This window comes from Providencia sp. wls1943, from assembly GCF_009706275.1.
Classification (GTDB): Bacteria; Pseudomonadota; Gammaproteobacteria; order Enterobacterales; family Enterobacteriaceae; genus Providencia; species Providencia zhijiangensis.
On record NZ_WLTU01000023.1, the window covers coordinates 173,015 to 230,685 of the forward strand.

At 42.9% G+C, this 57,671-nt stretch carries 50 protein-coding genes (2 of these 50 running past the window's edge); 23 read left to right on the forward strand and 27 right to left on the reverse strand.

Annotation, left to right across the window (positions count from 1 at the left end):
- From ppiD to bolA, 7 genes are all read right to left on the reverse strand, one after another.
- Window positions 1-1,128, reverse strand: the 5' portion of a protein-coding gene (gene ppiD, locus GKR48_RS12330) for a peptidylprolyl isomerase (protein ID WP_154628293.1). Its footprint begins 741 nt before the window's first position; only the first 1,128 of its 1,869 coding nucleotides appear in the window; the start codon lies at window positions 1,126-1,128; the stop codon falls past the left edge of the window.
- Between the two features lie 173 nt (window positions 1,129-1,301).
- Window positions 1,302-1,577: a nucleoid-associated protein HU-beta gene (hupB, locus tag GKR48_RS12335; RefSeq protein ID WP_181478026.1), complete on the reverse strand. Its 276-nt coding sequence runs from the start codon at window positions 1,575-1,577 to the stop codon at window positions 1,302-1,304.
- 238 nt (window positions 1,578-1,815) lie between these two features.
- Complete coding sequence (gene lon / locus GKR48_RS12340) at window positions 1,816-4,245, reverse strand: endopeptidase La (protein WP_154602730.1); 2,430 nt, start codon at window positions 4,243-4,245, stop codon at window positions 1,816-1,818.
- A gap of 233 nt (window positions 4,246-4,478) precedes the next feature.
- Window positions 4,479-5,756, reverse strand: coding sequence for an ATP-dependent protease ATP-binding subunit ClpX (gene clpX / locus GKR48_RS12345; RefSeq protein ID WP_006657220.1), 1,278 nt, complete (start codon window positions 5,754-5,756; stop codon window positions 4,479-4,481).
- A gap of 117 nt (window positions 5,757-5,873) precedes the next feature.
- Window positions 5,874-6,494 carry an ATP-dependent Clp endopeptidase proteolytic subunit ClpP gene (gene clpP / locus GKR48_RS12350; protein ID WP_006657219.1) on the reverse strand — a complete coding sequence of 207 codons (621 nt, stop codon included), beginning with the start codon at window positions 6,492-6,494 and terminating at the stop codon, window positions 5,874-5,876.
- A 517-nt stretch (window positions 6,495-7,011) separates the two neighbouring features.
- Window positions 7,012-8,316: a trigger factor gene (gene tig / locus GKR48_RS12355; RefSeq protein ID WP_154628294.1), complete on the reverse strand. Its 1,305-nt coding sequence runs from the start codon at window positions 8,314-8,316 to the stop codon at window positions 7,012-7,014.
- 339 nt (window positions 8,317-8,655) lie between these two features.
- Complete coding sequence (gene bolA / locus GKR48_RS12360) at window positions 8,656-8,994, reverse strand: transcriptional regulator BolA (RefSeq protein ID WP_154628295.1); 339 nt, start codon at window positions 8,992-8,994, stop codon at window positions 8,656-8,658.
- A gap of 263 nt (window positions 8,995-9,257) precedes the next feature.
- Here bolA and GKR48_RS12365 point away from each other — a divergent pair, with 263 nt between their 5' ends.
- The 9 genes from GKR48_RS12365 to GKR48_RS12405 all read left to right on the forward strand — a co-directional run bounded on the left by GKR48_RS12365 (window position 9,258) and on the right by GKR48_RS12405 (window position 19,554).
- Window positions 9,258-9,839 carry a YajG family lipoprotein gene (locus GKR48_RS12365; protein WP_154628296.1) on the forward strand — a complete coding sequence of 194 codons (582 nt, stop codon included), beginning with the start codon at window positions 9,258-9,260 and terminating at the stop codon, window positions 9,837-9,839.
- 183 nt (window positions 9,840-10,022) lie between these two features.
- A complete protein-coding gene (gene ampG, locus GKR48_RS12370; protein WP_154628297.1) occupies window positions 10,023-11,534 on the forward strand; it encodes a muropeptide MFS transporter AmpG in 1,512 nt (503 codons plus the stop codon).
- A gap of 276 nt (window positions 11,535-11,810) precedes the next feature.
- Complete coding sequence (locus tag GKR48_RS12375) at window positions 11,811-12,584, forward strand: nucleoside-specific channel-forming Tsx family protein (protein ID WP_154628298.1); 774 nt, start codon at window positions 11,811-11,813, stop codon at window positions 12,582-12,584.
- Window positions 12,585-13,010: 426 nt separating this feature from the next.
- Entirely contained in the window at window positions 13,011-14,003 is a 993-nt protein-coding gene (gene cyoA / locus GKR48_RS12380; protein ID WP_154628299.1) for a cytochrome o ubiquinol oxidase subunit II, read from the forward strand.
- A 4-nt stretch (window positions 14,004-14,007) separates the two neighbouring features.
- Window positions 14,008-15,999 carry a cytochrome o ubiquinol oxidase subunit I gene (gene cyoB, locus GKR48_RS12385; protein WP_154628300.1) on the forward strand — a complete coding sequence of 664 codons (1,992 nt, stop codon included), beginning with the start codon at window positions 14,008-14,010 and terminating at the stop codon, window positions 15,997-15,999.
- On the forward strand, window positions 15,989-16,603 hold the full coding sequence (locus GKR48_RS12390) for a cytochrome o ubiquinol oxidase subunit III (protein ID WP_036953890.1): 615 nt from the start codon (window positions 15,989-15,991) through the stop codon (window positions 16,601-16,603). Before cyoB ends, GKR48_RS12390 begins: the two co-directional genes overlap by 11 nt.
- A complete protein-coding gene (locus tag GKR48_RS12395; RefSeq protein WP_006657209.1) occupies window positions 16,604-16,936 on the forward strand; it encodes a cytochrome o ubiquinol oxidase subunit IV in 333 nt (110 codons plus the stop codon).
- A gap of 12 nt (window positions 16,937-16,948) precedes the next feature.
- A complete protein-coding gene (gene cyoE / locus GKR48_RS12400; RefSeq protein WP_036953887.1) occupies window positions 16,949-17,836 on the forward strand; it encodes a heme o synthase in 888 nt (295 codons plus the stop codon).
- 356 nt (window positions 17,837-18,192) lie between these two features.
- On the forward strand, window positions 18,193-19,554 hold the full coding sequence (locus tag GKR48_RS12405; RefSeq protein WP_154628301.1) for an MFS transporter: 1,362 nt from the start codon (window positions 18,193-18,195) through the stop codon (window positions 19,552-19,554).
- 76 nt (window positions 19,555-19,630) lie between these two features.
- On the opposite strand, the gene GKR48_RS12410 is transcribed toward GKR48_RS12405, so the two are convergent.
- A complete protein-coding gene (locus GKR48_RS12410; protein WP_036953882.1) occupies window positions 19,631-20,122 on the reverse strand; it encodes a YajQ family cyclic di-GMP-binding protein in 492 nt (163 codons plus the stop codon).
- Between the two features lie 174 nt (window positions 20,123-20,296).
- Between GKR48_RS12410 and panE the strand changes: the two genes are divergently transcribed.
- Window positions 20,297-21,208 (forward strand): 2-dehydropantoate 2-reductase, encoded by a 912-nt coding sequence (gene panE / locus GKR48_RS12415; protein WP_154628302.1) that lies wholly within the window; start codon window positions 20,297-20,299, stop codon window positions 21,206-21,208.
- Window positions 21,171-21,782: a protein deglycase YajL gene (gene yajL / locus GKR48_RS12420; RefSeq protein ID WP_154628303.1), complete on the forward strand. Its 612-nt coding sequence runs from the start codon at window positions 21,171-21,173 to the stop codon at window positions 21,780-21,782. Before panE ends, yajL begins: the two co-directional genes overlap by 38 nt.
- Before the next feature lie 54 nt (window positions 21,783-21,836).
- On the opposite strand, the gene thiI is transcribed toward yajL, so the two are convergent.
- Window positions 21,837-23,288 carry a tRNA uracil 4-sulfurtransferase ThiI gene (thiI, locus tag GKR48_RS12425; protein ID WP_154628304.1) on the reverse strand — a complete coding sequence of 484 codons (1,452 nt, stop codon included), beginning with the start codon at window positions 23,286-23,288 and terminating at the stop codon, window positions 21,837-21,839.
- A gap of 222 nt (window positions 23,289-23,510) precedes the next feature.
- On the opposite strand from thiI, the gene xseB reads away from it, so the two are divergent.
- The 3 genes from xseB (at window position 23,511) to dxs (ending at window position 26,723) form a co-directional block, all read left to right on the forward strand.
- Window positions 23,511-23,762, forward strand: coding sequence for an exodeoxyribonuclease VII small subunit (xseB, locus tag GKR48_RS12430; protein ID WP_036953869.1), 252 nt, complete (start codon window positions 23,511-23,513; stop codon window positions 23,760-23,762).
- Between the two features lie 3 nt (window positions 23,763-23,765).
- Window positions 23,766-24,683, forward strand: coding sequence for a (2E,6E)-farnesyl diphosphate synthase (gene ispA / locus GKR48_RS12435; RefSeq protein WP_154628305.1), 918 nt, complete (start codon window positions 23,766-23,768; stop codon window positions 24,681-24,683).
- 174 nt (window positions 24,684-24,857) lie between these two features.
- Entirely contained in the window at window positions 24,858-26,723 is a 1,866-nt protein-coding gene (gene dxs, locus GKR48_RS12440) for a 1-deoxy-D-xylulose-5-phosphate synthase (protein ID WP_154628306.1), read from the forward strand.
- A gap of 66 nt (window positions 26,724-26,789) precedes the next feature.
- On the opposite strand, the gene pgpA is transcribed toward dxs, so the two are convergent.
- The 11 genes from pgpA to queA form a co-directional block, all read right to left on the reverse strand.
- A complete protein-coding gene (gene pgpA, locus GKR48_RS12445; RefSeq protein WP_154628307.1) occupies window positions 26,790-27,299 on the reverse strand; it encodes a phosphatidylglycerophosphatase A in 510 nt (169 codons plus the stop codon).
- A gap of 10 nt (window positions 27,300-27,309) precedes the next feature.
- Entirely contained in the window at window positions 27,310-28,281 is a 972-nt protein-coding gene (gene thiL, locus GKR48_RS12450; RefSeq protein WP_154628308.1) for a thiamine-phosphate kinase, read from the reverse strand.
- A 128-nt stretch (window positions 28,282-28,409) separates the two neighbouring features.
- On the reverse strand, window positions 28,410-28,826 hold the full coding sequence (gene nusB, locus GKR48_RS12455) for a transcription antitermination factor NusB (RefSeq protein WP_336431158.1): 417 nt from the start codon (window positions 28,824-28,826) through the stop codon (window positions 28,410-28,412).
- Between the two features lie 69 nt (window positions 28,827-28,895).
- Window positions 28,896-29,369 carry a 6,7-dimethyl-8-ribityllumazine synthase gene (gene ribH, locus GKR48_RS12460; protein WP_036953837.1) on the reverse strand — a complete coding sequence of 158 codons (474 nt, stop codon included), beginning with the start codon at window positions 29,367-29,369 and terminating at the stop codon, window positions 28,896-28,898.
- Between the two features lie 102 nt (window positions 29,370-29,471).
- The gene (gene ribD, locus GKR48_RS12465) at window positions 29,472-30,587 is read right to left on the reverse strand and encodes a bifunctional diaminohydroxyphosphoribosylaminopyrimidine deaminase/5-amino-6-(5-phosphoribosylamino)uracil reductase RibD (protein ID WP_154628309.1); all 1,116 of its coding nucleotides are present in this window, start codon (window positions 30,585-30,587) and stop codon (window positions 29,472-29,474) included.
- A gap of 5 nt (window positions 30,588-30,592) precedes the next feature.
- Window positions 30,593-31,042 (reverse strand): transcriptional regulator NrdR, encoded by a 450-nt coding sequence (gene nrdR, locus GKR48_RS12470; protein WP_006662792.1) that lies wholly within the window; start codon window positions 31,040-31,042, stop codon window positions 30,593-30,595.
- Window positions 31,043-31,157: 115 nt separating this feature from the next.
- Window positions 31,158-32,126 (reverse strand): protein translocase subunit SecF, encoded by a 969-nt coding sequence (secF, locus tag GKR48_RS12475; RefSeq protein ID WP_336431159.1) that lies wholly within the window; start codon window positions 32,124-32,126, stop codon window positions 31,158-31,160.
- A 10-nt stretch (window positions 32,127-32,136) separates the two neighbouring features.
- On the reverse strand, window positions 32,137-33,984 hold the full coding sequence (gene secD, locus GKR48_RS12480; RefSeq protein WP_071992161.1) for a protein translocase subunit SecD: 1,848 nt from the start codon (window positions 33,982-33,984) through the stop codon (window positions 32,137-32,139).
- Between the two features lie 27 nt (window positions 33,985-34,011).
- Window positions 34,012-34,344: a preprotein translocase subunit YajC gene (gene yajC / locus GKR48_RS12485; protein ID WP_006657183.1), complete on the reverse strand. Its 333-nt coding sequence runs from the start codon at window positions 34,342-34,344 to the stop codon at window positions 34,012-34,014.
- Window positions 34,345-34,560: 216 nt separating this feature from the next.
- Window positions 34,561-35,688, reverse strand: coding sequence for a tRNA guanosine(34) transglycosylase Tgt (gene tgt / locus GKR48_RS12490; RefSeq protein ID WP_132496177.1), 1,128 nt, complete (start codon window positions 35,686-35,688; stop codon window positions 34,561-34,563).
- Window positions 35,689-35,763: 75 nt separating this feature from the next.
- Window positions 35,764-36,846, reverse strand: a complete 1,083-nt coding sequence (gene queA / locus GKR48_RS12495) for a tRNA preQ1(34) S-adenosylmethionine ribosyltransferase-isomerase QueA (RefSeq protein ID WP_154602750.1) — start codon at window positions 36,844-36,846, stop codon at window positions 35,764-35,766.
- 193 nt (window positions 36,847-37,039) lie between these two features.
- On the opposite strand from queA, the gene GKR48_RS12500 reads away from it, so the two are divergent.
- The 3 genes from GKR48_RS12500 to ggt all read left to right on the forward strand — a co-directional run bounded on the left by GKR48_RS12500 (window position 37,040) and on the right by ggt (window position 40,440).
- Window positions 37,040-37,651, forward strand: coding sequence for an acyl carrier protein phosphodiesterase (locus GKR48_RS12500; protein ID WP_154628310.1), 612 nt, complete (start codon window positions 37,040-37,042; stop codon window positions 37,649-37,651).
- Between the two features lie 206 nt (window positions 37,652-37,857).
- Window positions 37,858-38,460, forward strand: a complete 603-nt coding sequence (locus GKR48_RS12505; protein WP_154628311.1) for a peroxiredoxin C — start codon at window positions 37,858-37,860, stop codon at window positions 38,458-38,460.
- A gap of 213 nt (window positions 38,461-38,673) precedes the next feature.
- Window positions 38,674-40,440 carry a gamma-glutamyltransferase gene (gene ggt / locus GKR48_RS12510; RefSeq protein WP_154628312.1) on the forward strand — a complete coding sequence of 589 codons (1,767 nt, stop codon included), beginning with the start codon at window positions 38,674-38,676 and terminating at the stop codon, window positions 40,438-40,440.
- 74 nt (window positions 40,441-40,514) lie between these two features.
- On the opposite strand, the gene brnQ is transcribed toward ggt, so the two are convergent.
- The 3 genes from brnQ to phoB form a co-directional block, all read right to left on the reverse strand.
- Window positions 40,515-41,843, reverse strand: coding sequence for a branched-chain amino acid transport system II carrier protein (brnQ, locus tag GKR48_RS12515; RefSeq protein ID WP_154628313.1), 1,329 nt, complete (start codon window positions 41,841-41,843; stop codon window positions 40,515-40,517).
- A 494-nt stretch (window positions 41,844-42,337) separates the two neighbouring features.
- Window positions 42,338-43,657 carry a phosphate regulon sensor histidine kinase PhoR gene (gene phoR, locus GKR48_RS12520; RefSeq protein ID WP_336431160.1) on the reverse strand — a complete coding sequence of 440 codons (1,320 nt, stop codon included), beginning with the start codon at window positions 43,655-43,657 and terminating at the stop codon, window positions 42,338-42,340.
- 23 nt (window positions 43,658-43,680) lie between these two features.
- A complete protein-coding gene (phoB, locus tag GKR48_RS12525; protein ID WP_036953802.1) occupies window positions 43,681-44,370 on the reverse strand; it encodes a phosphate regulon transcriptional regulator PhoB in 690 nt (229 codons plus the stop codon).
- Between the two features lie 333 nt (window positions 44,371-44,703).
- Between phoB and sbcD the strand changes: the two genes are divergently transcribed.
- From sbcD to GKR48_RS12545, 4 genes are all read left to right on the forward strand, one after another.
- Entirely contained in the window at window positions 44,704-45,918 is a 1,215-nt protein-coding gene (sbcD, locus tag GKR48_RS12530; protein WP_154628314.1) for an exonuclease subunit SbcD, read from the forward strand.
- A gap of 2 nt (window positions 45,919-45,920) precedes the next feature.
- Window positions 45,921-49,604: an SbcC/MukB-like Walker B domain-containing protein gene (locus GKR48_RS12535; protein ID WP_336431161.1), complete on the forward strand. Its 3,684-nt coding sequence runs from the start codon at window positions 45,921-45,923 to the stop codon at window positions 49,602-49,604.
- 216 nt (window positions 49,605-49,820) lie between these two features.
- Window positions 49,821-50,420 carry a nitroreductase family protein gene (locus GKR48_RS12540; protein WP_036953792.1) on the forward strand — a complete coding sequence of 200 codons (600 nt, stop codon included), beginning with the start codon at window positions 49,821-49,823 and terminating at the stop codon, window positions 50,418-50,420.
- A gap of 453 nt (window positions 50,421-50,873) precedes the next feature.
- A complete protein-coding gene (locus GKR48_RS12545) occupies window positions 50,874-51,173 on the forward strand; it encodes a hypothetical protein (protein ID WP_154628315.1) in 300 nt (99 codons plus the stop codon).
- A gap of 262 nt (window positions 51,174-51,435) precedes the next feature.
- On the opposite strand, the gene GKR48_RS12550 is transcribed toward GKR48_RS12545, so the two are convergent.
- Together GKR48_RS12550 and mak are read right to left on the reverse strand one after the other, a co-directional pair.
- A complete protein-coding gene (locus GKR48_RS12550) occupies window positions 51,436-53,385 on the reverse strand; it encodes a bifunctional 2',3'-cyclic-nucleotide 2'-phosphodiesterase/3'-nucleotidase (RefSeq protein ID WP_336431162.1) in 1,950 nt (649 codons plus the stop codon).
- 500 nt (window positions 53,386-53,885) lie between these two features.
- The gene (mak, locus tag GKR48_RS12555) at window positions 53,886-54,791 is read right to left on the reverse strand and encodes a fructokinase (protein ID WP_154628316.1); all 906 of its coding nucleotides are present in this window, start codon (window positions 54,789-54,791) and stop codon (window positions 53,886-53,888) included.
- Window positions 54,792-54,966: 175 nt separating this feature from the next.
- Between mak and rdgC the strand changes: the two genes are divergently transcribed.
- Both rdgC and GKR48_RS12565 read left to right on the forward strand, forming a co-directional pair.
- Window positions 54,967-55,872 carry a recombination-associated protein RdgC gene (rdgC, locus tag GKR48_RS12560; protein WP_132496167.1) on the forward strand — a complete coding sequence of 302 codons (906 nt, stop codon included), beginning with the start codon at window positions 54,967-54,969 and terminating at the stop codon, window positions 55,870-55,872.
- A gap of 236 nt (window positions 55,873-56,108) precedes the next feature.
- Window positions 56,109-56,618 carry a GNAT family N-acetyltransferase gene (locus tag GKR48_RS12565; RefSeq protein ID WP_154628317.1) on the forward strand — a complete coding sequence of 170 codons (510 nt, stop codon included), beginning with the start codon at window positions 56,109-56,111 and terminating at the stop codon, window positions 56,616-56,618.
- A gap of 204 nt (window positions 56,619-56,822) precedes the next feature.
- On the opposite strand, the gene yedF is transcribed toward GKR48_RS12565, so the two are convergent.
- Window positions 56,823-57,062, reverse strand: coding sequence for a sulfurtransferase-like selenium metabolism protein YedF (yedF, locus tag GKR48_RS12570; RefSeq protein WP_006657165.1), 240 nt, complete (start codon window positions 57,060-57,062; stop codon window positions 56,823-56,825).
- A protein-coding gene (yedE, locus tag GKR48_RS12575; RefSeq protein WP_154628318.1) for a selenium metabolism membrane protein YedE/FdhT crosses the window boundary here: on the reverse strand, window positions 57,059-57,671 show its 3' portion. The gene runs 602 nt beyond the window's last position; 613 of the gene's 1,215 nt are visible here — the last part of the coding sequence; its start codon lies beyond the right edge, outside the window; its stop codon occupies window positions 57,059-57,061. Before yedE ends, yedF begins: the two co-directional genes overlap by 4 nt.

Below are 57,671 nucleotides of genomic sequence, written 5' to 3' on the forward strand. Positions count from 1 at the left end.
TAAGCTAGTTTCAATACTTGATTTAACGTCATCAAAAGGCTTAATCGCTTCTGGCTTAACATCATCCAAACGGAATAAGACATAATTATCTTGGACTTTGATCGGTGCAGAAATTTGACCTTTCTCGGTTAAATTCGCACTGATGATTTCGCTTGGTGTCGACGTTGCTTCCATCCAGCCAATCACGCCTTTGTTGCCTGCACTGAATTTATCTGTGGATTTTTCAGTAGCTAACGTTGCGAAATCAGCGCCGCCTTTCAGCTCGGCTTCTAAAGCTTGCGCATCTTTTTCTGATGCCACTTGAATCATGCTATATAGCTTTTGTTCCGCTTTAGTGAAATTCTTCAGATTTTCATCATAGTAAGCTTTCACTTCTTCAGCCGTCACAGATGCTTTTGGCATAGATGCCGCATCCATTTCTACATAGCTTACTTGAACTTGTTCAGGAGAAATGAAACTGTTTTGATTTGCTGCGTAATACGCTTTTAATTCATCTTCAGAAACAGTTTGTTTAGCTTCTAGCGCAGCTAACGACAAGCTTGCTGTACGAACTTCACGCTCTTGCATAAACAATTCTGCATACGCTTTTACTTCTGAAGGCAGAGCAAATTCTGTTCCGGTGAACGATTTACCTAATTGCGCGCGAACTAAATCTTGGCGAATTTGTGCCGCAAAATCATCTGCATTAATATTGTAACGTTTTAAAATTTCGCGGTATTTCTCACTATCAAAATTCCCATTCGTTTGGAAAACTTGCATAGCAAAAATAGCTTGCTCAATTTGTTGGTCGCTAGCAGAGAGTTGTAATTCATTAGCATATTGGTTAATCAATTGATTATTGATTAAGTTATTCAAAGCTTGGGTACGCAGCTCTTTCATGTAGTTGTCATTACTTGCAACTTCAGAGAATTTATCTCCTAAGTATTCTTGTAATGACTGGCGCTCTTGCTGGAAAGCTTGCTGTAATTGTTCCTTGCTTATTGGCTGTCCATTGACTTCAGCAGCATTATTACTTGAGCCACCAATCACATAGCCAGCAACACCTGTCAGCACGAATGACAAGATAATAATAGCTAACAACACTTTAATAAAAGGACTGTTCGCCTTCGTGCGTAGATCTTCCATCATAAAAAGGCTTAACTCCGCTTTGCTTTGTTGAATTTCTTAATATTACGCTAATTTTAACTCAGATAGAAAAAAAAGCGCACCATTTCCATGGCGCGCTTATATATTAGCTGATTAAAGACATTACGTCAGTTTGAGTTTTCGCAAAAATGCGTGAAAGACGAAACTAAACTCAATTAACCGTTAACAGCGTCTTTAAGACCTTTGCCTGCACGGAATGCAGGAACTTTTGCCGCAGCGATTTTAATTTCTTTACCTGTCTGCGGGTTACGACCTGTACGTGCTGCGCGTTGACGTACATTAAAAGTACCAAAACCAACTAAAGTAACATCATCACCTTTGCTCAGAGACTTCGTTACAGAAGCAACGAAAGCGTCGACTACGCGACCTGCTGCGGCTTTAGAAATATTCGCTTCTGCAGCGATTTTTTCAATCAGTTGAGACTTATTCACTATTATCATCCCCATATTAGTTTTGACTTTATCGGTTAATTAACCAACTACAGTATAGTTAACATTACTAAGTATAGTTAATTAATGATGCAGCCGTTATATCAATCCTGAATATTAATGGCAAGAAAACAGATAGCACGCTAACCATTATCAGAATCTTCGCTAAAGTAACGACGAAAAAAAAGGCTGACAAGCCCTAAATTAGCTGTCAGCCTTAATTTTATACAAACTTCTTGATTCAGCTCACTCTTTTAGCTTTCTTTTGGACCACTTCAGCCCCAAAAGGAGGATTGACTAATGCTAGTGAGAGGACTTCTTCAATTGTCTTAACAGGATGGATTTGCAAATCGGCAATCACATTCTGAGGGATTTCTTCTAAATCACGTTTGTTATCATCAGGGATAAGAACCGTTTTAATACCACCACGATGAGCTGCCAGTAATTTTTCTTTCAGCCCGCCAATTGGTAATACTAAGCCGCGTAACGTAATTTCACCAGTCATCGCCACATCCGCTTTTACAGGGTTACCTGTTAAGCAAGAAACCAGTGCCGTTGACATTGCGATACCCGCACTTGGACCATCTTTCGGTGTTGCGCCTTCTGGTACGTGAACATGAATATCACGTTTTTCATAGAAATCGCCGTTGATACCCAGTTTTTCTGCACGAGCGCGTACCACAGTCAATGCTGTTTGAATTGACTCTTGCATCACTTCACCCAGAGAACCGGTGTAAGTTAACTTACCTTTACCCGGTACACAGGCAGTTTCGATGGTCAGTAAATCACCGCCCACTTCTGTCCATGCTAAGCCAGTCACTTGCCCTACACGGTTTTCGGTATCAGCATGACCGTAGTCAAAGCGACGAACACCCAAGTAATCTTTCAGATTATCCGCAGTGATCTCAATATGCTTCAGTTTTTTATCCATCAGCAGCGCTTTCACCGCTTTACGGCACAGTTTAGAAATTTCACGTTCTAATCCACGCACGCCAGCTTCACGAGTGTAGTAACGAATGATGCTCATAATTGCGCCATCATCGATAGATAATTCACCTTTTTTCAAGGCATTACGCTCGATTTGCTTAGATAATAAATGTCTCTTAGCAATATTCAGTTTTTCGTCTTCGGTATAACCAGACAGACGGATCACTTCCATACGGTCTAATAATGGTGCCGGGATATTCATCGAGTTCGATGTTGCCACAAACATCACGTCAGACAAGTCATAATCAACTTCCAAATAATGGTCGTTGAATGCAACGTTTTGCTCTGGATCTAACACTTCTAACAGTGCTGATGCAGGATCCCCACGCATGTCTGAAGACATTTTGTCGATTTCATCCAGTAAAAACAGTGGGTTTTTAACCCCAACTTTCGCCATTTTCTGGATAAGTTTACCCGGCATTGAACCAATATAAGTGCGGCGGTGACCACGGATTTCTGCTTCGTCACGAACCCCACCTAGAGCCATACGGGTATATTCACGCCCTGTCGCTTTCGCGATAGATTGTCCCAGAGACGTTTTACCAACCCCTGGAGGCCCGACTAAGCATAAGATTGGCCCTTTGATTTTACTAACACGGCTTTGAACTGCGAGGTATTCAAGGATACGGTCTTTAACACGCTCTAAGCCATAGTGGTCTGTGTCGAGCACTTCTTGCGCTTTCACTAAATCTTTTTTGACTTTGCTGCGCTTATGCCACGGAACCTGAACCATCCAGTCAATGTAGCTACGAACCACAGTCGCTTCAGCTGACATTGGAGACATCATTTTCAGCTTCTGCAATTCAGCTTCGGCTTTTTCTTGTGCCTCTTTTGGCATTTTCGCTTCTTCGATTTTACGTTTCAGCGATTCGTTTTCATCTGGAGCATCATCCATTTCGCCAAGTTCTTTTTGAATCGCTTTCATTTGCTCATTCAAATAGTACTCGCGCTGGCTTTTTTCCATCTGTTTTTTCACGCGGTTACGAATGCGTTTTTCAACTTGCAGTAACTCAGTTTCTGATTCCATCATTGCCATCAGGAACTCAACACGCTCAGCAATGTTTGCCATTTCTAAAACGCGCTGTTTGTCTGCCAGTTTTAACGGCATATGTGAAGCAATCGTATCAGCCAGTTTATCTAGCTGGTCTTGCTCAATTGCATGCAGTGAAGTCAGAACTTCAGGTGGAATTTTTTTGTTCAGTTTGATGTAGCTTTCGAACTGGCTAACAATCGTGCGATATAATACTTCTTGCTCTTTTTCGTCAACCAATTCCGCAGTACTAGGCACTTTTGATGCGTCATCGTAGATAGCCGCTTTCGCACCATCATTCGCTAGGTATTCAGCTTGTGCTAAGAAATACTCGCCGTTATCAGTCAGGCTAGTAATACGAGCACGACGTAATCCTTCAACTAGCACTTTAACGGTACCGTCAGGTAGTTTCAGCATCTGGATCACAGATGCAATTGTCCCAACAGTAAATAGATCATTCACCCCAGGTTCATCGGTTGAGGCTTCTTTTTGCGCAACCAGCATCACTTGCTTATCATGATCCATTGCTGCTTCCAGACTGTGAATGGATTTTTCACGTCCAACAAACAGTGGGATCACCATATGTGGGTACACCACTACATCACGCAGAGGCAATACTGGTATTTCAATGCGTTCGGAACGCTCTGGATTCATAAAGCTCTCTCTTCGTTTAGCACACGCCAGTTAAGGGTTTCTGCTTATAACAGAAAAAATTCTTGTAAAACACTGCGATATAAACAGCGTTCTTTCAAAATAAGGAAACCACAACTAAGAATATAAACTATATGGGGACAAGATTTTAGCATTCAATGGTTAGTTAAGCATAAAAAACAAAATGAGGGTTACCCCTCATTTTATTTGATTACTTCTTGAACACAGACAAGAAATTAATTATCGCCAGAGGCTTGAGCATCTGGTTTGCTGTAGATTAACAGCGGTTCTGACTGTTCATTAATCACATTTTCATCTACAACCACTTTTTCAACATCACTCATTGAAGGTAGATCGTACATGGTATTAAGTAGAGCAGCTTCGACGATCGAACGTAAGCCACGAGCACCGGTTTTACGCGCCATCGCTTTTTTCGCTATCGCCGTTAATGCTTCTTCACGAAACTCTAATTCAGTGCCTTCAAGGTTAAACAGCGCTTGATACTGTTTAGTCAATGCGTTTTTCGGCTCTTTTAAGATCTGAATCAGTGCTTCTTCACTCAGTTCAGTCAATGTGGCAACAACTGGCAGACGACCGATAAATTCAGGGATCAAACCAAATTTAATGAGATCTTCAGGCTCCGCTTGAGTGAGTAACTCACCTTCTGTTGCCTTCTCAGATTCACCTTTAACTTGCGCCGCAAAGCCAATACCTGAACGAGTATTTAGACGCTGGCCAATAACTTTATCCAACCCTGCAAATGCACCACCACAGATAAACAGAATTTTCGAGGTATCAACCTGTAAAAATTCTTGTTGTGGATGCTTACGACCGCCTTGTGGCGGAACCGCAGCTACGGTGCCTTCAATCAGTTTCAGTAATGCTTGCTGCACCCCTTCACCTGATACGTCACGCGTGATGGATGGGTTATCGGATTTACGAGAAATTTTATCAATTTCATCGATATAGACGATACCACGTTGAGCTTTCTCAACATCATAGTCGCATTTTTGTAGCAGCTTCTGGATGATATTTTCAACATCTTCACCCACGTAACCGGCTTCAGTTAATGTAGTCGCATCCGCCATAGTGAATGGCACATCTAAATAGCGAGCTAACGTTTCTGCTAGTAACGTTTTACCACTACCCGTCGGGCCAATGAGCAGAATGTTACTTTTACCTAATTCAACACCATCGCTGGTTTTATCGCCATTACGTAGACGTTTGTAGTGGTTATAAACAGCAACCGCTAACACTTTTTTCGCTTTTTCTTGACCAATAACGTAGTCGTCAAGATGCTGTCTGATTTCGTGGGGAGTTGGCAATTCACTACGCTCGCGATGCGGAGCCAGTTCTTTGATCTCTTCACGGATGATGTCGAGGCATAAATCCACGCATTCATCACAAATATAGACTGACGGACCGGCAATCAGCTTACGCACTTCATGCTGACTTTTTCCGCAGAAAGAACAGTACAGTAATTTACCTGCTCCCTCTTTGCGTTTATCTGTCATCAGTAGACCTCACTTATATTTATAATGCCTTGTTTTATCTAACTTTCGTAGTAAAACAAGGCAACAAATTTTCAAAAACCTTAGGATATAAACTAATTATATCAAAATATTCGCAAATTAACGGCTGGTATAAATATGATCAACCAGACCATATTCTTTAGCTTCATTTGCTGATAAGAAACGGTCACGCTCTGTGTCGCGACTAATTTCTTCGATGGATTTCCCAGTATGTTGGGCCATCAATTCATTCATGCGCGATTTCACTTTCAAGATTTCTTGAGCGTGAATTTCAATGTCTGTCGCTTGTCCTTGATAGCCACCTAATGGTTGGTGGATCATGACGCGAGAGTTTGGTAAGCAGAAACGTTTACCTTTTGTACCTGCGGTTAATAAAAACGCACCCATTGAGCACGCTTGTCCCATACAGATAGTGCTCACATCAGGTTTAATAAACTGCATAGTGTCGTAGATTGACATCCCTGCAGTGATCACGCCGCCCGGTGAGTTGATATAAAGTTGGATATCTTTTTCTGGGTTTTCTGCTTCAAGAAATAGCATTTGAGCGACAATTAAGTTCGCCATATGATCTTCTACCTGACCGGTTAAGAATATAATACGTTCTTTTAAGAGACGTGAATAAATATCATATGAGCGCTCACCTCGAGAGGTTTGCTCGATAACCATTGGCACAAGTGCCATTTGGGATGCTAACTGCTCCTGACCGCCAAAATGTGACATCGAAATCTCCTATTAAAAACTTTCTGGTGCTTGCGCCTAATTTGCTGTCTGTCCGCCATTTTGGGCAGGGCTCGTGCTACAAACAATATTTCTAAAAAACAATATTTCTAAAAAAACACTCTTTCGAAGTTAGTTGTGTCTGCCTGCTTACGCTCTTCGCTTACTTCATTATTTTAGTTACTTTTTTAAATCTTGGTTAAAAAGTAGCTAAAGAATTAAGCCAGAATACAGTTGAAAACACTGCGGTAGGCAAGACGCTCTGTTAAAGAGTTTAACACAAGTCTATCTAGTTACACGGTTTTATACTGTCGAAAAATGTGTTCCACACTAAAATCCCAACATCATCTAGCGAACGATATCTTGATGACTCTTATTATAATTAGGATTTAAATGTAATTTTCAAGATGATTTGCACAAAGTCTAAATATTACGACGCTAATTGACAAAAAACCCGCAGTGAAACACCACGGGTTTTGCTTTGTACTTCTAAAAAGAAGAGTATTGCTAAAAAGAAAAATTAACCAGCTTGAACTTGGTTCATCAGCTCAGTGAAATTAGTTTCTTTTTCAGTTACTTTAGCCGCTGCCAGAATAGTTTCTACCGCTTGCTCTTCTAACGCTAAGTTACGAACACTGTTCATCAGCTCTTCATTTTTGCTGTAGTATTCGATAACTTCTGATGGATCTTCGTAAGCAGAAGCCATGTCTTCGATCAGTGCTTTAACACGATCTTCGTCAGCTTTCAGCTCGTTAGTGCGGATAACTTCGCCTAACAGCAGGCCAACAATTACGCGACGTTTAGCTTGTTCTTCGAACAGTTCACGTGGTAATTCCATCGCTTGTTTTTCGTTGCCACCAAAACGCTGTGCAGCTTGACGACGCAGAACATCGATTTCACCATCAACAACTGCTGCTGGGACTTCGATTTCGTTAGCGTTAACCAGACCTTCCAGAACTTGCGCTTTAACACGGTTACGAACTGCATTTTTCAGCTCACGTTCCATGTTTTTACGAACTTCTGCACGCAGACCGTCTACTGAACCGTCAGCGATACCGAAACGCTTAACGAATTCTTCAGTAAATTCTGGCAGTTCACGTTGTTCAACTTTCTTCAGAACGATAGCAAACTTAGCCGCTTTACCTTTCAGGTTTTCTGCATGGTAATCTTCTGGGAAGTTAACTTCGATATCGAATTCTTCACCCGCTTTATGACCAACAACGCCTTCTTCGAAGCCTGGGATCATACGACCTTCGCCCATAACCAGTGCGAAGTCTTCAGCTTTACCACCTTCAAACTCTTCACCGTCGATAGAACCTGTGAAGTTAATAGTGATACGTGAATCAGCAGCCGCTGCATCTTCAACTTCTTTCCACTGTGCTTGTTGCTTGCGCAGAGTTTCCAGCATGTCGTTGAGGTCTTCGTCTTTCACGGTTACTACTGGTTTTTCAACTTCGATAGTTTCAAAACCTTTTAATTCGATTTCTGGGTACACTTCGAACTCAACCGCGTAAACGAAGTCTTTACCGTCTTCGAACATTTCTGGCTTGTAGCTTGGCGCACCAGCTGGGTTGATTTTTTGTTCAATGATTGCATTGATAAAGTTACGTTGCATAACATCGCCCAGAACGTCTTGCATTACAGACGCACCGTAACGTTGTTTAACGATATGCATTGGTACTTTCCCTTTACGGAAGCCATCAACACGGACTTTTTTAGCAACGTTAACCAGCTCGCTATTCAGCGCTTTTTCAATATCAGTGGCAGGAACGGTGATTGTTACACGACGCCCAAGGCCTTGAGTCGTTTCAACAGAAACTTGCATCTTCTTACCTCAAAATAAATCTTAGTGATCGGTCTACTCCAGAGTTATGCCATTAAATCATAATGGCAATCTCCCTTCCAGAACCGGGGGCGTTACTTTCATAACGGTCATCCCTGATATCAGAAGCGTCCCGAAACCTTACTGAAAATTAGACGCAGCATTATACCGATGCATGCGCCCTGAGTCGAGAAAAGCCGATAAAAGAAGCGATCATTCCTCTTTATTTGTGACTTTTCTGACTAAAAATTCATTTTTCTCTCTCGAATTGAGGAAAAAACACTCACTTACAGCCACTCAATAAACACACTATTGGTATTCATGTGCCATCAAGACGTTTGATTAGCGATTCACACCACCAACACCACGACAAGCGGGTGATTTTAGCGCTGTACTCGCTAATTCATCCCACTCTTTCGGAGTATAAGTGTGTAAGGCTAAAGCATGGATCCCACCTGCAAGCTCGTCAGCCAAAATAGCATAAATTTCACGGTGACGACCAATCATACGTTTGTTTTCAAATTTATCACTGACTAAAACCACTTTAAAATGGCTCTCTGAACCAGGTAACACATTATGTTGGTGACTTTCATTAATCACCTCCATGTGTTCAGGTTCAAAGGCAGACTGTAGCTTTTCACTCACGCGAGACTGCATAGTTTGTGGCATATTGGCGTCCATCGAGACTCCTAAATTAATTAAAGAATGCTAAAGCTCATTTGAAAAAAAATCACCCAATCACGCTGCTGGCAACTATCTTCTTATTATAGAAATAGCGGATAATAGCATCTACATTGTTGAAACTATGGTCTGGGAATACAAAATGTTTATCGACTGCACATTTATGCGAATTTTTTCTCAAACTGTTGTCTAATAGTGTGAGTTGTTGCACCCCGAACCATAACGGAACATTTTCAATTAGGAAAGATGAACTGGGAAGAATTATGTTAAGAAAACTGTGTTTTCCACTTTTTGCGTTATTTCTATTAGCGGGCTGTACTGCACCGTCTAATACGCTATCCCTCGAACCTAAGATTGCATTACCAGCCAAGAACCCGACACTCAATGCGACTTCAATTAGCGTGAGTAGCGTTGATAACCGTACAAATCGCTCATTGGCTGAAATTAATCGAAACGGTACTTTAGAGGTGCTTAATCCCTCTCGCGATCCGCGTTACCTAATGCAAGAAGCCGTAGAAAAGCAGATGGCTGCTCGTGGTTTCATGGTGACTTCTCCTGCCAATATCAACTTAGTGGTTCAATTAAACAAATTGAGCACACAAGTGAGCGAAGGAAGTTTACGCCATAATATTACGGTTAATTCCAGCGTTGTCGTTAATGCTACCGCGCCAAACGGCTCAACAAAAAGCCGGACTTATAGCCGTAATTACAATACCCAAGGAGCATTAGGCGCAACCAATGAAAAAATTGCTGCAGCGATTAACCTTGCTTTAAGTGATTTAATTTCAGATATGGCGAAAGACCAAGAACTAGCCGATTTTATCAGACAAAATTCACGATATTAATCGCGCATTAAGAATGATTTCATACTAGTATCATTCTGGTTCATCGGAGGTTAGCAAAAAACGGTCTGCTTTCTCCTACTAACCCAAGTTATTTTTTAATACTAATAGCTTGGGTTGTTCTATCTTTCTACTGCGCCATTCTTCGCGCAACGTAATACATCAGCATCAGGCGATGAGGGAATAATGCCACGTTTTACACTGCCCAATAATGTTACCTTAATTTTACTGGGATTCGTCTCAGGGTTGCCCTTGGCATTAACCGCTGGAACATTACAAGCTTGGTTAACCGTTGAAAAAATTGACATTAAAACCATCGGTTTCTTTTCTCTCGTCGGTCAGGCCTACGTTTTAAAGTTTCTATGGTCCCCCATGATGGATCGCTATACGCCTCCATTTTTAGGGCGTCGCAGAGGGTGGTTGTTAACAACGCAAATTTTGCTTGTTATTAGCATTGCAGGCATGAGTTTTATGAACCCGTCGGAACATCTTTGGTGGTTAGCAGCGCTAGCAGTCACTGTAGCCTTCTGTTCCGCATCCCAAGATATTGTCTTTGATGCCTATAAAACAGATTTATTAAGCGCAGAAGAGCGAGGTATTGGTGCAGCAACATCTGTCATGGGCTATCGCATCAGTATGCTGGTTTCTGGGGGATTAGCTCTTTGGCTTGCTGATAAATTCTTAACGTGGCAACAGCTTTACTTAGTCATGGCTGCTCTGATGTTTATTGGGATATTCGCAACACTTTTCGCGAAAGAGCCTCAAGAAAATACCGCCCCACCAACTTCGTTAAAAGATGCTATTTATGAGCCACTTGCCGAGTTTTTTAGCCGAAATAACGCATGGCTGATTTTGTTGCTTCTCATCTTTTATAAGATGGGTGATGCTTTCGTTATGGCGCTAAATACTAACTTTTTACTCAATGCTCTTGGCTTTAGTTTAAGCGAGGTGGGTACAGTAAATAAAACCGTTGGTATGGCGGCGACAATCATCGGAGCCCTATTTGGGGGGTATCTGATGAAAAATATGAGCCTATTTAAAGCATTATTCGTCTTCGGTGTTCTCCAAGGTGGTTCAAATATTGGCTACTGGTTCCTTGCAGTAACACCGCCAAATATTATCAGCATGGGATCCATTATATTCCTCGAAAATATCTTTTCAGGAATGGGAACTGCGGCATTTGTCGCCTTGTTAATGACCTTATGTAATAAGTCTTTATCGGCCACCCAATTTGCCTTGCTTTCAGCATTATCCGCTGTAGGCCGTGTCTATATCGGTCCCGTCGCAAGTATTTTTGTCAGTACCTATGGCTGGCCAATGTTCTACTTAATTTCCATCGGTGTTGCAGTACCGGGAGTTTTATTACTACTCGCTTGCCGAACGTCGTTGTTATACACCCAAGATACAGGAGAGTTTCAGCGCAGAGAATTTTTTCCTCGAGAATATAAAATCGCGGTTTATGCGCTAATGGCAGCAGCATCTATCCTGGCAGTTTGGTTGATTAGTTTACTAATCACATCATTTGCAGGAGTGAAAGTTTACTTGTTTACTTCCCATATATCCCTGTGGTTAGCGCTGCCGACTTATCAGAATCTCATATTTAACATAGGTATAGCCATTGGCGCTATCAGCCTTATTGTAGGTGGAACCCTTGACTTCCTCGCTGTCCGCAAAGCCATAGAACATAAACTATCATAATGTTTTTGAAGAACTTTCATTCTATCTAATTCAAGATTCCCCAATTTGAACTAATTAATTTGGGGAATCTCTCCTTTTTTCGCAAATTAGATCTATCTTGCAAATATCGCTTAAAGATTGATGTAAATGTGATATTGATCACTCATTCTATGAAATGGATTTTTTAATTACAAACTGAAAGCATAATATCTCACATGTTTGAGGATGGTTAGTTGACAAGCTAAAAATTTGCGCAACAACTAATTTTTATTAATACATAAACGAAAATAATGTCTTATGAAAAAAACACTACTCTGTGCTGCTGCTCTAGCATCATTGGCAGGAACCGCGAATGCTGAAAATTTTCTTGGGTATCAGAATGGTTTCGCAGATATCAACGTGAACTATCTCGACTGGTCCCGTCATACAGAAAATAAATCTAAAAATACAACCCATAAGGAAGATTTCGCTTACTTCGAATTAGAAGGCGGCGCTAATTTCAATTGGGGTGAATTATATGGCTTCTTTGATGTTGAAAATCCATTAAATAAACAGCATGAAGATCCAGGCAAAAACCAGCGTTATACGCTGAAAACAACAGCTCGAGTCTATATCGCAGATACTGGATTCAACTTATACGGCCACGTTTATGGCACTTGGTCTTTACCGGGTGACAAACACGGCGGCAACTTCCACGAAGTCAACACACTGTATGGTATTGGTTATAACACCTCGATTGGTGATCTGTGGTTCAAACCTTTCGTGGCTTTGCACTATGTTGACCAAACCTATTATTCCGGTAATAACGGCTATGTAGTTGGTTGGGTTGCTGGTTATAACTTCAAAATGTTCCAAGAAGATTTCATGATCACTAACTGGCATGAAATGGAATTTGCACGTCATGAGCGTTATGGCAACGGTGGGCGTGATGGCGTGAACGGCGCATTAGCTTTCTGGTGGAACGCCACGCCGAATTTAGCTGCGGGTGTTCAATATCGTTATGCTGACAATAAGTTAGGTGATGATTTCTACCAAGATGCAATCATTTATACATTAAAGTATAACTTCTAGTGATTAAGGAAATATTGTTTATTTTTTTAACATATTTCCTTTAGTTTCAAAAATGTAACAATTTTTCTTTATTATTTTGCCGGTAAAGTAGCCAATTTCACTTTATCGGCAATATAATCAGTAATTTCCCTCACTCAAACTCTTAACAATCCAAGCAGTTTCCACATTTTTTTGTCAATTTTGTATATATTTTTCTTTGAAAAATTACCAAGATAATTTAGTATTCATACTGTTTTATCAAAACATACCTATAATTAGCAGCAATTTTAACTTTTTAGAAGCAAAAGCTTTACATGTGATCATATTAACATAAAGAGCTAACATTTCCGTTTCTTTACCTTACAATCATTTACACTCGCACAACCTTACCGTAAAATGCCCGCACTGATGAAACGACAATTAGATTCTTGTCATTTGGGGTCGTGGATGAGACTTATGAACTACAAAAAAAGCATTGGAGCAATCTCACTTGTTGCAGCAGCCTTATTATTAGGCGGTTGTGATATGGTGTTGATGGATCCGAAAGGCGCCGTTGGCGTAAAACAAAAAGAACTGATTCTTATTGCAATTGGTTTGATGCTTCTTGTTGTGATTCCTGTTATTTTCATGGCGATTATCTTCGCTGTAAAATATCGTGAGTCCAATAAGTCAGCTACCTACCGTCCTAACTGGGCTCACTCTAACAAAATTGAGTTAGTCTGCTGGACAGTTCCTATCATTATTATCATTATTCTAGGTGCTATCACTTGGAAAACGACTCATGAGCTGGACCCGTATCAGCCATTAGTTAGTGATCAGGAACCTGTCACCATTCAAGTTATTTCAGCTGACTGGAAATGGATTTTTATCTATCCAGATCAAGGTATTGCTACAGTCAATGAAATCGCATTCCCTACTGGTGTTCCTGTAAACTTCAAAATCACGTCTGATTCTGTGATGAACTCATTCTTCATCCCATCTTTAGGTGGACAGATCTACGCGATGGCGGGTATGCAGACAAAACTTCACTTAATCGCTAACGAACCAGGTACCTATAAAGGCTTCTCAGCAAGCTATAGCGGTCACGGATTCTCAGATATGAAGTTTAATGCTATTGCAACAGCAGATCGCCAAGGCTTCGATGAGTGGGTACAGAAAGTAAAAGCATCACCAAAAACTATGGATACGATGCAGGCATTCGACGAAGTTGCTAAACCTAGCATGAACGTTCCTGTTACCTACTTCTCTAGCGTGAAACCTAAACTTTATGAAGACATCATTATGAAGTTTGGTCATGAGCACCATAAAGGTCACGCTCCTGTAGATACTAATAATGAAGCAAATCATTCTATGCACATGGGCAACACAGCTCAAGCGCAAGAATCTACAGGTCATTCAATGCATATGAGCCATAACGCTCATGCAGGCGCTGAGGAATAAGGGCATGTTTGGAAAATTAACACTGGACGCAGTTCCACTTCATGAACCGATTATCGTTGTTACACTGATTGCCATTGTCCTCGGTGGACTTGGCTTAGTCGGTGCGATCACCTATTTCGGAAAGTGGAAATGGCTGTGGAAAGAGTGGTTAACCTCTGTTGACCACAAAAAAATTGGTATTATGTACATCATCGTTGCGATGGTGATGTTATTCCGTGGATTCGCGGATGCTATCATGATGCGTGGTCAGCAAGTGCTGGCTTCAGCGGGTCAAGAAGGTTTCTTAAATCCTCACCACTATGATCAAATCTTTACAGCGCACGGCGTTATCATGATTTTCTTCATGGCAACTCCATTTGTTGTTGGTTTGATGAACTTAGTTGTTCCTCTGCAAATTGGTGCCCGTGACGTTGCATTCCCATTCCTTAACTCCCTGAGCTTCTGGTTCTTCGTAGTGGGTGTTGTGTTAATCAACATCTCATTAGGGGTAGGTGAATTCGCACAAACTGGTTGGTTAGCATACCCTCCTCTGTCCGGCTTGGAGTACAACCCGGGGGTCGGGGTCGATTATTGGATATGGAGTCTCCAGATATCCGGTATCGGTACGCTATTAACAGGTGTTAACTTCTTCGCGACCATTATCCGTATGCGTGCACCGGGTATGTCGATGATGAAAATGCCAGTATTTAGCTGGGCAGCATTCTGTACCAACATCCTGATTATTGCAGCATTCCCAATTCTGACAGTGACCATCACGTTACTGACATTAGACCGTTATCTGGGCACCCATTTCTTCACTAACGATATGGGCGGCAACATGATGATGTACATCAACCTGATTTGGGCATGGGGTCACCCTGAGGTGTATATCCTTGTTCTGCCAGTGTTCGGTGTGTTCTCAGAAATTGCAGCAACCTTCTCGAAAAAGCGTCTGTTTGGTTATACCTCACTAGTGTGGGCAACCATCGTTATCACCGTTATGTCCTTCATCGTTTGGTTACACCACTTCTTTACGATGGGTTCAGGTGCGAACGTTAACGCCTTCTTTGGTATCGCTACGATGATTATCGCAATCCCTACAGGGGTTAAGATTTTCAACTGGCTGTTCACCATGTACCAAGGTCGTATCGAGTTCAAATCACCAATGTTATGGACTATCGGTTTTATCATCACCTTCTCTGTGGGTGGTATGACTGGTGTTCTGTTAGCGGTTCCAGGCGCAAACTTCGTTCTGCACAACAGCCTATTCCTGATTGCTCACTTCCATAACGTTATTATCGGTGGTGTGGTATTCGGATGCTTCGCTGGTATGACTTACTGGTTCCCGAAAGCTTACGGCTTCACGCTGAATGAGAAATGGGGTGTTCGTGCCTTCTGGTTCTGGATCACTGGTTTCTTCTTAGCATTCATGCCGTTATATATCCTTGGCTTTATGGGTATGACCCGTCGTCTGAGCCAAAATATTGATCCAACCTATCACGGTATGCTGGTTGCAGCTGCGTGTGGTGCTGGTCTGATTGCTCTGGGTATTGCTTGCCAAGTTATCCAAATTATCGTGAGTATCCGTGACCGCCATGAAAACCGTGATTTAACCGGTGACCCATGGGGTGGACGTACTCTGGAGTGGGCAACTTCTTCTCCGGCACCATTCTACAACTTCGCTGTTGAACCACAGATTCAAACTCGCGATGCTTGGTGGGATATGAAAGAGAAAGGTATCGCTCATAAGAAACCTACTTCATATGAAGAAATTCATATGCCGAAAAATACAGGCGCTGGCGTAATCATCGCTGCATTTAGCTTGATTTTTGGTTTCGCAATGATCTGGCACATCTGGTGGCTGGCAATCGTTGGTTTCGGTGGCATGATTGTTACTTGGATTGCAAAAAGCTTCGACGAAGATGTTGATTACTACGTACCTGTGGCTGAAATCGAACAAATCGAGAATAAGCACTTTGAAGAATTACGTAAGGCAGGTGTGAACGATGTCAACTAATACAATGACTAATCATAATGTAGCCCATGCAGAGCATGGGCACCACGATGCGGGTGCAACCAAAGTATTCGGATTCTGGATCTACTTAATGAGTGACCTGATCCTGTTTGCTAGCTTGTTTGCAACTTACGTGGTTTTATCTGATGGCACTGCTGGCGGTCCTGCTGGTAAAGACATCTTTAGTTTGCAGTTCGTATTAGGTGAAACATTCTTACTGTTATTCAGTAGTATCACCTACGGTTTTGCAATGATTGCAATGCACAAAGAGAAAGTCGCTGCCGTTAACTTATGGCTGTTCATTACTTTCTTATTTGGTCTTGGCTTCGTTGTTATGGAAGTTTATGAGTTCCACGAGCTGATCGCTGAAGGCTACGGCCCAGATCGCAGTGGTTTCTTATCTGCTTTCTTCGCATTAGTTGCGACTCACGGTATCCACGTAACTTGTGGTCTGGTTTGGATCATTCTGATGATTATCCAAAACTGTCGTCGTGGTCTGACCGCGGTTAACAAAACCCGTCTGAACTGCCTGAGCCTGTTCTGGCACTTCTTAGATGTTGTTTGGATCTGTGTATTTACCGTTGTTTATCTTCTGGGGGCTATTTAAATGAGTCATGCAAAAGATGCTCATACTGGAGCAAGCCACGGTAGCGTTAAGACATACCTGATTGGCTTTATTCTGTCAGTTATCCTGACTGTAATTCCTTTCTGGATGGTGATGAATGGAACAGCTTCACAAGGCGTTATTCTAGCAACTGTTGTTGGAATGGCTGTTGTGCAAATCCTTGTACACCTTGTTTGTTTCTTACACATGAATACATCATCAGATGAGCGCTGGAACCTGATTGCATTCCTGTTCACTATGCTAATCATCGGTATCGTTGTTATTGGCTCTCTGTGGATTATGTACAACCTGAACATCAATATGATGCTCGACTAAAGAGTTGCCGATATGTTTAAGCAATACCTGCAAGTGACCAAACCAGGAATTATATTCGGAAATCTGATTTCTGTGATCGGCGGTTTTCTGCTGGCCTCTAAAGGGTCAATTGACTACCCGCTGTTTATTGCGACTTTGCTGGGTGTATCATTGGTCGTGGCTTCTGGTTGTGTATTTAACAACTACATCGACCGTGATATTGACCGTATCATGGAAAGAACTAAGAATCGCCCTTTAGTTAAAGGGCTGATTGACCCGAAAGTTAGCCTGATTTACGCTGCTGCATTAGGTATTGCTGGCATGGTGCTGCTACTCGTAGCAGCCAATGCTCTGGCAATGCTCCTTGCACTCATTGGTTTCATTGTGTACGTGGGCGTGTATAGCCTGTACATGAAGCGTAAGTCTGTTTATGGCACGTTGATTGGCAGCCTATCTGGCGCAGCACCACCGGTTATCGGTTACTGCGCTGTCACAAATGAATTTGACGCTGGAGCCTTAATCCTGCTGTTAATCTTCAGCTTGTGGCAGATGCCGCACTCATATGCCATCGCAATTTTCCGCTTTAAGGATTACAAAGCCGCAAACATTCCCGTGTTACCGGTGATCAAGGGTATATCTGTCGCTAAGACTCATATCTTCTTGTATATCCTTGCGTTTATGGTCGCAACATTAATGTTAGCGATTAGCGGATACGCAGGCTATAAATATCTGGTTGTCGGCGCTGCGGTTAGCTTATGGTGGCTTGGTATGGCAATTTCTGGTTTCAAAACCGAAAATGACGACCGAGTTTGGGCGCGTAAGCTGTTCATCTTCTCTATCGTAGCGATTACCTCGTTAAGTGTGATGATGTCAGTTGACCCAACCGTTACAAGCGATACTGTTATAGCGTTAGTCCGATAATTTATTGCATCATTGACAATAAATGTGTTCAAACGGCGGGAAGTGCAAACTTCCCGCCGTTTTTCTTTGTCTGCGAATATTTTTGTGATGATTTTTATGGTTAAATAGCCGCCTGCTATTAATAAACCAATATTGTCATATAGCAAACTAACTTAACTTATTGATTTAAAATTAAATTAAATTAACACCAGCACCGCTACAGCCCGAAATAAAAAGAATAGAAATTGAATACTCAAAATAGTTCGTGTTGTAGCAAGGCGGCAAGTGAAACTAATCTCAGGGAGCATACACCAGTATGTGACCTGAGTTAGTGAGCGCTGCCAACACAGCTACAACCCGAAATATGACGAGTATTTATGAACGATAATAAAATGACAGCTTTAGAACTCCGAGCCACTTGGGGACTAGGATCCGTATTCTCCCTTCGCATGCTCGGCATGTTTATGGTGCTCCCGATCCTCACCAGTTATGGGATGCACTTACAGGGTGCTAACGAGTTTTTGATTGGGTTGGCGATTGGTATTTATGGGCTTAGCCAAGCTATTTTTCAAATTCCTTTTGGTTTGATGTCTGACCGTATTGGTCGTAAACCTCTCATTGTTTTTGGTCTACTCATTTTTATTGCAGGTAGTGTTATTGCCGCACTAAGCGATTCTATTTGGGGCATTATTATTGGTCGAGCTTTACAGGGCGCAGGTGCTATCTCTGCTGCCGTTATGGCTTTGTTATCGGATTTGACCCGCGAACAAAATCGTACAAAAGCAATGGCATTTTTAGGTATTAGCTTTGGTGTAACGTTTGCTATCGCCTTAGTTTTAGGGCCTATTGTGACCCATGCTATTGGTCTAAGCGGCTTATTTTGGGGGATCACCTTATTAGCCGTTGGCGCTATTTTCATCACTCTCTTTGTGGTACCTAATAATACTCACCATGTTGTAAACCGTGAATCTGCTTTTGTTAAAAGCAATTTAACAGCGGTTTTACTTAATCCCCAACTTCTCAAGCTGAATGTCGGAATTTTAAGTCTGCATACTCTGCTAATGTCCAGCTTTGTCGCCCTACCCTTGATCATGACCAATGCCGGTTACTTGGCACAAGATCACTGGAAAGCGTATTTAGTCACCATGTTAGTCGCCTTTGTTTGCGTACTTCCTTTTATTATTTACGCGGAAAAACAGCGCAAAATGAAGCAGGTTTTCCTGTTCTGCATTTTGCTCTTAGCGGCTGCGGAAATTGTTTTATGGCAATCAGGTCACCAGCTTTGGATTATCTTCTTAGGGATCCAACTGTTCTTTATTGCATTTAACGTGATGGAAGCCATTTTGCCGTCCCTGATCAGTAAAGAAGCTCCAGCCGGATACAAAGGAACGGCCATGGGTGTCTACTCCACCAGCCAATTTCTAGGGGTAGCCTTAGGCGGAATTCTGGGAGGCTGGTTGTATAAATTTGAAGGAGCCAGTACCGTATTTATTGGCGGACTACTGCTTTGTATTATCTGGTTTGCTATCAGCTTAACCATGAAACAACCGCCTTACGTCAGCAGTATTCGCATGGTTCTTCCACATCGTTTTAAAAATATCAACAAACTTCAGGAACAGTTAAAAGCCATGAACGGTGTGCTTGATGTGGTTGTGATTGCTGAGGAGATGAGTATTTATATCAAGATTGATAAGAAAGTGGTTAACCGAGCAGAGCTTGAAGCCATTATTCACGCTTAATCATATGTAATCTTATCATTAACAAATAGCCCTCAATATTGCGGGCTATTTTCAATAACTAAAACACGCTTATCAATTAGTCGCGGAAGTTATTAAACTGGAATGGTTGACCTAAGTTACCGCCACGGACTAACGCCATAACAGCTTGTAAATCATCTCGTGCTTTACCTGTTACACGAACTTGTTCACCTTGAATTTGCGCCTGCACTTTCAACTTGCTGTCTTTAATCAGCTTAACAACTTTCTTCGCCATACTCGCTTCAATGCCTTGTTTTAAAGTCACTTCCACGCTGTAAGTTTTACCACTATGTACAATATCTTCAGGGACATTCAGCACTGCGCCATCAATTCCCCGTTTTGCCATTTTCTCTCTTAAAATATCAAGCAGTTGTAAAACTTGGAAATCAGATTCACTGGTCACTTTGATAGACTCATTCTTATCGTTCAGTTCAAAGCTTGCAGTGATGTTTTTAAAATCCCAGCGGCTAGTAAGTTCTCGCTGAGCATTTTCTACCGCATTGCGGACTTCACTCATTTCAACTTCAGATACAATATCAAATGATGGCATTTTAACGCTCTCCTATAATCAATTGGCTTATAATAGCTTATTTGCCCATGACACTCCATGTTGTCAGATTGGCTCACTTGCATAACATAACTAATTATTTGGATATCATATTAAAATCGCTATGATGGCGGTTATTAATCCAAATCAACCGCTCTCAGATAGTAGGGAAAATCGATGAAAATAACCCTGATTGGCTGTGGTGCTATTGGTAAACTTTGGTTAGCTGCCCTCACCTCACAAGGACACGATGTTCAAGGATGGCTACGCGTTGCTCAATCCGATTTATTTGTTGATGTTAACGGACCTGACGATAAAATTTTCCGCGAATTAATTCCTTGCAATAATCATCAGCACCTACACACAAGCGAATTAGTAATTGTCTGTTTGAAAGCATGGCAAGTTTCAGATGCCTTATTGCCCCTGCTGCCCATCATTCCTGAAACTAGTCCTATTCTCTTGCTGCATAACGGATTAGGCACCTTGGAAGAATTAGGCACATTGCGCCATCCATTTTTGAGCGGAGTTACAACTCATGCGGCGTGGCAAGATAACAACCAAGTTTTTCATACTGCTAGCGGCATCACTCACATCGGTGCCGTCAACTCTCAAGCAGAAGCTTATTACCCTATCGCCAACATCCTGCATGAAGCTCTACCGGATGTGGCATGGCATAATCAGGTCCTCAATACCATTTGGCGAAAACTGGTCGTTAATTGCGTGATAAATCCGCTTTCCACGGAACACAATTGTACCAATGGGCAAATCATTCACTATCCTGAACAAATTTCACGGGTCATAGATGAATGCTGCCAAGTAATGGTTGCCGAGGGGTTGCATACTGATAAAGAAGAGATGACCGAACGCGTCTATGACATTATTCATCAAACATCGGAAAATCATTCATCCATGCTGCAAGATGTTCGCCATCATCGCAGAACTGAAATTGATTACATCACTGGCTTCTTAATCAAAAAAGCTCGAGCTCATGGCTTAGCCACCCCTGAGAATGACCGTTTGTACCACTTAATTAAAAATAGAGAACAAAGTTATGACAACCTCCGTGCTGATATGCATCGCCAATGGTAGTGAAGAAATTGAAACCGTCACGACCGCTGATTTACTGGTTCGCGCCGGAATACAGGTGACATTAGCCAGTGTGGCGGAAGACGGAGCGTTAGAGATAACCGCATCTCGAGGTATTAAACTCGTTGCCGACCTTCCCATCATCCGCGTTGCAGACGAACCTTTTGACGCAATCGTGTTACCCGGCGGTCTGGCAGGTGCCGAAGCTTTCCGTGATAGCCCACTGGTGGTTGAGAAAGTCAGGCGTATGCATTTAGATGGAAAAATTGTGGCAGCCATTTGTGCCGCTCCGGCACTTGTTTTGGAATACCACCAGCTATTTCCTCTCGGAAACATGACTGGCTTTCCCGATATTCAGAACAAAACAAGCATGCAAGATAAAATCCCAGCTCATAAATGGGTCGATAAGCGCGTCTATTTTGATGAGCGCGTGAATTTACTGACTAGCCAAGGCCCTGCGACAGCCTTTGACTTTGCACTGAAATTGATTGAATTATTGCAAGGACGAAAAACCGCTGCCAATGTCGCCTCACAGCTCGTTTTACCACCGGGTATTAATGATTATCTGGAAGACTAGAAACAAAAAAGCGAGCTAATCAGCTCGCTTTTTCATTCAACATCACCTGACAACTTACGGGCGATAAACCTTAATATTCTCAAAGCCTTGCTCTTTCAAGTACAACGCTTGCAGACGGCTCATTACGCCACGGTCGCAATACAGCAGGTACGTTTTCTCTTTTGGTAAATCACCAAATTGCGTGCTCAGTTTGTAGAATGGAATATGTTTAATTTCAATTCCTTCAACCTTCAATGGCTTGTCTTCAAACTCATCAATTGAGCGAATATCTAAGATAACTTCATTATCTGCCGAGAGTTGGCTAACCATCTCAACTTCAGGTACTTTCTCAAGACTTTCTTGTGCAATCTGGCGAATATCAATATTTTGCGCCTGCTCAACAACAGACTCTAAAATACCAAAATCGAAATTCTCTTCTTCCGCTTCAATACGAGCTTTCACCGCTTTCACAGTTGGGCTTTTCGAAATCACACCGCAATATTCCGGCATGGTCTTCGCGAAATCTTCCGTACCAATTTGACGAGCTAACTTGATAATGTGCTCTTTATCATGAGAGATCAGCGGACGTAAAACTAACGTGTCGGAAGCATTGTCGATTAAACGCAAGTTCGTCAATGTTTGGCTAGAAACCTGACCGAGCGCTTCACCGGTGACGATAGCTTGGACACCATAACGCTCTGCCACTTTAGAAGCCGCACGTACCATCATACGTTTTAATACGACGCCCATTTGACCGTCATCGACTTTCTCTAGAATCTCAGCCACAACAGGTTCGAAGTTAACCGCAATAAAACGCACTTTATGGGAGCTGCCAAAACGGTTCCATAAATAGTGAGCAATTTGCTTCACACCAATTTCATGGGCAGCACCGCCGAGATTAAAGAAGCAGTAATGCACTCGGCAACCACGGCGCATTAACATATAGCTGGAAACCCCAGAGTCAAAACCACCCGAAATGAGTGACAGTACGTCTTCTTGTGTACCAATTGGGAAGCCGCCAATCCCTTCGATACGCGCTTTCACGAGGATCAAATTGTCATCTTCAATTTCCAGATGTACGGTGGTATCTGGGTCTTTCAGTTTCACTTTCGCGGAGGCGATATGCTGATTCAAGCCGCCGCCGATATAACGCTCTGCATCAATGGATGAAAACTCGTGTTTACCACGGCGCTTCACACGCACACAGAACGTTTTGTTCTCCACAGATGCCCCGTAGGCTTCCAGTGTCATTTCAAAAATATGGTGTAAACTGGTGAAAGGCTTCTCTTCCACTTCTAAGATGTGGTGGATGCCGGGAATACGGCTCAGCATGTCACAAATTTCGTCGTGCTTTGATTCCCCTTTAACACGCACTTCAATGTTATCCCAATTACGGACAACCGAGATCTCTTCGCCAAGACTCTTCAATACATTGCGGATATTACTGGTTAGAATTTTAATAAAACGGAGTCTAACAGTTTGGCTTTTGATAGTGATTTCTGGGAATAACTTAATAATAAACTTCATAGTCGTGGCATGTTCTTGGTTAGTGGGGCAAACGGACGTTGCGAAAAAGTGACTGTTGTACACTTTACCAGTTGTCAATAAAGAGGCGTATTATAGCACTATCTTGCGTACTGAATCTAAAAACACCAATAATAAATTGTAACCATTGCGAGACTAAGTTAGTCTGCACAATAATTAAAGTTCCCCCACTTTTAAGTGATTTAACATTAGTGATTAACGATTATGGCTAAAGAAAAATCTCAGCAAGTTCCTACCGTTAGTTTTGAAAACTCCCTTCAAGAGCTGGAGCAAATTGTCGCTCGCCTAGAATCCGGAGAGCTACCTTTGGAAGACGCGTTAAACGAATTTGAGCGTGGCGTCCAAATTGCCAAGCAAGGTCAAAAAGTCCTCCAGCAAGCAGAACAGCGTGTGCAAATTTTGCTGAGCGATGACGAAAATAAAGCCCTCGACGATTTTTCACCTGATACAGAATAAATTATGTCCGAACAACACCCAGACACCTTTGCGCGTCAACAACGCCAAGCTCATGATCGCGTTAATCAGTATCTATTAACCTCATTAGATTCACTGCCTTTTGCTGATCTCCCCTTAGCACAAGCCATGAAATACGGCACGTTATTAGGGGGTAAGCGCTTACGCCCTTTCTTAACGTATGCCGTTGGCGAAATGCTGGGCGTGAGTCTTGATAATTTAGACGCACCCGCAGCCGCCGTTGAGTGCATCCACGCTTACTCGCTGATCCATGATGATTTACCGGCTATGGATGATGACGACTTGCGTCGTGGGCAACCCACTTGCCACATCAAATTTGGTGAAGGTAATGCGGTACTTGCTGGCGATGCCTTACAGACATTTGCCTTCCAGTTACTGTCTAGCGCATCAATGCCCGATGTCTCCGATAAAGACCGTATTGCGATGATTGCAGAACTGGCGTATGCCAGTGGCTTAGCGGGTATGTGTGGCGGACAAGCATTAGATCTTGATGCAGAAGGTAAACGCGTTGATCTTGTTTCTCTTGAGCGTATCCACCAGCACAAAACGGGGGCTTTAATCCGTGCCGCTATTCGTCTTGGCGCCTACGCCGCGGGGCATAAAGGATATCAAGCCTTAGCTAACTTAGATAAGTACGCGGAATCCATCGGATTAGCCTTCCAAGTTCAAGACGATATCTTAGACGTCATCGGTGATAGTGCAGTAACGGGCAAACGCCAAGGTGCTGATGAACAACATGAAAAAAGTACTTATCCATCACTGTTAGGTCTTGAAGCGGCTCAAGAAAAAGCCAAAGAGCTCTATCAAGATGCGATCACCGCTTTAGAATCATTGCAATCCCAAGGCTACAATACGGATTTGTTAAGAGCTTTAGCCAATTTTGTCATTGAGCGCAAAAGCTGACAATATGCTTTGCCTTTTGGTATAGATAAGACCGATAATTATAATATTGATTACCTGAGTAACTTAGAGCCGTTGTGACGACTTATAAAATACGTTTAACGAAGAAAAATCACTGTCACCAGCCGCTCAATGTTAACAGGCATCGCCCTAATTAATTTAAGTAGTGAGCACCTAATGAGTATAGATACCGCTAAATACCCAACGCTGGCACTGGCAGAGACGCCTGATGAACTGCGCCTTTTGCCAAAAGAGAGCTTGCCAAAGCTTTGTGATGAACTGAGACAATTTTTACTAAATAGTGTAAGTCGCTCGAGCGGTCACTTTGCATCAGGACTGGGGGCTATTGAACTCACCGTTGCTCTGCATTACGTCTATAAAACTCCATTTGACAATCTTGTTTGGGATGTTGGTCACCAAGCATATCCGCACAAAATTTTGACTGGGCGCCGTGACAGAATCGACACCATTCGTCAAAAAAATGGGTTACATCCATTCCCATGGCGTGCCGAAAGCGAGTACGACATTCTTAGTGTTGGTCATTCCTCAACCTCCATTAGTGCCGGTTTAGGTATGGCTATCGCCGCAGAAAAAGAAGATAAAAATCGTAAAACCGTTTGTGTCATCGGTGATGGTGCGATTACCGCAGGAATGGCATTCGAAGCCATGAACCATGCCGGTGATGCCGCGCCCGATATGCTGGTGATCCTCAATGATAATGAAATGTCCATCTCTGAAAACGTTGGCGCGCTGAATAACCATTTAGCCCATTTACTTTCCGGCAAGCTGTATACCACACTGCGTGAAGGTGGAAAGAAAGTTTTCTCGAATATCCCGCCAATCAAAGAGTTACTCAAGAAAACCGAAGAACATATCAAAGGCATGGTTGTGCCTGGTACCATGTTTGAAGAGCTAGGCTTTAACTACATTGGCCCTGTTGACGGACACGATGTGATTGCGCTGATCCAAACGTTAAAAAATATGCGCGAGTTAAAAGGCCCTCAATTCCTGCACATTATGACCAAAAAAGGTCGTGGCTATGAGCCAGCAGAGAAAGATCCAATTAGCTGGCACGCCGTACCTAAGTTCGACCCAGCCACTTTTACGTTACCAAAAAGCAAAGACACCAGACCGACATTCTCAAAAATTTTTGGGGATTGGCTGTGTGAAGAAGCTAAAGGCGACGATAAACTGATGGCCGTCACCCCAGCGATGCGTGAAGGCTCTGGTATGGTACGTTTCTCTAAAGAGTACCCAGACCAATATTTTGATGTGGCGATTGCCGAACAGCATGCAGTGACTTTCGCAGCAGGTCTTGCTATTGGGGGTTACAACCCAATCGTGGCGATTTACTCGACCTTCTTACAACGTGGTTACGACCAAGTCATTCACGATGTGGCTATCCAAAAACTCCCAGTGATGTTTGCCATTGACCGTGCGGGTATCGTCGGTGCTGATGGTCAAACTCACCAAGGATCATTCGATATTTCATTCTTACGCTGCATCCCAACAATGGTCATCATGACACCAAGCGATGAAAACGAATGTCGCCAAATGCTACATACTGGGTATCATTATCAAGAAGGTCCAACCGCGGTACGCTATCCGCGAGGTGCTGGTACAGGTGCAGAATTAATGCCATTGGCACCACTCGAAATTGGGAAAGGAATTGTCCGCCGCCAAGGTGAAAAAGTCGCTATTCTCAGCTTTGGTACACTGCTCAGCAATGCACTCGAAGCCGCAGAACAAATCAACGCAACCGTGGTTGATATGCGTTTTGTGAAACCATTAGATGAAGCCTTAATCCTTGAAATGGCGAAGAGCCATGACATGCTTGTGACGCTGGAAGAAAATGCGATTATGGGCGGCGCAGGAAGCGGTGTGAATGAATTCTTAATGAAAGAGAAAAACGTTCTCCCTGTACTGAATTTAGGTTTACCGGATTTCTTTATTCCTCAAGGGACACAAGATGAGTTATTGGCTGATCTGGGCTTAGATGCCACAGGGATCGTTAACGCTATCAATGCTTACCTGAATAAGTAACTTATAAAAAATTAAGGCGTTACCTAAAAAGTAACGCCTTAATATCGTAACAGGCTAATTGAAAAATTAGAAAGGCATAACTTGATAATGGACCAATAACCAAATTGTCACATAGGCAAATATCGCAGCAATGATGTCATCAATCATAATGCCAAACCCACCACTGACTTTGCGATCAAAAATACGAATTGGCCAAGGTTTCCACATGTCATAGACACGGAAGATCAAAAAGCCAGTGAGAACCCACTGGATACTCACCACAGGGATGGCCATTAATGTAATCCACATGCCAATAAACTCATCCCAAACAATACTGCCATGGTCATGGATCCTCATATCATCGGACGTTCGTTGGCATATCCAACACCCAAACCAGAATCCAACGACAATAATAACCCAGAGGATCCAAACAGGGAGTTTATCCATTAGCAACCAAAATGGAATGGCGGCTAATGAACCCATTGTACCGGGAACAATTGGCGATAAACCACTACCGAAACCCGTCGCGAGAAGGTGCCACGGATTACGCATATTCAATCGTTTTTTTGCTGCTGCTTTTTCTTGAGCGGTCGCCATGGACATCTTCCTAAACAAAATGATCGAAGCCCTTGAGGTCAACCTCAACAGCTTGGTTATCACAAAAATAACGGATCCCTTCGGATTGGGGCTTAATTTGGCCAATACAGGTAAAACCTGCCCCCGTATGAGCAAGCGCAACTTCTAAAGCTCCCCGATTCATTTCAGGCACAGTAAAGCATAGCTCATAATCTTCACCACCACTTAGCGACCAAACCCTCGCTTGCTCAATAGAACAATTCTGCTTCAACGCATCAGACTGTGGTAAGGCATCGAGATTGATCCGCGCTCCGCAACCGCTCGCTTTTAATATATGATTGAGATCGGAAACTAACCCATCTGAGATATCAATCGCAGATGAAGCTAAATTGCGTAAAGCCTGCCCCTGTAAAATGCGTGGTTGTGGGCGTAAATGGCGCTCAATCAGCCACTGTTTATGCTCAGGGTTTTCAGCATGTAATCTATCTTGCAGTATCGCAAGCCCTGCCGCGCTATCTCCCAATGAGCCTGTCACGTAAATCCAATCTCCATTACGTGCACCAGAGCGAGATAATGCTTTGCCTGTCGGTACAAGACCATGAACGGTATAGGTTAAACTCATTGGTCCACGTGTCGTGTCTCCCCCAATCAGCTGCATTCCGTAGTAATTCAGTTGTTCAAACAACATATCACTAAAAGATTGCAGCCATTCACTATTTACACTTGGCAAAGTAATGGCGAGAGAAACCCAAGCGGGATCAGCGCCCATCGCAGCAAGATCACTTAAATTTGAAGCTAGGGATTTATAGGCAAGGTCAGCGGGAGAGATATCGGGTAGAAAATGAATACCGGAAACTAGGGTGTCGGTACTCACAGCAAGTTGCTGTTTTTCAGGGATAGTCATTAGCGCACAATCATCGCCAATACCGATATTAACATCACGTCGGTTTACAAGTTGGCGATTAAAAAAACGTGCGATGAGGTCAAATTCGCCATATGACATGGTAGATTTTCCATTTTCGCTATGTCTCACTTGTCATAAACTGAAAAGCCAGACATAAGTACTAGGGTAGACTGGAACCCAGCCTACCCATTATGACTTACGTATTACAGGAGGGAACCTGATTATGTTTATTTCTTACGACGTACCGCAGGTGCTGCTTTATCTAACACACCGTTGACAAACTTATGGCTATCTTCAGCACCAAAAACTTTCGCTAATTCAATACCTTCATTGATAGCAACTTTGAAAGGCACATCTTCTCTATAGCTTAGTTCATACATTGCTACACGTAAAATTGCTTTCTCAACTTGACCTAACTCTTCTAACTGACGAGATAAGTAAGGCGCCATTAATTGATCCAGCTTCGTAGCATTGTTTGCAATACCAGAAATCAGCTCACGGAAATAGGTTACGTCAACGTCAGACATGTCCTGTTCAGCAATAAACTCATATTCTACGTCGGCAATAGGATTACCGGATAATTGCCATGAATAAATGGCCTGTACAGCACACTCACGAGCGCGACGACGAGCAGCAGGTTTCACAAGATTCCCCTTAAATAAAAAAAACTACACAGCATATCTCGAACTCATAGAACCGAGATATGACGCGCATTATTTGCCTTTTACAGCTTTAATCACATTAATCATTTCGAGAGCGGTCAGTGCAGCTTCTGCACCTTTGTTACCTGCTTTAGTACCAGCTCGCTCAATGGCTTGCTCGATATTTTCAGTAGTTAATACACCGAAAGTCACAGGAACTTCGCTATTTAATGCAACATGAGACAGACCTGAGCTGCACTCACCTGCAACAAATTCAAAGTGGGCAGTACCGCCACGAATAACAGTACCTAATGCGATAACTGCATCATATTTTTTGGTTTCAACCAGTGCTTTCACTGTCAGTGGTAATTCATAAGCACCTGGTACCCAAACAACGGTGATGTTATCTTGAGCAACTTGGCCAATACGCTCTAACGCGTCAACAGCACCGTCCAGCAGGCTATCATTAATAAAATTGTTAAAACGAGCGATAGCGATAGCAACACGCGCTTTTGGCGCAGCAACAACACCTTTGATTACGTTCATAATCTTCCTCAAATATTAATTACAACCCGCGGGGCGCGGATTTTATCACATTCTTTAGTTAACCGTACGAGTGAATTTCAGCAAACCGCTAAAAAAACACATTTACCATACAGGGCGTAACCTGACGCGAAGGTCATTTCCGACTTTTTCAACATCAGTAAATTCAAATTGAGGCGCATCTGATAATGCGCTTAATTCAGGGAGACTCACTAACCCACGTGCAGTATCCCCAAGTAATTTAGGTGCGATATAGACGATCAGTTCGTCGACTAAACCGAGTTTTAATAATGAGCCTGCAAGCTTAGCGCCCGCCTCTACCCAAATACTATTCACATTACGTTTCGCTAATTGCATCATCAAAATCACTAAATCGATGCCATTATCATCTGCAGGGATAGCAAGTTGTTCGACATTGCCCTGCCATGTTTCTGTGGTATCCGGCGTTGGGCGGATTAGCCAGCATTCACCATCTAACTGTGTCACTTTATGTTCGGGCTTCACGCGATTGTGTCTATCTAACACAATACGAATAGGTTGGCGCAGCTTTTCTTCTGGGTATTGTGCTTGAACATCCGCAGGTAATTCGTTCCAACGCACCGTCAAAGCAGGATCATCAGCAAGCACGGTATTACTGGTACTCAAAATAGCACTGGCTTGAGCGCGCAGCGCTTGAACATCTTTACGCGCTGCTGGGCTCGTGATCCACTTACTTTCCCCATTCGCTAATGCGGTTTTACCATCTAATGATGCGGCGAGTTTTAATTGAATGTAAGGAAATGCGGTACGCATACGTTTTAAAAAGCCACGGTTTAGTGCCTCGGCTTCTTCCAACAGAATATTGCTGGCAGTTTCTATTCCCGCTTGAGATAACATAAATAAACCGCGGCCAGCCACTTGAGGGTTAGGGTCTTGCATTGCCGCGACGACGCGGGTGATCCCCGCATTAATTAACGCTTCTGCACAAGGTGGGGTACGACCGTGATGGCTACAAGGCTCAAGGGTCACATAAGCTGTGGCGCCTTTCGCTTTATCACCCGCCATTCGAAGTGCATGGACTTCTGCGTGTGGCTCACCCGCTTTTTGATGGTAGCCTTCGCCGACAATTTCACCGTCGCGCACAATCACGCAACCCACATTTGGGTTCGGTGATGTCGTAAAACGTCCTTTTTTTGCCAACTCAAAGGCTCGGGCCATGTAGATAAGGTCTTGTTCAAGCATCGGTATTAGTCCTGTAACTTGGCAATTTCTTCGCCAAACTCACGTACATCTTCAAAACTACGATAGACAGAGGCAAAGCGAATATAAGCCACTTTATCGAGTTTTTTGAGTTCATCCATCACCAGATTACCAATCAACTTAGAGGGAACTTCACGCTCGCCAGTCGCTCGTAGGTGGGATTTAATAGAAATTATGGCTTGATCGATAGCATCGGAACTGACAGGACGTTTTTCTAAGGCTTTCAACATGCCTCGGTTGAGCTTTTCTTCATCGAAAGGTTCGCGAATGTCGTCACTTTTAATTACCCGAGGCATAACAAGTTCCGCCACTTCAAATGTGGTGAAGCGTTCATGGCAAACCAAACACTGGCGGCGCCTGCGCACTTGTGAGCCTTCACCAACCAGACGCGAGTCAATCACTTTCGTATCTACAGCTGAGCAAAATGGGCAATGCATAGGAATTCCTGATTCTATTTTATAGGGTAGATAGTGTAACTCAGACCTGAAATGAAAAACACCCTGAGGATTATTTATCCTCAGGGTGTTTATGAGACACGAATGCCTGTATTCGTTATGGTAATAAAGACTCTTGGTCTGCGCCTTCTTTCTCGACTTTCGCCTGAATTAAGTGCTCACGCTTCATACCCATCTTCAGTGCTAATGCAGAAGCCACGTAGATAGATGAAATCGTACCAATTGTCACACCGATTAACATAACCAGTGAGAAGCCTTCTAACATCGCGCCACCAAACAGGTACAGCATCAGAACCACTAATAATGTTGTTGCTGATGTCATGATGGTACGGCTCAATGTTTGGGTCAAAGAGACGTTCATGATTTGGTACGGTGTACCGCGACGGATCTTACGGAAGTTTTCACGGATACGGTCAGATACCACGATACTATCGTTAAGAGAGTAACCGATAACCGACATCAATGACGCCACGATGGTCATATCAATCTCAATATGAAATAGAGATAGAATACCTAAAGTGATCACCACGTCATGAGCCAATGCCAATACGGCACCCGCCGCCAAACGCCATTCAAAACGGAAACCAACGTAGATCAGGATACAGATAAGCGCTGTTAATAACGCTAATGCCCCTGTTTGTGCTAACTCAGCACCTACGCTTGGTCCTACGAACTCAATACGCTTAACCGTCGCTTGCTCATCAACGTTTTTATTGATGATAGTAATGATCTCTTTACCGACTTCTTGACCCGCTACGCCTTCAACTGGCGGTAAACGGATCATGATGTCTCGGCTGCTACCAAAGTTTTGGATTAATGGATCTTTATGATTCGAGTTAGACAGGCTATCACGAATTTTATCCAAATCAGCAGGCTGGCTAAGGTTGATTTCAATGACGGTACCGCCCGTAAAATCAAGTCCCCAGTTAAAGCCTTTAACACCGATAATCACACAAGAAGCGATCAGTAAAATGATAGAAATGCTAAAGGCAACGTTGTCCCAGCGCATGAAGTCATAGACTTTACGGCCATAGTTCAATTGTTCAACAGTATAATCCTGTGCCACAACGTGCTCCTTAAATTGACAGCTTGTTAATACGTTTACCGCCGTATAGCAGGTTCACGATTGCACGTGTACCAACAATAGCTGTAAACATAGAGGTTGCGACACCAATCGCTGTCGTGATCGCAAAGCCTTTAATCGAACCAGTACCCACTGCATACAGAATAATTGCGGTGATTAAGGTCGTTAAGTTTGCGTCGGTAATACTTGAGAAGGCGCCTTTATACCCTTCGTGGATCGCTTGTTGCACTGAGCGTCCATTGCGAAGTTCTTCTTTGATACGTTCGTTTATTAGAACGTTGGCATCGACGGCAACCGCAAGGGTTAGGACGATACCAGCAATACCTGGCATGGTCAGCGTCGCCCCTGGTAACAGAGACATCACACCCACGATTAAGACCAAGTTAGCCATCAGAGCACTACTCGCAATCAGACCAAATTTACGATAGTAAATAATCATAAACAGGATAGAAGCTAACAGACCCGCGATACACGCTTTCAGACCTTGCTCGATGTTTTGCATACCCAATGTTGGACCGATAGTACGCTCTTCAACAATTTGGATTGGCGCAATCAATGCCCCCGCACGCAGCAGTAAAGATAATTGACGCGCTTCGTTCGCGTTATCAATTCCCGTAATACGGAATTTGCTGCCGAAACGAGCTTGGATACGCGCGGCGTTAATGACTTTTTCATCTTTAACTAAAATCGCTCGACCTGCAGCATCTTTTTTACCACTGTCTTTGTATTCAACAAACAGGGTTGCCATCAGCTTGTCTTGGTTGTCACGAGTAAAGTCAGACATGATTGAGCCACCGGCACTATCAAGGCTAATACTCACTTGCGGATAACCATTTTCATCGGTTTCAGATGTAGAATCGGTGATGTGGTCGCCCGTTAAAACAACGCGCTTATACAGCACATAAGGCACGCCATTACGATCAGATTTAAGCTCTGAGTCACCAGGGATACGTCCACTTTCTGCCGCTGCGCTATCTACGCCAGTATTCACTAAGCGGAATTCTAAGGTTGCAGTTGCACCTAAGATTTCTTTTGCGCGCGCAGTATCTTGGATACCCGGTAATTCAACAACAATGCGATCCGCACCTTGACGTTGAACCAGTGGTTCAGCAACACCTAATTGGTTAACACGATTACGAATAATCGTGATGTTTTGAGAGACGGCATAGTTACGCGCTTCACGTAAGCGCTCATCAGTCATAACAGCAATCATGGTGTTATCGCTGCCGTCAGAAAACACTAAGTCTGGGTATTTACGCGCCAGTGTTTTCTCAGCAAGACTGCGATCATCAGCGTTACGGAAGCGAACTTCGACGCTGTAATCACTGCCTTTACGAATAGAAGAGTACGCAATACCTGCTTGGCGCAAGTCATTACGCAAACCATCCATGTTTTGTTCCTGCAATTTACCTAATGCAGTGTCCATATCGACTTCCATCAGGAAGTGAACCCCACCACGTAAGTCCAGACCCAGCTTCATCGGTTCACCACCGAGAGCTTCAAGCCATTTTGGTGTAGCAGGTGCAAGGTTTAATGCAACAACATACTGGTCACCCAGTGCATTCATGATGACTTCACGAGCACGTAACTGAACGTCAGAGTTGTTGAAACGGGCTAAAATTGCCCCATTTTCAAGAGCAACAGATTTGCTCTGAATTTTGTCTGTTTCTAAAGCTTTTTGGACTTGGATCAGCGTTTGTTCATTGGCGGCGGTTCCCCGCACGCCAGTGATCTGAACAGCCGGATCCTCACCATATAGGTTTGGAAGTGCATACAGCAAACCGATGAGGATCGCAGTGATCAACATCAGATACTTCCATAAAGGATAACGGTTTAGCACGGCAGTTCCCTTCGGGAAAATTCAGAATTAGATTGCTTTCATTGTGCCTTTAGGTAGAACAGCAGCAACGAAATCACGTTTGATAGTTACTTCAGTGTTCTCACTCAGTTCAAGAACAACATAACCTGTTTCAGACACTTTAGTTACACGACCGATTAAACCACCCGTTGTTAAAACTTCATCGCCTTTAGCGATTGATTCCATCAGTTTACGGTGATCTTTAGCACGTTTTTGCTGTGGACGCAGGATCATGAAATAGAAAATCAGCGCGAAAACAACCAGCATAATAATCAGAGAGTACGGGCTACCTTGAGCGGGTGCGCCTGCTGATGCAGCTGCTTCAGAAATAAAAAAACTCATTCAACTTTCCTCATTGTTATTGAAAGCAATTTCAAACTTACACTTTAACTAATTCAAGTTACATAAAATACATCAAACCATTATGTAACTAGAACTAAAAACTATAATTTGCACTAAATAATTCTTTTGGCTGATGCCAATAACCACAATCAGCTGCAAGAACGAAGGGTACAGCCCGATATGCTACACAGTTCGGGCTAACTTCGCACTTTAAATTCACTCTCTATTTAATGAAGGCTGGGCTTTGCCAATCTTCTGATAGAAATCCGCAGCAAACTGCTCAAAATTACCCGCTTCAATTGCTTGGCGAATACCCGCCATTAAGCGTTGATAGTAACGTAAATTATGGATGGTATTGAGTCGCGCCCCCAAAATTTCATTACAACGGTCAAGATGATGCAAATACGCACGGCTGTAATGACGACAAGTATAGCAGTCACACTCTGCATCAAGAGGTGATGTGTCTGACTTATACTTCGCATTACGAATTTTTACCACGCCGTTAGTGACAAACAAATGCCCATTACGTGCATTTCGAGTTGGCATCACACAGTCAAACATATCGATACCACGACGTACGCCTTCCACTAAATCTTCCGGCTTACCAACGCCCATCAGGTAACGTGGTTTTTCTGCTGGAATTTGCGGACATACGTGCTCTAAAATACGGTGCATATCTTCTTTTGGTTCACCGACTGCTAAGCCGCCTACAGCGTACCCATCAAAGCCAATTTCCACCAGCCCTTTCACGGAGATATCGCGTAAATCTTCGTAAACACTGCCTTGGATAATCCCGAACAGCGCATTTTTATTGTTCAATTCATCAAAGCGCTGGCGGCTACGTGCAGCCCAACGTAATGACATTTCCATTGATGTTTTTGCGTAATCCCAATCAGCTGGATACGGCGTACATTCGTCGAAAATCATCACGATATCAGAACCGAGGTCGTACTGAATTTCCATCGATTTTTCGGGGCTTAAGAAGACTTTTTCACCATTAATTGGATTACGGAAATGAACACCTTCTTCTTTAATTTTACGCATTGCACCAAGACTAAAGACTTGGAAGCCGCCTGAATCCGTTAAGATCGGGCCTTGCCATTGCATAAAGTCGTGCAGGTCACCATGTAATTTCATGATTTCTTGACCCGGACGTAGCCATAAGTGGAAGGTGTTACCCAGTAAAATTTGAGCACCGGTTTCTTTCACTTCTTCAGGCGTCATTCCCTTAACCGTGCCGTAAGTTCCTACTGGCATGAACGCCGGAGTTTCTACCACACCGCGTTCAAAAATCAGGCGACCACGACGCGCATTACCGTCGGTTGTCTGTAATTCATATTTCACGTTTTATCTCCTAGCATCAGAAAAACAGTCTGGTGCTATTGGTTACTGAATCTAAGCGAGCAGCTACGCCGCCACTTATTCTTGTTCTGCCGAGCCGACTTGCTCAAAACGAGCATTAGCATTTGGCGTAATAAACATGGCATCACCATAACTAAAGAAACGGTATTTTTGCTCAACGGCTTCTTTATAGGCTTGCATGGTGTTTTGATATCCCGCAAACGCAGAGACCAACATAATTAATGTGGATTCTGGTAAGTGGAAGTTAGTGATCAGGGCATCAATCACTTGATATTCATAACCCGGATAAATAAATATCTGGGTATCGTCAAAGAATGGAGCAATTAAAGCATCTTGGCTGGCTTTCGCGGCACTTTCCAGTGAACGAACAGACGTTGTTCCCACGGCAATCACACGATTTCCACGCGCTTTACACGCCAACACTGCATCGACCACCTCTTGCGGAACCTCTGCATATTCAGAGTGCATAATATGGTCTTCGATGGAATCAACACGCACCGGTTGGAACGTTCCCGCCCCGACATGCAATGTCACGAATGCCATCTCAACGCCTTTTTGGCGTAATGCTTCTAATAAAGGCTCATCAAAGTGTAAACCCGCTGTTGGTGCAGCAACTGCGCCCGGACGCTGGCTATACACGGTTTGATATAGCTCTTTATCAGACTCTTCATCTGGACGGTCGATATAAGGTGGTAATGGCATGTGCCCAATTTGGTTCAGAATGCTTAACACATCGCGCGCATCATCAAAGCGCAGCTCAAACAGTGCACCGTGACGAGCGACCATCGTCGCATTCACACTTTCATCTTCACCCAGTAGCAGCGCAGCACCCTCTTTTGGTGCTTTAGAGGCTCTAACATGAGCCAAAACACGATGTTCATCGAGCATACGCTCAATCAAAACCTCAATTTTACCGCCACTCGCTTTACGACCGAACAATCTAGCAGGGATCACTCGAGTGTTGTTGAACACGAGCAAATCCCCCGGCTCCAATTTTTCAAGAATATCGGTAAACACACCATGCGTGAGCTGTCCCGTGGCACCATCAAGACCAAGTAAGCGACATGAACTACGCTCAGCCTGAGGATAGTGGGCAATAAGTTCTTCTGGTAATTCAAAAGTAAAATCGGATACACGCATTGTATTGACATCAATCTAAAAAAATAAGGCAACTAGTCTAGTGCTGCACTGCCTTTGGCGCAAGAAATAAGCGCCATTTTGTATAAAAAAGAACCAATATTATGCAAATATTTTCTGAAACAGCACGGAATGTGTCGGCACCCTTTTTTCTTTCATTTTTTCGTTTCTGATATTTTTCGTTTATAGTACGGCCATGAACTATCTTGCTCATCTTCACCTAGCCTATCTTGCCAAAAGCTCCCTATTGGGGAACATGATGGCGGACTACGTACGCGGTAACCCTGCGGGAGATTACTCGCCAGACGTGGTTGCAGGTATCCGTATGCACAGAGCCGTAGATAGAATCACAGATACCCATCCGCTCGTGAAGCAAGCGCGCCATCTATTTCGCGAAGAATACCGCCGAGTCGCGCCTATCACCTTAGATTTAGTCTGGGATCATTTTCTTTCTCTGCATTGGGAACGTCTCGTTCCCTCACATTCACTCTCTGATTTTGTGCTTTTTGCCAGGCAAACCATTGAACCGGATTTGTGTCATACCCCTGAAAAATTTCAGGAGTTAAATGAGTATCTCTGGCCTCAGCAATGGTTGACGCGGTACGCAGAAAAAGCGTACATCGGTAAGTCACTTAATGGCATGGCAAGGCGCCGTCCAAAACTCGCTGCCCTTAGTGGCTCATTTGATGATTTTTTGCTTAATTATCTAGAACTTGAACATATTTTCTTTCAGTTTTATCCACAAATGATTGAGACGGCAAAACAGCAACTTTTTGCCCAAGAGTTCACATTACGTGCATCCGAATAAATTAAAACTTGCACTTTAATGGAATAAAACTATCTTATTGATATTAATCTGCCAAATTGATACCATTGATAGGCAAAAGCTATCATATTGATTGGTTTTAATGTCTTTATTCTCCAAGGATAAAACCTTATCCTTAGGTTATATTTATCCGCATGCCCCATTATGATTGCGGAGATAGAAACCCTTAAAACTCATAGGAGTACATTATGGTTCTGGTAACACGTCAAGCCCCTGACTTTACTGCTGCAGCTGTTCTTGGTAATGGTGAAATCGTTGAGAACTTCAACCTGAAGAAACACCTGAACGGCCGCCCAGCTGTGATCTTCTTCTGGCCAATGGACTTCACTTTTGTATGTCCTTCAGAACTGATTGCATTCGACCATCGCTATGAAGAATTCAAAAAACGCGGCGTAGAAATCGTTGGTGTTTCTTTCGACTCAGAATTCGTTCATAACGCATGGCGTAAAACTCCTGTTGATAACGGCGGTATCGGTGAAGTTAAATATCCGATGGTTGCTGATATCAAACGTGAAATCATGAAAGCTTACGGCATCGAGCACCCAGAAGCAGGCGTTGCTCTGCGTGGTTCTTTCTTAGTTGACAAAAACGGTGTTGTTCGTCACCAAGTGGTTAACGACCTGCCATTAGGCCGTAACATCGACGAAATGCTGCGTATGGTTGACGCGCTGCAATTCCACGAAGAGCACGGTGATGTTTGCCCAGCTCAGTGGGAAAAAGGTAAAGAAGGCATGAACGCATCTCCAAAAGGCGTTGCTGCTTACCTGACTAAGAACGCAACTGGTCTGTAATTTGACCTGTTAAGTTTCCAAGTGCCGGCTTAATGCCGGCATTTCTATATCTATGCCTATCTAAAATTTTTCCTACCGCGTTAACACTTTTTCACTTTTGTTATTCAGCCCTTCAAATCATTCATGCTATATCTTGATGATACAAATATTTAACAAATTATTTATTTGTATTACATCTACGCGTTACTTCCTTCACTAAATCGGGAGATACCAATGATAAAAAATGCATGGCGCCCCTCTTTACTACTGATTTCGTTGCTAACTTCAAGTCAACTTTATGCCGCTTCCGAACCTGCCGTTGAAGCAACAAAAGGCATGGTTGTCTCCTCTCAACACCTCGCGTCACAAATTGGTGCTGACATTTTAAAAGCCGGAGGAAATGCGGTGGATGCAGCGGTAGCAGTCGGTTATGCCCAAGCCGTTGTTAACCCTTGCTGTGGCAATATTGGTGGCGGTGGTTTTATGACGCTACACCTCGCGGATGGCAAAGATATCTTTATTAACTTCCGAGAAACAGCGCCGAAAGCTGCCAGCGCCGATATGTATTTAGATAAAGACGGCAAACTTATCAAAGATGCCAGCTTATATGGCTACCTCGCATCGGGTGTGCCGGGTACAGTGAAAGGCTTAGATTATGCCCTTGAAAAATACGGCACTATGAGCCGCCAACAAGTGATGGCGCCCGCGATTAAACTCGCTCGAGAAGGCTTTGTCCTAACCCGTGGCGATACCGATGTACTCGACACCACGACCGAACGCTTCAAACAAGATCCCGAAGTTGCTCGGATCTTTTTAAAACCGGATGGAAGTGCTTACCAACCGGGAGACTTACTAGTACAAACCGATTTGGCAAACACACTGGAAAAAATCGCCAATAAAGGACCTGTTGCATTCTATGAAGGAGATATCCCTAAAATCGTAGAAGCAGCATCGAAGAAAAATGGCGGGATCCTAACCGCTCAAGACTTTGCTGATTACGCCATTTCAGATACCACTCCCGTTAGCTGCACCTACCGTGGTTACAAATTTATCTCTGCACCACCACCAAGTTCGGGTGGTGTAACTATCTGCGAAACCCTCAATATTTTAGAAGGTTATGATCTTAAAGAGATGGGTTTCAACTCCGCAGAATACATTCATACGCTCACTGAAGCGATGCGCCATGCCTATATGGATCGCAATACATTCTTAGGCGACCCTGCATTTGTGGATAATCCAACGGGTAAACTGCTCAGCAAACAGTACGCCGCCGATCTGCGCAAAGAGATTGTGCCAAATAAAGCGACGCCATCCACTGAAGTGCAACCAGGAATGGGACCTCACGAAAAACCAGAAACCACCCATTATTCGGTCGTAGATGACAAAGGTAATGCTGTTTCAACCACTTATACAATTAATGGTCGATTTGGCTCTGTGGTGATCCCGCCGGGTACAGGTTTCTTCCTGAATGATGAAATGGATGATTTCACCACCAAAGTTGGCGAGAAAAATCTGTATGGGTTAGTGCAAGGGGAAAGAAACTCTATCGCCCCCGGTAAGCGCCCACTATCATCAATGAGCCCGACAATTGTCACTAAAGACGGCAAAGTCTTCTTAGTACTCGGCTCTCCAGGAGGCTCAAGGATCATTTCAATTACCTTGCAAACTGCACTAAACATTATTGACCACGGCATGCCACCACAAGAAGCAGTGAATGCCCCTCGCATTCACCATCAATGGCTGCCTGACGAGGTTTACTATGAGCAACGTGGTGTCTCTAAAGACAGTTTAGCGCTACTCGATAAGATGGGTTATAAGATGGTGGAGCAGACCCCATGGGGCGCTGCCGAGCTAATTATGATCGGTATTCCTGACGGTGCGGGTGTGAGTGCGAAATCTTCCGGCAACGACTCTGCTGTTTCTGGCAAAGTCCGTGAAGGCTTTATTTACGGCTCTAACGATGTTCGCCGCCCTGCGGGCAGCGCAGTGGGTGTGAATTGATTAATCGATAACTAAAATGAAAAATGCCAGTAGATTTATCATCTACTGGCATTTTTTTAAGTATTTACAATATATTATGCGTGCTTATGGTGCTCACTTGATGGCGCGATAACTCTGTCACACAGCGCAGCAACTACTAACACAACCAGCGATGGTAATAACCATGCTAAATCTTGCTGATATAGTGGGATAGACGTCATCCAGTCAGGGATATAAGTCTTCAAGTTATCAGATGCTTTCACGGCACCAATCAAACCGACCACAAAGCTTGTTAACATCGTCGGAGCAATCACGATGGTTGGGTTACGCCACCACTTCAACGTAAAGCTCATCAAAATCAAAACGATACAAGGTGGATAAATCGAAACCAATACCGGTAATGAGAACGCAATCAGCTTACTCAGTCCTAGATTTGAAATCACCATAGAGAACAAACCTAAAATCAATACCAATTTACGGTAAGAGATTGGTACATAGCGACTGAAGAACTCAGCACATGCGCAGGTTAGCCCTACAGCAGTCACCATACAGGCAACAAAAATCAACACCGCTAAGAAGAAGCTACCGTAGTTACCGAACGTGTATTGAACATATTCGTGAAGAATATCAGCGCCATCAGCTGGATTTGGAATCAATGATCCACTATTTTCGCCCAGTTTAAACAGCGATAAATAGACCAGAGTTAATAACACCCCAGCAATTAATCCTGCCCACATGGTATAGCGAGTTAATAATGAGGAGTTTTCAATACCGCGGGAGCGCGCCGCATTCACAATGACAATACCAAAAACCATGGCACCTAATGTGTCCATCGTTAAATAGCCATTAATAAAACCATTGGAAAATGCCATATTTTGATATTCAGGGGTTGCCAGAATCGGTTGTCCAGCAGGCCACATAACCGCAGCAACACCTAAAATTGCCAGTGCCAACATTTTGACTGGTGCCAAAATGTGCCCAACGCTATCTAGCAATTTACCTGGGTATAATGAAATACCGATCACCAGTACAAAATAGATGGCGCTATATACCAGCAGCGATATTTCAGATTCGCCACCAAGCAGTGGCGCAATACCCACTTTATAAGAAACGGTTGCCGTTCTTGGGGTCGCAAAAAGAGGCCCCACCGATAAATACGCAACGACAGCTAATAGCAGACCAGCGGTTTTGCCAATTGGCGTGCTGAGCGCTTCAATACCGCCCCCCACTTTCGCCAATGCAACGACGGTAAGAACTGGAAGGCCGACACCGGTAACTAAGAAGCCAAGTGCCGCAGTCCAAACTTGTTCACCGGCTTGTAAACCGACCATTGGCGGGAAAATAATATTTCCAGCCCCAACAAACAGCGCAAAGGTCATAAAACCTAAGGCGAGGATATCTCTGGATGATAAACGATGAGCCATATTATGTTAATTTTTAGTAAATTATGAAATAAAAACAGGTCACTTCATCTGTAACCTATTGGAACATATATGACGAAATAGAGTTCTGATTAACATCACATTAACAATACAAAATGCATGTCTTGGTTAGCTTTGCAATACTAAACATCAAAAAACAGTAAAAATCGCCAATAACTGGCGACAAGTAAAACTTTTATAGGGAAAAAAGGCAAGAGCAAACCCGAAAACAAGAACAATGCACCAAACTAAATTTAAGAACCAGTGATTACTGTCAGTAAAATTGCAATATCCCGTATATATTCAGGCTAAAAAATCACCAATAAAACATTTTTTAACCATACCGAAGAAATATTCACAGAATAAGATGAAGAAAATTGCAGGATAAAATTGAAAATATAGCGTAAGCGTTAGAAATAATACCAATATAGGGTAAAGTGCAAAACAAAAAACCTTGCTAACATGATGATTTAATTAGCAAGGTTTCGTTTTTTCGATTATTTTGCGCTTAATGTATTCACTTTCTTGTCTGACACAATAAACACTGGCGGTAATGTGAATGAAAACTCACTGCCTTTGCCAACCTGACTAGTTACTGAGAGCTGGCTACTATGATGTTGAACAGCATGCTTAACAATCGCTAAGCCCAACCCTGTTCCCCCACCACCTTGTCGAGAACGCGCTTTATCCACACGGTAAAAACGCTCTGTTAAGCGAGGAAGGTGCTCAGCCGGTATTCCCGGACCGTTATCACTTACACTAAACTGCGCGCCATTACTGGTTCGCTGCCATTTCACCTTAATTTTCGTACCGTCTGGCGTATGGTTTATGGCGTTATACACTAAGTTAGCAACCGCACTTCGTAGCTGCTCTTCATTACCATGAACTCGAAGTTTTTCATCAATACTGAATTCAAACTCGTGCCGCCCTTGGCTTAAGCTAATCGCTTCTTGTTCAATCATCTTAAGAATGACCGGCATATTAATCTGTTCATCAAGATTAATTTGAGGGGCAACCTCAATACGGGATAATTGCAGTAATTGCTTCACCAGGTTATCCATTCGATGAGTCTGCTCTTGCATCACAGACAACGCTTTTTTATTCATCGGTGAAGTGCCCTCTTGATCATCCATGACTTCAAGATAACCTTGTATAACGGTTAATGGCGTTCGTAACTCATGGCTAACGTTAGCAAAAAAGTCTCTACGCGCTTTTTCTAGACGGCGTTTTTCAGTCACATCTCTAGCCACCATCAAGAGTTGATCACTCGCATATGGCAAGATACGAAACTCAACAATTTCACCACTGTTAAGCTCAATCGTCAGCGCTTGATCATAGTTTTTCACGGTGAAATAGCGGCTAAAATCAGGATAACGTAACAAGTTAAAAATATGCTGTCCGTTATCCTCAGGCCAGCGAAAACCAAGAAGCTGTTGAGCATGGCGGTTACACCAGAAAATATTGCCTTCGGTGGTCATTATTACCACCGCATCAGGTAAGGACTCAGCCCCACTGCGAAAGCGCTTAATCAACTGCCCTAGCTCACGGCGACGCTTACGGTTACGCTGCTGCATCTGATAGATACCATAAAATATCGGCTCCCATCCCCCTTTACCATCCGGCGGCAGCATACTTCTATCCAACCAGAGCCAGTCAGAGAGTTTTAACAGGTTATATCCGTGCCAAATGAGTGCTGCGAGTAGCGAGATCACTAGCAGCCACGGAAGATGCCCAATAAAAACAGACAGTATCAATGCGGGTAAAATAAATAAAAACAGCCCCCAAACCAGCTGTTTTAAGGATAAGCGTTCAAGCACCCATGTTTCTCCCTAATGGTTTCTCAATAGCGAACAGAGAAGCGGTAGCCAGTACCACGAACCGTTTGCACCATCTTATCATGTCCATCTAACTCTAACGCTTTTCTTAAACGACGAATATGGACATCCACCGTTCTGTCTTCCACATACACGTTGGCACCCCAAACATAGTTGAGTAACTGCTCACGGCTATAAACTCGCTCTGGATGGGTCATAAAGAAGTGGAGTAATTTATATTCGGTAGGCCCCATATCAATGGGAATTTCCTTGCTGGTAACGCGATGAGAAGTAGGGTCAAGCACTAACCCGTTCATCTCGATAATATCTTCTGTCGCCATTGGAGAGATACGTCGTAAAATAGCTTTAACACGGGCTATCAATTCTTTTGGTGAAAACGGTTTGATGAGATAGTCATCCGCTCCCACTTCTAATCCTTTCACGCGATCTTCTTCTTCGCCCCTTGCCGTTAGCATCATGACAGGGACATCGCGCGTAGCACTATCACGCTTCATATGTTTAATGACTTGGATACCGGAACCTCCGGGTATCATCCAATCCAATAACACTAAATCAGGAAGGGGATCAACCAATTGCGCTATCGCAGAATCATAATCATCAGCCTCTGTCGGCTGAAAACCATTCTGTTCCAATACAAAACAAACCATTTCTCGGATGGGCGCTTCATCTTCAACGACTAGAATGCGTCTTGCCATGATTGTTCCTGTAAATAAGAAGAGATTTTTAATGTGACCGCATTATGCGTCAGTTTTGTGACAGAATTATGAATATCTTAACGCGCATTCAAGATCTATCATTAGATTAACAGCTTAATGTCATGTAAGTGAAATATTAACACCACATCTGGCTATCATTGCGAAGCGCTTCGCAACTCTCTTATTTTTACTATTTAATTTGCCATGCCTTTGCTTTCACTGAACCGATATACAGTATACTGTGACACAGCAAACCAAATGGTTTGAATATGAGTATAAAGCATCAGAATATTAATATAGTAAAAGCGTCATAATCACAGGAACCGCTAGCTCATGCGTATCATCCACACTTCAGACTGGCATTTAGGTCAGTATTTTTTCACTAAAAACCGATCTGCTGAACACCAACACTTTTTGCGTTGGTTAATAGAGCAAGTCAAACAGTACCAAGTGGATGCCCTGATTGTGGCTGGCGATGTCTTTGATACTGGCGCCCCGCCAAGTTATGCGCGCGAACTCTATAACCAGTTTATTGTTGATTTGCAAAAAACAGGCTGCCAATTAGTTATCTTGAGTGGAAACCATGATTCTGTCTCTGTTTTGAATGAATCCAGCGCGTTATTACGTTATTTAAATACTCACGTCATCACATCAAACAGCGAATCCCCTGTCATCACATTGAAAGATAAGCAAGGGAACCCAAATGGGTTAGTGTGCGCAATCCCCTTTTTACGACCACGAGATATCCAAGTCAGTATTGCGGGGCAAAGCAGTGAAGAAAAACAACTTTCATTACAAAATGCCATTCGTGAACACTACCAAAGCTGTTACCAAAAAGCCGTTGAGCAACGTACTGAGCAGGGCTTAGATATCCCGATTATTGCCACGGGGCATTTGACCGTCGTCGGTGCAGAACTGACAGATTCCGTGCGTGAAATTTATATCGGTACATTGGATGCCTTTCCTTCTGGTGCATTCCCACCTGCTGATTATATTGCGCTTGGACATATCCACCGGCCTCAACTGATTGGTGGACAAGCACATGTTCGCTACAGCGGCTCTCCAATTGCACTCAGTTTTGACGAATCACAACAACAAAAAAGTATCTGCTTAGTGGAATTTAACCAGCACCAATTTGCTAATGTCACTTTGCTGCCAATTCCCGTTTTCCAGCCGCTATTGAGTTTAAAAGGCTCGTTGAAAGAACTACAAAAACAATTAATGGACTTACCTGCCCAAGAAAATGAGCGCCCTATTTGGTTAGATATTGAAGTCGCCACCCAAGACTACCTTGGTGATATCCAGCAACGTATTGAGGCTCTCACCCAAGAACTCCCTGTCGAAGTTGTTCGCCTACGCCGAGCTCGACGGGCACAAGCAGGTCAAAACCTCACTCCGCAGAATGAAACATTAAATGAACTGACTGCCGAAGAAGTTTTTACTCGACGACTTACCGAAGAGTCACTGGAAGACAAAGCTTTAGAGCAGCGTTTATTGCAGCTGTTCAAGCAATCCTACGCCAACTTGTGCAATGAGCAGGGAGAATAACTGTGAAAATCTTAAGCTTACGCCTGAAAAACATTAACTCCCTAAAAGGTGAATGGAAGATTGATTTCACGGAAGAGCCTTTTGCCAGTAATGGGTTATTTGCCATCACAGGTGCGACTGGCGCGGGAAAAACCACTTTATTGGATGCCATCTGTCTTGCACTTTACCACCAAACTCCACGGTTAGGCGCAATATCAAAAAGCAAAAATGAGTTAATGACCCGCCATACTGGCGAATGTTTAGCTGAAGTGGAGTTTGAAGTTAAAGGCATCGCTTATCGCGCATTTTGGAGTCAACGCCGGGCAAACAATAAACCCGATGGTAACCTGCAAGATGCAAAAGCAGAGCTGGCAACCGTCACTGATGGGCAGATCATCGCAGAAAAAATCAGTGAAGTTCGTGAGAAAATTGTGCAAATCACCGGGCTAGATTTTGGGCGTTTCACGAAATCCATTTTGCTCTCTCAAGGGGATTTTGCAGCCTTTTTAAACGCTACCGAAAAAGAGCGTGCCGATTTACTAGAAGAAATCACTGGCACCGAAATTTACAGCCAGATTTCGGTGTATATTTTTAACCAACATAAACAAGCTAAAACCGATCTCGATATTCTTCGAGCGCAAGCGGGCAGCATTAACTTACTTACTGAATCAGAGCATCAAGAACTCGTTGAAAAACAGCAACAATATTTAGCGCAAGAACAGCAACTGAGCCAGAATAAAAACCGCCATCAACAAGCGCTAACATGGCATCAGCAACATCAACAATTGCTGCAAAATACTCAGCGATTACAGATTGCACAGCAGCAAGCTCAACAACAATATCAAGCCGCCGAACCCAGCTTACATAAGCTGGCACAAAGCGCCCCTGCAGAAGCTCTACGCCCTGATTGGTTGGCCGTGCAAAGCTTGCAAACTCAACTCGATGAACAGACCCAAAAACAGCAACGCACGACATTACTTTTAGAAGACGCTCAAAAGCAGCGCTTGCCATTGGTCGCCCAACACACTCAAGCTCAGTCGGAGCAAAATCAATATAAAGAGTGGGTACAAAAAACCACGGCGATGATCGATAACGAAGTGCGACCACTCGACAATTTACTCGCACAACTTAACCAGCAGAAAAACCAATTAGCCGAGCAAATAAATCAGCTAAATGGCGAATATTTGCAGAAAAAATCGAGTGTAGAAAGTACCCAGCAGAAAATTCTTCATGCTAATAATGAGTTGAATACAACCCAGTTATTTCTACAAGAACATCAAAATGATGCCCAGATTGTCACGCAACTCGGAAGCTGGCAACAGCAAGGGAAATTTATTTATGAACTTACAGAACGCCTAGTACAAAACCATAAAAAACAGCAAGTTATCAACCTTGAATGGCAAACCCTACAACAGGTTCAGCAGCAAAAATCCAAAGAATCTCAACAGGCTCAAAGCCATTTAGAAGAGCAGTATTCTCGCTTTAATCTGCTCGAAAAGCAGTTTCAGGAATATAAACAAAAGTACAATACCGAAGAAATTAAGGCTGCGATTTCACAGCGACAAGAGCGTTTGCAGCATGTGAAAATATTACCTGTTTTACTGACTCAATATGAAGAAAAACAGCTGCAATTACAGTCACAAACACAGTTACAAAACCAACTCGGCGAATCTATCAACCGATTAGAGCAACAGGTTGCCATTACGCAAGATAGAGTGACTCAGCTCCTGCCTCAACGACAAATTTTAGAGCAAAAACTTCAGCTAGAACAAAAAATTGTCAGCTTGGAACATGAGCGCCAACAGCTCATTGAAGGAGATCCATGCCCTCTTTGTGGCTCGTTGGAGCACCCGGCTTTGGCATCATATCAAGCCGTTATGCCCAATGAGACTCAGCAACAACTGGCTACGCTGATGACTCAAATGGAGACCGAAAAACAAAAGCTCACTGAGCAGCAAGCCTTATTGCAAGCAGACAAACGCCGCCAGCAAGATAACGAATTAGCTCAAAAACAACTACAAGAGCAGTTCAATAACCTGAACAATCAATGGCTAAAAGCATGTGAGCAAGCACATATACCTGAACTAGCCAAAACCGCGTCAGCGGTAGAGCAATCCCTCGTTGAATTACAAGAAGAGCTTACCGCTCAGCAAGCCATCATCAACGAATTTGCACAGTTAGAGCGTCAGTACCAAGAGGCTAAAAACCAATATTATGAACAGCAAACTCAAGCCAAACAGCTGTTCTCTGAGTTATCTCTCCTTGATGAGAAACTTAAGCATCACTCCCAACAATTAGAAGAAAATCAAGCTGAGCAGCAATCTTTGCAGCAACGCTTAGCACAACAAACACAGCAGCTTACAGACTCGCTGGCGCCATTTAATCTTACCCTACCAAGCCAAGCACAATTTACCACTTGGCTACAAGAGATTGAGCAACGCGGGCAATATTATGAAGCGCAAAAAGCAACCTTCCTGCAAATCACGAAAAATATTGAAGTTGATACGGCAACGCTCACAGCTGAAACAGCGAATACTCAGCAACTAGCTCAGCAACTTTCTGCTCAACAACAGCAACTAGAGCAATTGAATCAACAAATTGAACAAAAGAACACGCAGCGCCAGAATCTGTTAGAAGGCCAAACAGTTGCTGTTTTCATTCAAAAAATGCAAGAAAAACAAGCTCAATACTCACATCAAGTTGATACGCTTTCAGAACAAATTAGCACAATAGATAAAAATATTTCTGCACTCAATGGGAGTGCCCAAGAGCTTAATCACCAATTGAAGCAACTAAATCAACGACAGTTAGCCGCTCACGCTCAGTTTGTTGCTGCACTCAGTAGCAGCCCTTTCTCGACTCAAGAGCAATTCCTTAATGCCTTACTACCTACCGAAGAGAAAATGGAGCTGGAGCGGCTTAAACAGCGAGTCACTCAACAGCGGCTGGAAGCCGAAACTCGCTACCAAGAAAGCCTGTCAGCAATGGCAAATCATGAGCAACAGCGTTTAGTGGAGTTTGCTGAGTTTTCAGTGGAACAAATTCAGCAAACTCTCGAACAATTAGAGAGCCAAATCAAGATATTGAACCAGCAACAAGGTCAAATCATTAACCAGCTTGAGCGAGATCAGCAACAGCGTCACCAACAGCGCGAGTTATTGAATAAAATTGAACAGAGCCAATTAAGCTACGATGATTGGAGTTATCTCAATACCTTAATTGGATCCGCTGAAGGGGATAAATTCCGTCGCTATGCTCAAGGGCTAACCCTTGACTGTTTAGTCTCGCTCGCGAACCAACAACTCGATAAATTGCATGGTCGCTACTTACTGCAACGCAGTCATTTAGCCAACCTCGAATTGCAGGTTATTGATGGTTGGCAAGGGGATAGCATTCGCGATACGAAAACCCTTTCAGGAGGGGAAAGTTTCTTAGTCAGTCTCGCGCTAGCCCTTGCACTCTCTGACATGGTGAGCCATCGCACGCAATTGGAATCACTCTTTTTAGATGAAGGTTTTGGTACGCTAGACGCTGAAACTTTAGACATAGCCCTAGATGCATTAGAAAGCCTAAATGCATCAGGAAAAACCATTGGTGTGATTAGCCATGTGGAAGCGATGAAAGAACGAATTCCTGTACAAATTGCGGTGAAAAAAACTAACGGACTCGGCTTTAGTGAACTTCCAAGTCATTATCGTGTTAGTTAACTGAACAGAGTTAAAAATCAAAATAACACAATGAATTTATTATGTTTTTATAACAACATTCAAAAATTTGAACATTAAGGTTAAATTTTTTTTCTATGATTTGGTTGGGATACCTTTATAGTTATTCACATCGAAACAATTTACTTCGAAACAAGTTACGGCTTCTGAGGTTGTTCAATAAATTGCCGTGCTCTAAACAAAAGCAAGGGGACAAACATGTCTAACGCATTTATCGAAATGATTAAAAATCGTCGCACTATTTATAACTTAGGCGATTCATTACCAATCTCGGAAGAGAAAGTAGCTGGGCTTATCAAAGAAGCAGTTAAGCACTCCCCATCAGCATTTAACTCACAAACTTCGCGTATTGTGGTGTTATTTGGTGCAGAACATAAAAAACTGTGGAATATCACCAAAGAAGCGTTACGCGCTATCGTTCCTGAAGCCGCTTTTGCTGGAACAGAACAAAAAATTAATAGCTTTGCAGCAGGTGCTGGTACCGTTCTTTTCTTTGAAGATAAAAATGTCGTCACTGGTTTACAAGAACAATTCCCACTCTATGCAGATAACTTCCCTATCTGGTCAGAACAAGCGAGCGGTATGGCTCAACTGGCAGTATGGACAACATTATCTCAGGAAAATGTAGGTGCATCATTACAGCACTACAACCCATTAATTGATAATCAAGTTCAACAAGAGTGGGATATCCCAGCAAATTGGATTTTACGCGCTCAAATGGTATTTGGTTCAATTGAGCAACCTGCTGGTGATAAAGATTTTATGGACGACGACGTTCGTTTCAAAGTATTTAAATAATTCATCACTGAACGTTATTATCTTTATAGCCTCTGCAAATGTTTGCAGGGGCTTTATTTTATTTATTCACTCAAAGCATTATATATTTAAATATATAATAAATCTGAATTTCATTAAATTCTTAACAATACAAAAATCTCCCCTATCACAAATTATCCCAGCATAAAACAGTCTCTTAATTATTATTCAAAATAGCCAACCACTTATTCAAAAATAATATTTCATTTTTATATATTGGTCGCAATTTTATAAAAAAACAGCATTTTTAATCACTTATATAAAACTGAAAAATAACCTTAATTTGATTGATATCAATATGTTATATCCTCAGGGTAATAGTATTTACTTATAGACTAAACTTTTATTTTTGCATTATCGGTATTTGAACTACACTAAAAATAAGAGCACAGAAGCAGTATTGGATGGTGGTCAGTGTTATTAAGGGGGTGGACTATGAAACGTTTATCTTTATTAACTACTGTAGTGGCAATCTTCATTTCGAGTTGTTCTTTTGCTAGTAATACCAACCCATCTTCAGGAGGTACAGTTTCATTTGGTGGTTATATCTATGAGCCTCAGTGTGAAGTGGATATTTCACAAAAAACTCACGTAAATATTGATTGTTATCGTAATGGTAAAACAGTCACCGCTTCAGGTTCATTGCAAAATGGTAAAAAAGTGGAATCCGAGTATGTCAAAGTTGAATATGACAAATACAGTAAATTACCTATGTTAAACGCGACTTATGAATAAATTAATTGAAGATGTAATAAGCATAATATTTCGGGGAGCTGCCATTTACTCTTAAGTTTAAACTCCCCGAATTTTATTTCTGTATTAATCCGCTTTTGCTGGCACATTGCCAGCCAGTTATTTTTGTATGACTCTATACCGCTTTCCTCTATGACTCTTTCCCCAATTATTTTTTCATACGAATACCATCAAACATACATTGCTATGAAAAAAGCCTGACACAAGTGACAGGCTTTCGGTTATCAATATTTTATGACTGCTATTACTTAGCGGTTAAATCAACTTGGTAAATAGCAAAACCGATATCGTCAGTACCCACTTTTTTCATTGGGTATTGAGCATGTTGCTGAATAAACTCGGCGGCTTTTTCACTTGGTGAAGTTTCAAAGCGTACATCGAGTTTTTTATCGGTTTTAATTGGCGTGAAGGACCAGTTATTATCAGCCTTCGAAACCACTTCGCCTTTTTCTTTAGACACTTTAGCGATATACGCCGCTAAAATTGCACGGTTTTCATCTGGCGAAGCAAACGCAATATGTGCATCACCAGTACCTGCAAATTTACCGCCGTAACCACGATAGTTATTAGTCGCGATTAAGAATGCCGCTTTAGGATCGATTGGTTTGCCTTGGTAAGTTACATTTTTGATACGATTCGCATCTTTATTGACTACTTGGCAATCGGTGTCATATTTAGCTGGCTGAGTCAGGTCAATCTGGTAATTGACACCGCTAATGGTGTCAAAGTTATAGGTTCTGAAACCATCCCAGTTGATCAGGCTTTGTGGTTTAGTTGATTGTGCATCGATTTGGTTGAACATGCCCGCAGAGCACTCTAACCATTCAACCACATCCGCACCTGTTGCTTTCACAACCACTAACGTATTTGGATAGAGATATAAGTCAGCAGCATTACGGAAAGTTAAATCTCCTTTTTCCACTTCAACAAACTCAGAAGGCGCATTTTTACGTCCACCCGCTTTGAATGGTGCCGCTGCCGCTAATACGGGTAGGTCAGCTAAGTCTGGGTCACCTTGGATAAAGTTACGGGTATAATCCATCTGAGCATCATTCACAATCTGAACTGTTGGATCGCTTTGAACTAATGCCAAGTAGCTGTACATGTTTTCAGAGGCTTTACCAATCAGTTTACCCACGAAATCACGGGTCCCTTGATGCTGCTCTTGGATGATTTTCACAAGCGATTCATCGCGCTCAACCAGTGCTTTCTTGTTGGCTTTATCATAAACAGGGCGGGCATGGGCTTGAGCTTCAACCACTTTCCAATCGCCGCTGTCATTGTTAACCACCAAATCAACCACACCTAAATGATCACCCCACTGTCCTGGCATAACTGCTGGAATACCGTTGACGGTGCCTTTTGCCACATCAACGCCTTTAATATCGGCAAATTCTTTGCTTGGGAACACACCGTGTGAGTGACCAAACATAATGGCGTTGATGCCCGGCACTTCGCTGAGATAGTAAACCGAATTTTCTGCCATCGCTTTGTATGGCTCTTGTGAGAATCCTGAGTGAGGAATTGCCACAATCAGGTCAGCGCCCTCTTTTTTCATTTGTGGCACAAACTTTTTAGCCGTTTCAGTGATGTCATTCACCTTCACTTTGCCTTCTAAGTTTGGTTTATCCCAAATCATGATTTGTGGCGGCACAAAACCGATATAACCGACTTTAATGGTGTGTGTTTTACCATCACGGTCTTTTACCGGCGTATCAACAATGATGTACGGTTTGAAGTAGTTTTCACCCGTTTTAGCATCAACAATGTTGGCGTTGACGTAAGGGAATTTTGCACCCGCGATAGCTTTTTTCAGGTAATCTAAACCAAAGTTGAACTCGTGGTTACCGAAGTTACCGACGGTGTAGCCCATGGTGTTCATTAAGCTATGAGCAGGGTGAGATTCCCCTTCTTTCAAGCCTTTGTTGGCCATATAGTCAGCCAGTGGACTACCTTGGATTAAGTCACCGTTATCCACGAGGATAGCGTTGGTGGCTTCATTTTTCGCAGCTTTGATTAATGTCGCAGTACGTACCAGTCCAAATTGTTCGGTAGATTTGTCTTTGTAGTAGTCGAAGTCAATGAGGTTGCTGTGTACATCGGATGTTTCCATGACACGCAAGTCAACCGTGGCAGCGTTGACATTAAATGCCACCAGCAGTGCCAAAGATGAAAGTTTTAGAGCCTTTTTCACGTTAAATCCCCTTTGTTGCCTTTTGAGAGAATGCCTCTCATAAAGTCCAGATTCATTTCATGGTTATTGAGCAAAAACCAACGATACCCGAAATTGAGCCTGTCACTGCGTGTTAGATATCAAGTTTTAATGATAATGCCTGCAAACAGTAACCATTTTTTGTGACTAAATCACGGTTTTAGTCCATTTATGAATCCCGACTTTTATATAGCTCACAAAAATAGATTTATCCGATAAAAATCACCGCTATTATTTGAGTTATCGATAAAACCCGCTATTCCCCGAATAACTCACCGACACTCACTTTATCAGTAGCCAAATCCACCAGCTCATTTTTATCTTTTGCCCTTCTTTTGCTTTTTATCTTTTGCCTTTTTAACTCTGTAACATGCTCAAACTAATTTACCTCATGACTAGGCAGCCAACGAACTAGACCCTAGGAGCATACACAAGTATGTGACTAGGGCTAGAGAGAGCAGCTAACAACGTCAGGGGGCAAATTAGGAAGAGCATAGCCAAGCGGCACCTCTCACCCCACTCGAATCCCCATGTTCCGCCTTCCGAATTGGCGTATCAAACTCTCTACCAAACACCCATTGGCGAATCTTTTCTGGCAGATTTTCATAGAGCGCATCGACGTTGCTCATTCCGCCTCCTAGCACTATGACGTCTGGGTCTAGCATGTTGACGGCTTGTGCTAATGCTTTTGCTAGGCGATTTTGGTAATGTTCAAAGGCTTTTATCGCGTGTTTATTGCCATTTTTTGCTAATTGAATAATTTCGGTGCCTGTTTTAGATTCTCCGGCCAGTTTCTTATAATCCGCCATAAAGCCGGTACCGGAAACAAATTGCTCAGTACAGCCAGTCAGTCCGCAATAACATTTTTCGTCTGCCAGAAATAGTCGGTCTTGGTCATCTTGCCATGGTAAAGGGTTGTGTCCCCACTCACCTGCTACACCATTTCCGCCAGAGTGAACTTGCCCATTAATGGCGATCCCTGCTCCGCAGCCCGTTCCGATGATCACGGCAAACACCACTTTAGCGCCTGCCCCTGCGCCATCGACGGCCTCTGAAACGGCAAGGCAATTGGCATCATTCGCCATTTTGACAGAGCGACCTAAACATTCAGCGAGATCTTTATCGAATGGTTGTCCGTTTAACCATGTGGAATTGGCATTTTTCACTTTTCCCGTCACTGGAGAAAGTGTTCCGGGGATCCCTAACCCCACACTCCCGACTTGCCCTGTTGAGGTTTCTGCCTCATCAACTAAATGCTTAATTGCATCAAGAGTGCCTTGATAATCCCCTCTCGGCGTTGGTATACGCTGACGAAATAGAATATTGCCGCCATCATCCAGCGCGACCACTTCAATTTTTGTACCGCCTAAATCAATCCCTATTCTCATAATGGCACTCGCTTATTATCGATTTTTCATTTAATTGCCTGCTTACATTATTAGGCGACCTTTATAGAAAGTAAAACCCGCAAAATGGCGGGCATTTTTTTTCGCTTAATAACGGACAATTCGCTATCATGTCCGCCTTGCTAAACATGTTTTTAATGACAAAGGTAGGTTTTTCATGTGGTTCAAGAATATATTGGTCTATCGCCTGAATCGGGATTTGGCACTCTCCGCGGATGATCTGGAAAGACAACTTGCGCCGCTAGCTTATACCCCTTGTGGAAGCCAAGACATGATGAAAACTGGCTGGGTTCCACCAATGCGTGGGGCAGATGCACTTACCCATGCTGCAAATAATCAAATTCTTATTTGTGCCAAGAAAGAAGATAAGATGCTGCCATCCCCCGTGATCAAGCAAGCATTACAAGAGAAAATTGAAAAATTAGAAGCAGACCAAGGTCGCCAACTGAAAAAAACGGAAAAAGCCTCGCTAAAAGATGAAGTGGTTCATGACTTACTTCCGCGCGCATTCAGTAAATTCAGTAAAACCTACATTTGGATTGATACCGTTAATCAGCTGATTATAGTCGATGCTGCTAGTGCTAAACGCGCTGAAGATAATTTAGCGTTATTACGCAAAAGCTTAGGCTCGCTTCCTGTTGTTCCCCTGACCTTTAAAGACCCGATTGAATTAACGCTGACTGAATGGGTACGTTCTGGCGCATTACCTCAAGGTTTTGCTGCTATGGATGAAGCGGAGCTAAAAGCGATTTTAGAAGAAGGCGGGATCATCCGTTGTAAGAAACAAGACTTAATTTCTGATGAAATTGCCACCCATATCGAAGCTGGTAAATTAGTAACGAAATTATCGTTAGATTGGGAAGAGCGCGTTCAGTTTATGCTGTCAGATGACGGCTCTCTGAAGAAACTGAAATTCAGTGAAAAGCTAAAAGAGCAAAATGACGATATTCCTAAAGAGGATTTTGCTCAGAAATTTGATGCTGACTATATTCTGATGACTGGCGAACTCAGCGCCTTAATCGCTCGCTTAATTGATGTTTTAGGCGGTGAAGCCGAACATTAATATTATTTAGCTTTTTATCCTAACTTCACGATGGCAACGGGCATTTACGCAAGTTGCCATTTTCTTTTTAGACCCCGCTTGCATAGCCACAATTAAGTCATTGACTGCCTACCCGATCTCTGGTTGATTAAATTACATCCATGTAACAAATCAGTAGCAATTTTGATTATTCAATAATAACAACTCAAGCAGCTTCCTCGTGAAGCTTTGGTCAATATTCGAGCGAAGGAATGGTTATGATAGAGTTCATCGAGCCAGAAGTGGATGAAAATTCCGTTGTCTCCTTGCAGAAGGTAACAGCTGAAAACTTTTCGGAAATCTGTTTGCTGAGTCATACACTCAGTGAAGCACAACGCAGCATGGTGGCAGATAATGCCTATTCCATGGTTGAGGCACAATTCTCTGACTGTGCTTGGTACCGAGGCATTTATGCAGATAATGTCCCTGTAGGATTCATTATGCTGCACTCAGGGTTAGATGATGATGAGCTTGAATACGATGGCATTATGCTATGGCGATTTATGATAGCCGAGCCCTACCAAAAATTAGGATTTGGGCGTGAAGCATTAATTCAAGTGATCCGTTACTTGAAAAAGAAAGGTTACCCACGGCTGTATAATAGTTGCGGTGAAGGCGAAGAGAGCCCATTTGAGTTTTACCAAAAACTTGGCTTTATTCCGACTGGCGGTTATATCGATGACGAGTGTGAATTAGTGCTGGATCTTGCTAACTGGCAAGATGAGTAACCGAACTATCACCTATACCTATCAGTTGTAATTTCACGACTGATAGGTAGCTTTAATATTTTAGGGTATCACTGAAATACGCTAAATAGTTTGTGCTGTCGCAAGGCGGCAAATGCGTTAGACCCTAGTAGCATACACAAGTATGTGGCTAGGGCTAACGCATGAAGCCAACACCGCGACAGTGCAAAATATGACGCGTATTTGTTATTTTTGGATAAGATAACGAATAGTTGGACCATCTTGTTGAATATCCAACACTTTATAACCATAATTTTTTGCATCTAAAGGGATATTATTGATAGATTGTGGGCAATCACTCACCACTTCTAATATCTCTCCAGGTTTTAACGATGGCATTGCTTCTAACGTCGCAACCGCAGGGTATGGGCAAGGTTCCCCCACCATATCTAATCGATAATCCGGTACTATTTCTTTATGGCTCATGCGGCCTCCATGGAAGTATTCGTCAGTTTTTGGGCACGTTTACGGAAGAAATATTTTTCCCATACCAGCATCAAAATGAATGCAATGCCTAATAAAGCGTATGTAACCAGCAAGCCACCTTGCGGACCAAATGTCTCTAGCAAATTCACTTTGTCAAAGTCTGTGGCTAACCATGGACCTAAATCATCCCAGTAATACGCTAAGATAGTCGCGCCAATAATATTACCGAAACCGACCCACCAGTAATGAACTTGACCTTCAACGGCACGGTACATCCAGCCAGTTTCACAGCCACCTGCTAAGACAATACCAAATCCGAACAGTAACCCACCAATCACAGCATTTGGGCCTGCCCACATAATCTTAGGTGTCGCGCCCAATTGCACATAACTGAAAATACCAATCGCACTGACCGCCATACCAATGATAATCGCTTTCGCCATATGAGTACGACCCGTGATCCATAAATCACGAAACGCTGAAGTAAAACAAATTTGGGCGCGTTCAATCAGTAAACCAAAACCAATCCCACATAAGATAGCAAAGCCCATGACTGGAGCATCCAGTAATGTATAAAAGCCCCACGCAAGCGCGACAGCAAAGATAGCC

Excerpts from the sequence above, each read along its gene's own strand:
- lon (WP_154602730.1), bottom strand. The coding sequence starts at position 4,245 with ATGAATCCAGAGCGTTCCGAACGCATTGAAATACCAGTATTGCCTCTG.
- clpX (WP_006657220.1), bottom strand. The coding sequence starts at position 5,756 with ATGACAGATAAACGCAAAGAGGGAGCAGGTAAATTACTGTACTGTTCT.
- clpP (WP_006657219.1), bottom strand. The coding sequence starts at position 6,494 with ATGTCACATTTTGGCGGTCAGGAGCAGTTAGCATCCCAAATGGCACTT.
- tig (WP_154628294.1), bottom strand. The coding sequence starts at position 8,316 with ATGCAAGTTTCTGTTGAAACGACTCAAGGCCTTGGGCGTCGTGTAACA.
- bolA (WP_154628295.1), bottom strand. The coding sequence starts at position 8,994 with ATGGACGCCAATATGCCACAAACTATGCAGTCTCGCGTGAGTGAAAAG.
- GKR48_RS12365 (WP_154628296.1), top strand. The coding sequence starts at position 9,258 with ATGTTAAGAAAACTGTGTTTTCCACTTTTTGCGTTATTTCTATTAGCG.
- ampG (WP_154628297.1), top strand. The coding sequence starts at position 10,023 with ATGCCACGTTTTACACTGCCCAATAATGTTACCTTAATTTTACTGGGA.
- GKR48_RS12375 (WP_154628298.1), top strand. The coding sequence starts at position 11,811 with ATGAAAAAAACACTACTCTGTGCTGCTGCTCTAGCATCATTGGCAGGA.
- cyoA (WP_154628299.1), top strand. The coding sequence starts at position 13,011 with ATGAGACTTATGAACTACAAAAAAAGCATTGGAGCAATCTCACTTGTT.
- cyoB (WP_154628300.1), top strand. The coding sequence starts at position 14,008 with ATGTTTGGAAAATTAACACTGGACGCAGTTCCACTTCATGAACCGATT.
- GKR48_RS12390 (WP_036953890.1), top strand. The coding sequence starts at position 15,989 with ATGTCAACTAATACAATGACTAATCATAATGTAGCCCATGCAGAGCAT.
- GKR48_RS12395 (WP_006657209.1), top strand. The coding sequence starts at position 16,604 with ATGAGTCATGCAAAAGATGCTCATACTGGAGCAAGCCACGGTAGCGTT.
- cyoE (WP_036953887.1), top strand. The coding sequence starts at position 16,949 with ATGTTTAAGCAATACCTGCAAGTGACCAAACCAGGAATTATATTCGGA.
- GKR48_RS12405 (WP_154628301.1), top strand. The coding sequence starts at position 18,193 with ATGAACGATAATAAAATGACAGCTTTAGAACTCCGAGCCACTTGGGGA.
- GKR48_RS12410 (WP_036953882.1), bottom strand. The coding sequence starts at position 20,122 with ATGCCATCATTTGATATTGTATCTGAAGTTGAAATGAGTGAAGTCCGC.
- panE (WP_154628302.1), top strand. The coding sequence starts at position 20,297 with ATGAAAATAACCCTGATTGGCTGTGGTGCTATTGGTAAACTTTGGTTA.
- yajL (WP_154628303.1), top strand. The coding sequence starts at position 21,171 with ATGACAACCTCCGTGCTGATATGCATCGCCAATGGTAGTGAAGAAATT.
- thiI (WP_154628304.1), bottom strand. The coding sequence starts at position 23,288 with ATGAAGTTTATTATTAAGTTATTCCCAGAAATCACTATCAAAAGCCAA.
- xseB (WP_036953869.1), top strand. The coding sequence starts at position 23,511 with ATGGCTAAAGAAAAATCTCAGCAAGTTCCTACCGTTAGTTTTGAAAAC.
- ispA (WP_154628305.1), top strand. The coding sequence starts at position 23,766 with ATGTCCGAACAACACCCAGACACCTTTGCGCGTCAACAACGCCAAGCT.
- dxs (WP_154628306.1), top strand. The coding sequence starts at position 24,858 with ATGAGTATAGATACCGCTAAATACCCAACGCTGGCACTGGCAGAGACG.
- pgpA (WP_154628307.1), bottom strand. The coding sequence starts at position 27,299 with ATGGCGACCGCTCAAGAAAAAGCAGCAGCAAAAAAACGATTGAATATG.
- thiL (WP_154628308.1), bottom strand. The coding sequence starts at position 28,281 with ATGTCATATGGCGAATTTGACCTCATCGCACGTTTTTTTAATCGCCAA.
- ribH (WP_036953837.1), bottom strand. The coding sequence starts at position 29,369 with ATGAACGTAATCAAAGGTGTTGTTGCTGCGCCAAAAGCGCGTGTTGCT.
- ribD (WP_154628309.1), bottom strand. The coding sequence starts at position 30,587 with ATGCTTGAACAAGACCTTATCTACATGGCCCGAGCCTTTGAGTTGGCA.
- nrdR (WP_006662792.1), bottom strand. The coding sequence starts at position 31,042 with ATGCATTGCCCATTTTGCTCAGCTGTAGATACGAAAGTGATTGACTCG.
- yajC (WP_006657183.1), bottom strand. The coding sequence starts at position 34,344 with ATGAGTTTTTTTATTTCTGAAGCAGCTGCATCAGCAGGCGCACCCGCT.
- queA (WP_154602750.1), bottom strand. The coding sequence starts at position 36,846 with ATGCGTGTATCCGATTTTACTTTTGAATTACCAGAAGAACTTATTGCC.
- GKR48_RS12500 (WP_154628310.1), top strand. The coding sequence starts at position 37,040 with ATGAACTATCTTGCTCATCTTCACCTAGCCTATCTTGCCAAAAGCTCC.
- GKR48_RS12505 (WP_154628311.1), top strand. The coding sequence starts at position 37,858 with ATGGTTCTGGTAACACGTCAAGCCCCTGACTTTACTGCTGCAGCTGTT.
- ggt (WP_154628312.1), top strand. The coding sequence starts at position 38,674 with ATGATAAAAAATGCATGGCGCCCCTCTTTACTACTGATTTCGTTGCTA.
- brnQ (WP_154628313.1), bottom strand. The coding sequence starts at position 41,843 with ATGGCTCATCGTTTATCATCCAGAGATATCCTCGCCTTAGGTTTTATG.
- phoB (WP_036953802.1), bottom strand. The coding sequence starts at position 44,370 with ATGGCAAGACGCATTCTAGTCGTTGAAGATGAAGCGCCCATCCGAGAA.
- sbcD (WP_154628314.1), top strand. The coding sequence starts at position 44,704 with ATGCGTATCATCCACACTTCAGACTGGCATTTAGGTCAGTATTTTTTC.
- GKR48_RS12540 (WP_036953792.1), top strand. The coding sequence starts at position 49,821 with ATGTCTAACGCATTTATCGAAATGATTAAAAATCGTCGCACTATTTAT.
- GKR48_RS12545 (WP_154628315.1), top strand. The coding sequence starts at position 50,874 with ATGAAACGTTTATCTTTATTAACTACTGTAGTGGCAATCTTCATTTCG.
- mak (WP_154628316.1), bottom strand. The coding sequence starts at position 54,791 with ATGAGAATAGGGATTGATTTAGGCGGTACAAAAATTGAAGTGGTCGCG.
- rdgC (WP_132496167.1), top strand. The coding sequence starts at position 54,967 with ATGTGGTTCAAGAATATATTGGTCTATCGCCTGAATCGGGATTTGGCA.
- GKR48_RS12565 (WP_154628317.1), top strand. The coding sequence starts at position 56,109 with ATGATAGAGTTCATCGAGCCAGAAGTGGATGAAAATTCCGTTGTCTCC.
- yedF (WP_006657165.1), bottom strand. The coding sequence starts at position 57,062 with ATGAGCCATAAAGAAATAGTACCGGATTATCGATTAGATATGGTGGGG.